The organism is Exobacillus caeni (assembly GCF_005747095.1).
Lineage (GTDB): Bacteria > Bacillota > Bacilli > Bacillales > Guptibacillaceae > Exobacillus > Exobacillus caeni.
In genome coordinates this window covers 1-57,671 of record NZ_SWLG01000007.1, presented here as the reverse complement: position 1 = coordinate 57,671, position 57,671 = coordinate 1, and the positions used below count along the sequence as shown (strand labels likewise).

63 protein-coding genes, 1 riboswitch and 2 other annotated features (1 of these 66 running past the window's edge) are annotated in these 57,671 nt (G+C 39.6%); of the genes, 48 read left to right on the top strand and 15 right to left on the bottom strand.

What is annotated here, in order from left to right:
• The 13 genes from FCL54_RS11075 to FCL54_RS11005 all read left to right on the top strand — a co-directional run.
• A protein-coding gene (locus tag FCL54_RS11075; RefSeq protein ID WP_138126376.1) for an MBL fold metallo-hydrolase crosses the window boundary here: on the top strand, positions 1-610 show its 3' portion. 245 nt of this gene lie to the left of the window's left edge; only the last 610 of its 855 coding nucleotides appear in the window; its start codon lies off the left edge, out of view; it ends in the stop codon at positions 608-610.
• 185 nt (positions 611-795) lie between these two features.
• A complete protein-coding gene (locus FCL54_RS11070) occupies positions 796-1,746 on the top strand; it encodes an ABC transporter permease subunit (protein WP_171016792.1) in 951 nt (316 codons plus the stop codon).
• Positions 1,746-2,762: a hypothetical protein gene (locus tag FCL54_RS11060; protein WP_171016791.1), complete on the top strand. Its 1,017-nt coding sequence runs from the start codon at positions 1,746-1,748 to the stop codon at positions 2,760-2,762. Before FCL54_RS11070 ends, FCL54_RS11060 begins: the two co-directional genes overlap by 1 nt.
• 235 nt (positions 2,763-2,997) lie before the next feature.
• Positions 2,998-3,285, top strand: coding sequence for a hypothetical protein (locus FCL54_RS11055; protein WP_138126368.1), 288 nt, complete (start codon positions 2,998-3,000; stop codon positions 3,283-3,285).
• A 98-nt stretch (positions 3,286-3,383) separates the two neighbouring features.
• Positions 3,384-3,542: a hypothetical protein gene (locus FCL54_RS11050; protein WP_246055216.1), complete on the top strand. Its 159-nt coding sequence runs from the start codon at positions 3,384-3,386 to the stop codon at positions 3,540-3,542.
• Between the two features lie 84 nt (positions 3,543-3,626).
• Positions 3,627-3,879, top strand: a binding site (T-box leader).
• A gap of 56 nt (positions 3,880-3,935) precedes the next feature.
• Positions 3,936-4,499 carry a GNAT family N-acetyltransferase gene (locus FCL54_RS11045; protein ID WP_138126365.1) on the top strand — a complete coding sequence of 188 codons (564 nt, stop codon included), beginning with the start codon at positions 3,936-3,938 and terminating at the stop codon, positions 4,497-4,499.
• 117 nt (positions 4,500-4,616) lie between these two features.
• Positions 4,617-5,693 carry a nitric oxide synthase oxygenase gene (locus tag FCL54_RS11040; RefSeq protein ID WP_138126363.1) on the top strand — a complete coding sequence of 359 codons (1,077 nt, stop codon included), beginning with the start codon at positions 4,617-4,619 and terminating at the stop codon, positions 5,691-5,693.
• A gap of 730 nt (positions 5,694-6,423) precedes the next feature.
• Positions 6,424-7,812: a protoporphyrinogen oxidase gene (locus tag FCL54_RS11030; protein ID WP_138126359.1), complete on the top strand. Its 1,389-nt coding sequence runs from the start codon at positions 6,424-6,426 to the stop codon at positions 7,810-7,812.
• A 237-nt stretch (positions 7,813-8,049) separates the two neighbouring features.
• A complete protein-coding gene (locus tag FCL54_RS11025; protein ID WP_138126357.1) occupies positions 8,050-8,676 on the top strand; it encodes a class I SAM-dependent methyltransferase in 627 nt (208 codons plus the stop codon).
• A 148-nt stretch (positions 8,677-8,824) separates the two neighbouring features.
• The gene (locus FCL54_RS11020) at positions 8,825-9,697 is read left to right on the top strand and encodes an aminoglycoside 6-adenylyltransferase (RefSeq protein ID WP_138126355.1); all 873 of its coding nucleotides are present in this window, start codon (positions 8,825-8,827) and stop codon (positions 9,695-9,697) included.
• 48 nt (positions 9,698-9,745) lie between these two features.
• Complete coding sequence (locus FCL54_RS11015) at positions 9,746-10,045, top strand: hypothetical protein (protein ID WP_138126353.1); 300 nt, start codon at positions 9,746-9,748, stop codon at positions 10,043-10,045.
• A 253-nt stretch (positions 10,046-10,298) separates the two neighbouring features.
• Entirely contained in the window at positions 10,299-11,777 is a 1,479-nt protein-coding gene (locus FCL54_RS11010; protein WP_138126351.1) for a PAS domain S-box protein, read from the top strand.
• A gap of 506 nt (positions 11,778-12,283) precedes the next feature.
• Entirely contained in the window at positions 12,284-12,715 is a 432-nt protein-coding gene (locus tag FCL54_RS11005; protein ID WP_138126350.1) for an NUDIX hydrolase, read from the top strand.
• A 60-nt stretch (positions 12,716-12,775) separates the two neighbouring features.
• Here FCL54_RS11005 and FCL54_RS11000 read toward each other — a convergent pair whose 3' ends face one another.
• The gene (locus FCL54_RS11000; RefSeq protein WP_138126348.1) at positions 12,776-13,792 is read right to left on the bottom strand and encodes an ion channel; all 1,017 of its coding nucleotides are present in this window, start codon (positions 13,790-13,792) and stop codon (positions 12,776-12,778) included.
• 118 nt (positions 13,793-13,910) lie between these two features.
• Here FCL54_RS11000 and FCL54_RS10995 point away from each other — a divergent pair, with 118 nt between their 5' ends.
• The 7 genes from FCL54_RS10995 (at position 13,911) to FCL54_RS10970 (ending at position 20,181) form a co-directional block, all read left to right on the top strand.
• Positions 13,911-15,275, top strand: coding sequence for a TrkH family potassium uptake protein (locus FCL54_RS10995; RefSeq protein ID WP_138126346.1), 1,365 nt, complete (start codon positions 13,911-13,913; stop codon positions 15,273-15,275).
• A gap of 470 nt (positions 15,276-15,745) precedes the next feature.
• A complete protein-coding gene (locus FCL54_RS10985; RefSeq protein WP_138126342.1) occupies positions 15,746-16,759 on the top strand; it encodes a S41 family peptidase in 1,014 nt (337 codons plus the stop codon).
• Between the two features lie 410 nt (positions 16,760-17,169).
• Positions 17,170-18,894, top strand: coding sequence for an ABC transporter ATP-binding protein (locus FCL54_RS10980; RefSeq protein ID WP_138126340.1), 1,725 nt, complete (start codon positions 17,170-17,172; stop codon positions 18,892-18,894).
• A gap of 132 nt (positions 18,895-19,026) precedes the next feature.
• Positions 19,027-19,164, top strand: a complete 138-nt coding sequence (locus FCL54_RS23975; RefSeq protein WP_171016790.1) for a hypothetical protein — start codon at positions 19,027-19,029, stop codon at positions 19,162-19,164.
• A gap of 78 nt (positions 19,165-19,242) precedes the next feature.
• A complete protein-coding gene (locus tag FCL54_RS23970) occupies positions 19,243-19,413 on the top strand; it encodes a hypothetical protein (protein WP_171016789.1) in 171 nt (56 codons plus the stop codon).
• A gap of 209 nt (positions 19,414-19,622) precedes the next feature.
• Positions 19,623-19,913 (top strand): hypothetical protein, encoded by a 291-nt coding sequence (locus FCL54_RS10975; RefSeq protein WP_138126338.1) that lies wholly within the window; start codon positions 19,623-19,625, stop codon positions 19,911-19,913.
• On the top strand, positions 19,900-20,181 hold the full coding sequence (locus FCL54_RS10970; protein WP_181954882.1) for a hypothetical protein: 282 nt from the start codon (positions 19,900-19,902) through the stop codon (positions 20,179-20,181). The genes FCL54_RS10975 and FCL54_RS10970 overlap by 14 nt, the downstream gene beginning before the upstream one ends.
• A 138-nt stretch (positions 20,182-20,319) precedes the next feature.
• Here FCL54_RS10970 and FCL54_RS10965 read toward each other — a convergent pair whose 3' ends face one another.
• Positions 20,320-21,066 carry a TspO/MBR family protein gene (locus FCL54_RS10965; protein ID WP_138126336.1) on the bottom strand — a complete coding sequence of 249 codons (747 nt, stop codon included), beginning with the start codon at positions 21,064-21,066 and terminating at the stop codon, positions 20,320-20,322.
• Positions 21,067-21,365: 299 nt separating this feature from the next.
• On the opposite strand from FCL54_RS10965, the gene FCL54_RS10960 reads away from it, so the two are divergent.
• The 4 genes from FCL54_RS10960 to FCL54_RS10950 all read left to right on the top strand — a co-directional run bounded on the left by FCL54_RS10960 (position 21,366) and on the right by FCL54_RS10950 (position 22,654).
• Positions 21,366-21,698: an inner-membrane translocator gene (locus FCL54_RS10960; protein ID WP_246055215.1), complete on the top strand. Its 333-nt coding sequence runs from the start codon at positions 21,366-21,368 to the stop codon at positions 21,696-21,698.
• Between the two features lie 31 nt (positions 21,699-21,729).
• Entirely contained in the window at positions 21,730-21,885 is a 156-nt protein-coding gene (locus tag FCL54_RS23965) for a hypothetical protein (RefSeq protein ID WP_171016788.1), read from the top strand.
• 138 nt (positions 21,886-22,023) lie between these two features.
• Positions 22,024-22,269 (top strand): hypothetical protein, encoded by a 246-nt coding sequence (locus tag FCL54_RS10955; RefSeq protein ID WP_138126332.1) that lies wholly within the window; start codon positions 22,024-22,026, stop codon positions 22,267-22,269.
• A gap of 187 nt (positions 22,270-22,456) precedes the next feature.
• Entirely contained in the window at positions 22,457-22,654 is a 198-nt protein-coding gene (locus FCL54_RS10950) for a hypothetical protein (RefSeq protein ID WP_171016787.1), read from the top strand.
• 105 nt (positions 22,655-22,759) lie between these two features.
• On the opposite strand, the gene FCL54_RS10945 is transcribed toward FCL54_RS10950, so the two are convergent.
• Positions 22,760-23,632, bottom strand: a complete 873-nt coding sequence (locus FCL54_RS10945; protein WP_425467123.1) for a YitT family protein — start codon at positions 23,630-23,632, stop codon at positions 22,760-22,762.
• A 405-nt stretch (positions 23,633-24,037) separates the two neighbouring features.
• On the opposite strand from FCL54_RS10945, the gene FCL54_RS10940 reads away from it, so the two are divergent.
• A complete protein-coding gene (locus FCL54_RS10940; RefSeq protein WP_138126328.1) occupies positions 24,038-25,510 on the top strand; it encodes a SulP family inorganic anion transporter in 1,473 nt (490 codons plus the stop codon).
• Positions 25,511-25,713: 203 nt separating this feature from the next.
• Here FCL54_RS10940 and FCL54_RS23960 read toward each other — a convergent pair whose 3' ends face one another.
• Positions 25,714-25,875: a hypothetical protein gene (locus FCL54_RS23960; RefSeq protein ID WP_171016786.1), complete on the bottom strand. Its 162-nt coding sequence runs from the start codon at positions 25,873-25,875 to the stop codon at positions 25,714-25,716.
• A 14-nt stretch (positions 25,876-25,889) separates the two neighbouring features.
• Entirely contained in the window at positions 25,890-27,464 is a 1,575-nt protein-coding gene (locus FCL54_RS10935) for a peptide chain release factor 3 (RefSeq protein WP_138126326.1), read from the bottom strand.
• 185 nt (positions 27,465-27,649) lie between these two features.
• On the opposite strand from FCL54_RS10935, the gene FCL54_RS10930 reads away from it, so the two are divergent.
• On the top strand, positions 27,650-27,832 hold the full coding sequence (locus tag FCL54_RS10930) for a helix-turn-helix domain-containing protein (RefSeq protein WP_138126324.1): 183 nt from the start codon (positions 27,650-27,652) through the stop codon (positions 27,830-27,832).
• Positions 27,833-27,889: 57 nt separating this feature from the next.
• Here the strand turns inward: FCL54_RS10930 and FCL54_RS10925 are convergent, their stop codons facing one another.
• Positions 27,890-28,189: a hypothetical protein gene (locus FCL54_RS10925; protein ID WP_171016785.1), complete on the bottom strand. Its 300-nt coding sequence runs from the start codon at positions 28,187-28,189 to the stop codon at positions 27,890-27,892.
• A 108-nt stretch (positions 28,190-28,297) separates the two neighbouring features.
• Between FCL54_RS10925 and FCL54_RS10920 the strand changes: the two genes are divergently transcribed.
• From FCL54_RS10920 to FCL54_RS10900, 6 genes are all read left to right on the top strand, one after another.
• Positions 28,298-28,582: a hypothetical protein gene (locus FCL54_RS10920; protein WP_138126320.1), complete on the top strand. Its 285-nt coding sequence runs from the start codon at positions 28,298-28,300 to the stop codon at positions 28,580-28,582.
• 194 nt (positions 28,583-28,776) lie between these two features.
• Positions 28,777-28,929 (top strand): hypothetical protein, encoded by a 153-nt coding sequence (locus FCL54_RS23955; RefSeq protein WP_171016784.1) that lies wholly within the window; start codon positions 28,777-28,779, stop codon positions 28,927-28,929.
• Positions 28,930-29,080: 151 nt separating this feature from the next.
• Positions 29,081-29,680 (top strand): lysozyme inhibitor LprI family protein, encoded by a 600-nt coding sequence (locus FCL54_RS10915; RefSeq protein WP_138126318.1) that lies wholly within the window; start codon positions 29,081-29,083, stop codon positions 29,678-29,680.
• A gap of 41 nt (positions 29,681-29,721) precedes the next feature.
• A complete protein-coding gene (locus FCL54_RS10910) occupies positions 29,722-30,300 on the top strand; it encodes an NUDIX hydrolase (RefSeq protein WP_138126316.1) in 579 nt (192 codons plus the stop codon).
• Between the two features lie 144 nt (positions 30,301-30,444).
• A complete protein-coding gene (locus FCL54_RS10905) occupies positions 30,445-32,070 on the top strand; it encodes an ABC1 kinase family protein (protein WP_138126314.1) in 1,626 nt (541 codons plus the stop codon).
• Positions 32,071-32,123: 53 nt separating this feature from the next.
• Positions 32,124-32,792, top strand: a complete 669-nt coding sequence (locus FCL54_RS10900; protein WP_138126312.1) for a DNA-3-methyladenine glycosylase family protein — start codon at positions 32,124-32,126, stop codon at positions 32,790-32,792.
• A 152-nt stretch (positions 32,793-32,944) separates the two neighbouring features.
• Here FCL54_RS10900 and FCL54_RS10895 read toward each other — a convergent pair whose 3' ends face one another.
• Together FCL54_RS10895 and FCL54_RS23950 are read right to left on the bottom strand one after the other, a co-directional pair.
• Positions 32,945-33,742 carry an HAD family hydrolase gene (locus FCL54_RS10895; RefSeq protein WP_138126310.1) on the bottom strand — a complete coding sequence of 266 codons (798 nt, stop codon included), beginning with the start codon at positions 33,740-33,742 and terminating at the stop codon, positions 32,945-32,947.
• 126 nt (positions 33,743-33,868) lie between these two features.
• On the bottom strand, positions 33,869-34,027 hold the full coding sequence (locus FCL54_RS23950) for a hypothetical protein (RefSeq protein ID WP_171016783.1): 159 nt from the start codon (positions 34,025-34,027) through the stop codon (positions 33,869-33,871).
• A 144-nt stretch (positions 34,028-34,171) separates the two neighbouring features.
• Here FCL54_RS23950 and FCL54_RS10890 point away from each other — a divergent pair, with 144 nt between their 5' ends.
• From FCL54_RS10890 to FCL54_RS10880, 3 genes are all read left to right on the top strand, one after another.
• A complete protein-coding gene (locus tag FCL54_RS10890; RefSeq protein ID WP_138126308.1) occupies positions 34,172-35,023 on the top strand; it encodes an ABC transporter permease subunit in 852 nt (283 codons plus the stop codon).
• On the top strand, positions 35,020-36,069 hold the full coding sequence (locus FCL54_RS10885; protein ID WP_138126306.1) for a peptide ABC transporter permease: 1,050 nt from the start codon (positions 35,020-35,022) through the stop codon (positions 36,067-36,069). Before FCL54_RS10890 ends, FCL54_RS10885 begins: the two co-directional genes overlap by 4 nt.
• Positions 36,070-36,478: 409 nt before the next feature.
• Entirely contained in the window at positions 36,479-37,075 is a 597-nt protein-coding gene (locus FCL54_RS10880; RefSeq protein WP_138126304.1) for a class I SAM-dependent methyltransferase, read from the top strand.
• Between the two features lie 141 nt (positions 37,076-37,216).
• Here the strand turns inward: FCL54_RS10880 and FCL54_RS10875 are convergent, their stop codons facing one another.
• Positions 37,217-39,193, bottom strand: a complete 1,977-nt coding sequence (locus FCL54_RS10875) for a phospholipase D-like domain-containing protein (RefSeq protein WP_246055214.1) — start codon at positions 39,191-39,193, stop codon at positions 37,217-37,219.
• Between the two features lie 229 nt (positions 39,194-39,422).
• Between FCL54_RS10875 and FCL54_RS10870 the strand changes: the two genes are divergently transcribed.
• The 4 genes from FCL54_RS10870 (at position 39,423) to FCL54_RS10855 (ending at position 43,782) form a co-directional block, all read left to right on the top strand.
• Positions 39,423-40,946 (top strand): UDP-N-acetylmuramoyl-L-alanyl-D-glutamate--2,6-diaminopimelate ligase, encoded by a 1,524-nt coding sequence (locus FCL54_RS10870; RefSeq protein ID WP_138126302.1) that lies wholly within the window; start codon positions 39,423-39,425, stop codon positions 40,944-40,946.
• A gap of 139 nt (positions 40,947-41,085) precedes the next feature.
• A riboswitch (SAM riboswitch) is annotated at positions 41,086-41,200 on the top strand.
• Positions 41,201-41,335: 135 nt separating this feature from the next.
• A complete protein-coding gene (locus tag FCL54_RS10865) occupies positions 41,336-42,961 on the top strand; it encodes a sodium:solute symporter family protein (protein ID WP_138126300.1) in 1,626 nt (541 codons plus the stop codon).
• A complete protein-coding gene (locus FCL54_RS10860; protein WP_138126298.1) occupies positions 42,958-43,425 on the top strand; it encodes an OsmC family protein in 468 nt (155 codons plus the stop codon). The genes FCL54_RS10865 and FCL54_RS10860 overlap by 4 nt, the downstream gene beginning before the upstream one ends.
• An 87-nt stretch (positions 43,426-43,512) precedes the next feature.
• Positions 43,513-43,782 carry a hypothetical protein gene (locus FCL54_RS10855; protein ID WP_138126296.1) on the top strand — a complete coding sequence of 90 codons (270 nt, stop codon included), beginning with the start codon at positions 43,513-43,515 and terminating at the stop codon, positions 43,780-43,782.
• A 96-nt stretch (positions 43,783-43,878) separates the two neighbouring features.
• Here FCL54_RS10855 and FCL54_RS10850 read toward each other — a convergent pair whose 3' ends face one another.
• Positions 43,879-44,400: a hypothetical protein gene (locus FCL54_RS10850; protein WP_246055213.1), complete on the bottom strand. Its 522-nt coding sequence runs from the start codon at positions 44,398-44,400 to the stop codon at positions 43,879-43,881.
• Positions 44,401-44,973: 573 nt separating this feature from the next.
• On the opposite strand from FCL54_RS10850, the gene FCL54_RS10845 reads away from it, so the two are divergent.
• A complete protein-coding gene (locus FCL54_RS10845) occupies positions 44,974-45,723 on the top strand; it encodes a phosphatase PAP2 family protein (protein WP_171016782.1) in 750 nt (249 codons plus the stop codon).
• Between the two features lie 55 nt (positions 45,724-45,778).
• Positions 45,779-46,966, top strand: coding sequence for a cardiolipin synthase (gene cls, locus FCL54_RS10840; protein ID WP_138126292.1), 1,188 nt, complete (start codon positions 45,779-45,781; stop codon positions 46,964-46,966).
• A gap of 42 nt (positions 46,967-47,008) precedes the next feature.
• On the opposite strand, the gene FCL54_RS10835 is transcribed toward cls, so the two are convergent.
• On the bottom strand, positions 47,009-47,320 hold the full coding sequence (locus tag FCL54_RS10835) for a hypothetical protein (protein WP_138126290.1): 312 nt from the start codon (positions 47,318-47,320) through the stop codon (positions 47,009-47,011).
• A 616-nt stretch (positions 47,321-47,936) separates the two neighbouring features.
• Between FCL54_RS10835 and FCL54_RS10830 the strand changes: the two genes are divergently transcribed.
• The 5 genes from FCL54_RS10830 to FCL54_RS10810 all read left to right on the top strand — a co-directional run bounded on the left by FCL54_RS10830 (position 47,937) and on the right by FCL54_RS10810 (position 52,284).
• Positions 47,937-48,218, top strand: coding sequence for an AbrB/MazE/SpoVT family DNA-binding domain-containing protein (locus tag FCL54_RS10830; RefSeq protein ID WP_138126288.1), 282 nt, complete (start codon positions 47,937-47,939; stop codon positions 48,216-48,218).
• A gap of 165 nt (positions 48,219-48,383) precedes the next feature.
• The gene (locus FCL54_RS10825; RefSeq protein ID WP_138126286.1) at positions 48,384-48,689 is read left to right on the top strand and encodes a hypothetical protein; all 306 of its coding nucleotides are present in this window, start codon (positions 48,384-48,386) and stop codon (positions 48,687-48,689) included.
• Between the two features lie 295 nt (positions 48,690-48,984).
• Positions 48,985-49,941, top strand: coding sequence for a YsnF/AvaK domain-containing protein (locus FCL54_RS10820; RefSeq protein WP_138126284.1), 957 nt, complete (start codon positions 48,985-48,987; stop codon positions 49,939-49,941).
• A gap of 217 nt (positions 49,942-50,158) precedes the next feature.
• Positions 50,159-50,415, top strand: a binding site (T-box leader).
• A 64-nt stretch (positions 50,416-50,479) separates the two neighbouring features.
• Entirely contained in the window at positions 50,480-51,703 is a 1,224-nt protein-coding gene (locus FCL54_RS10815) for an MFS transporter (protein ID WP_246055212.1), read from the top strand.
• Between the two features lie 41 nt (positions 51,704-51,744).
• Complete coding sequence (locus tag FCL54_RS10810; protein WP_138126280.1) at positions 51,745-52,284, top strand: GNAT family N-acetyltransferase; 540 nt, start codon at positions 51,745-51,747, stop codon at positions 52,282-52,284.
• A 125-nt stretch (positions 52,285-52,409) separates the two neighbouring features.
• Here FCL54_RS10810 and FCL54_RS10805 read toward each other — a convergent pair whose 3' ends face one another.
• Complete coding sequence (locus tag FCL54_RS10805) at positions 52,410-53,822, bottom strand: glycoside hydrolase family 18 protein (RefSeq protein WP_138126278.1); 1,413 nt, start codon at positions 53,820-53,822, stop codon at positions 52,410-52,412.
• A 146-nt stretch (positions 53,823-53,968) separates the two neighbouring features.
• Here FCL54_RS10805 and FCL54_RS10800 point away from each other — a divergent pair, with 146 nt between their 5' ends.
• Both FCL54_RS10800 and FCL54_RS10795 read left to right on the top strand, forming a co-directional pair.
• Positions 53,969-54,499 carry a type 1 glutamine amidotransferase domain-containing protein gene (locus FCL54_RS10800; RefSeq protein ID WP_138126276.1) on the top strand — a complete coding sequence of 177 codons (531 nt, stop codon included), beginning with the start codon at positions 53,969-53,971 and terminating at the stop codon, positions 54,497-54,499.
• Positions 54,499-55,155 (top strand): haloacid dehalogenase type II, encoded by a 657-nt coding sequence (locus tag FCL54_RS10795; protein WP_138126274.1) that lies wholly within the window; start codon positions 54,499-54,501, stop codon positions 55,153-55,155. Before FCL54_RS10800 ends, FCL54_RS10795 begins: the two co-directional genes overlap by 1 nt.
• Positions 55,156-55,274: 119 nt before the next feature.
• Here the strand turns inward: FCL54_RS10795 and FCL54_RS10790 are convergent, their stop codons facing one another.
• The 3 genes from FCL54_RS10790 to FCL54_RS10780 form a co-directional block, all read right to left on the bottom strand.
• Complete coding sequence (locus tag FCL54_RS10790) at positions 55,275-56,357, bottom strand: copper resistance D family protein (protein ID WP_138126272.1); 1,083 nt, start codon at positions 56,355-56,357, stop codon at positions 55,275-55,277.
• A complete protein-coding gene (locus FCL54_RS10785) occupies positions 56,354-57,073 on the bottom strand; it encodes a copper resistance CopC family protein (protein WP_138126270.1) in 720 nt (239 codons plus the stop codon). Before FCL54_RS10785 ends, FCL54_RS10790 begins: the two co-directional genes overlap by 4 nt.
• 76 nt (positions 57,074-57,149) lie before the next feature.
• Positions 57,150-57,458 (bottom strand): YtzH-like family protein, encoded by a 309-nt coding sequence (locus FCL54_RS10780; protein WP_138126268.1) that lies wholly within the window; start codon positions 57,456-57,458, stop codon positions 57,150-57,152.
• Positions 57,459-57,671 lie beyond the last annotated feature (213 nt).

The window sequence follows — 57,671 nt, the reverse complement described above, 5'->3', positions numbered from 1 at the left end:
GGGTAGAAGAGTGATCGAGTCCATTAGTGCAGATTGGATTAACTACCCTCCCGAACATAAAACAGTTGATGTTTATGTTCCAGAACAGGTAGGTGTTGATTTTGAAACATTTCTTGGTAGTGCCGACCATTTAGATTTCTTTCGTTATCAGGGATTTGCGAATATACATCAACTGAAAGATGGAGAGAGTTTTGTTTTAAATGAGACAAAAATTTCCCCATTTCGTTTAGCTGAGGATTATGTTTATGCGTTTCTGCTTGAAAGCGAAAATAAAAAAGTTCTGGTCGCGATGGATGAATTAAATAATTGGAAACCGGACAGCTCTATGCCAGAGGTTGACCTCGCAATATTGCCGGCTGGAATTTTTGAGGTGCATCCACTAAGCGGGGAGAGACTGATTGCCGAGGATCATCCGGTTTTAAAAGTGGAGTCCACGTTTGATGAAACATTAGAAGTGGTGAAAGAACTTAATGCCAAGAAAGTGATGCTAACGCACATTGAAGAAGTAAACGGACTGGGCTTTAGCGAATTGGAGGAGCTCGAAAAGAAGCTAAAAGATTCAGGTGTAAACGTAGAGTTCGCTTATGATACCCAGATGATAAATGTTTAATAGATAGAGAAGAGGTTTCAAGAGTTGCCCTTGCAGCTCTTCTTTAATTAATAACGAAAGAGCCGCAAATATTGTTTGATGTGAAACCTATTTGTATGCGGCATCGTTATAAAGGAGAAGGGGCTTGGTACGATGAAAAAAAGTAAACGAACAAGAAAATATTCTCAGGAAGCGGGATGACTAATTTGCCAGTAAAAACATTTTTACTGCAGACGATTGTCAGCTTTGTGCTGACCTCTTTTGGGATCCTTTTGATAGGTTCACTCCCTTATTTATTTTTTAATATGAAAGGACAAATAGCCGTCCTGAAACTGATAGATGAAAAAAAGCTGAATAACACGGTAGGATTATACGACTCGCTAGTATTGAATTATAAAGAATACTTTCTCCATATCGCCCATACAGTGGAATCTATCTTTTCCGGTGGATTCATCGAATACTATGCAAGGGGAAGCGAGCATACACTGTTTCCTGAATTTTTTGGAATCTACCTGCACTCCATGCTCTATCTTACCGTTGCTTTAATCATCGGTCTTTTTACAGCAGTGATGCTAACTGTATTTACTATGTATCTCTCGCCGGGAAAAAGGAGAATACCAAAAGCAATAATATTTCTGGTTGAGTCTTTGCCGGATATCTTCATTATTCTTCTTATTCAATTACTTATTATCTGGATCTATAAAAAAACTGAAATTCTTCTTTTAAATATAACGAGCGGGTTTGATGAAGAAGCTATTGTACTTCCGATCATGGTCCTGGCTATCCTTCCAGCCGTCTATATACATAAACACTTATTGCTTTCTTTTGAGGAAGAAGAGAAACGTCCATACGTTGAACTAGCATTAGGAAAAGGGTTGAAAAGAACAACGATCCTGGTGAAGCATATCTTAAGAAATTCTATTATAACGTTGTTCAATCATTTTAAAAGCATTTTTTGGTTTGCCCTCGCCAACTTATTAATGCTGGAAATTATTTTTGATATGCCGGGGTTTATGACTTTTATCTATGAAAACGGTGTTGTGAACCCGGAACTTTTAACCTACGGATTATTCATGGTCTTCATTCCTTTTTTTATATTTTTCACAACAGGTAAATGGATATTAGATAGCTTGTTCGATATTGGAGGCGGATATTAATGGGTAATTGGCTTTTCTTTATTAAAAGGCCTCTTGTTCTGCTGGGAATAGCGTTTATCCTTACTCTTCTTCTTAGCAGTTTTGCATACAGCCCATCGCTAGAAGAAGAATCAGAGCCTCAGAAGGTACTCTATGATGAGAACCATAATGTGGTGGCGCTTGCACCTTTTCCGCCTTCTGCCAAGTTTCCAATAGGCAGTGACCTGGACGGAAACAGTTTTTTATTGAAGATTATAGAAGGAGCAAAGTATACGATTGGTCTCTCTATTGTTGTTGCATTTGGAAGAATGCTTTTATCCTTTGTTGGAGGGATCATGCTTTATTTGCTTCCCGGCCCTTTCCGTATCACGTTAACAGGTCTTGCTGACTCACTTCATTATGCTCCTTTAACTGTTTTTACTTACATCTTAATCGCACCTGTTGTTGTAGTTTTTAGCTGGAGCTATGATACATCCACTAAAATCATCTATCCGATGATCATCTTGATGCTTGTCAGTGTACCTGTATTATCCATTTATATAATGAATGAGCTTAATGCGATCACGAAAAAAGAGTTTATTGCAAGCTCCAGAATAATGGGAGGAGGTTTTTTCCACATTTATCGGAAACATGTCGTTCCTTTCATAAACCCGAAATTATGGCTTCTTTTTGTACAACAGGTTGGACAGGTGCTTATAATTTTTGCCCACCTGGGACTTCTGAAGGTATTTATTGGCGGAACGGATATAAGAGTCATCGAATACGATCAGAAAACAGGCGAACCGATAAAGGCAGCTTTTTCAATGTCAAACGAGTGGGCGGGGCTCATTGCCCAAAACTTTCAGTATGCTACTTCTTATCCCTGGATGGTCCTTGCTCCGGTATCGGCATTTGCCTTAACGATTTTATCGATTAACTGTATTGTTTACGAGTTGAAAAATCCCATTATTCTAAAGAAACAAAGAAAAAAACGACAGGCTGAAAAGGTGAGGGAAAGCCATTCAGTTACCCCGGAGAGCTTTCAGTTCAAAGGTTAACCTTAAAGTAATGGAAAGAAAGCATTCACTTAATAAAGAGAAGGATTTTATAAAGATTGTATTTAATGGCTGTATTTATTGATAGCTATTGTTAATTTGACATCAAGAATTTATAAGGTGTGTCTCACGGCGATTGAACAGCACTAGTTATGTGGGTTGTGATGCTTTCTTTGGCGGGGGTATAACTTAAGCACCTTTCTTAAGCTGCATAATCTTCAAAAAAGGAGTTTTCATCGTGCCAAAAACTTTACCAGGAAAGCTATCTGCGCTATTCTTGCTTGTCTTCATCATGCAAATCATTCTTTTTCTTGTTTCTGTTCTCAGCAACAATGGGTTCGGAGCTATCGTGACCTTTATTCAGTTAGCTCCTTTCACTGCTTTGTTGGGGATAATCTTTGGGATAATCGGGACTGCCAGGGAAAGTGGAAAAGGTAGATCGATTTCCATTGCAACGGTCTCTATCGGCAGTATCTTTGCAGGGATAGCTATTTTCTTTATGTTCATCTGGTCTTTTGGCGGGTGAAAGCCTTCAAAGTCATTGAAAACAAGTTATAATAAAGAAAGAGTTGCAAAGATTGGGAGGAGTTTAGACTGGTTAAGAATTTGCCGTTGCTGGCAGCGATGTTAGTAATAGGATGGAGCGTCACGGTTATTGCGGTAAACTCTCATTCACATCCCTGGATGGAGTTAGGTATGCTTGTAGTCGGTGTGATCTTAAATATCTGGAGCATGATCGGTATCATATTGCATTTTCGATTAAAAAAGCAAAATAAAATATAACAGGTCATCCTGTCCAGCCATTTCTGGGTAATGTTAGAATGATTGACAAATATTGAAAGTATGCTAATCTAATAAAAATCAAATCACTTAGTGATGAAGAGAAGAGTAGTAATGGAAGCCCGTTCACAGAGAGCTCCTGTTTTAGCTGAAAGGGAGCAACAGTCACCATTACGAAAAAAACCTCTGAGCTTCTTACGGAACTGTTCATTAGATACAGGGATAGTAAGACGGTTTCTTCCGTTACCAGGATAGGCTATGACAGTAGCTGAAGAGGCCGATATGGCGACATATTGGCAAACTGAGGTGGTACCGCGAAGTCACAACTCTCGTCCTCAAGATCTAAGGTCTTGGGGGTGAGAGTTTTTTTGTTTTTTTAATAAGGAGGGGAAAATAATGGATCCAATAATGTTAGATTTACCATCTCAGCTTGCAACAGAAAGACTATTTTTAAGGGCGCCGTTATTACAAGGTGACGGGCCGATTGTCAACGAGGCAATAAGGGAATCATACGATGAATTAAGAATGTGGCTGCCATTTGCGCAGACCATCCCGGCAGTCGAGGAAACTGAAATCAACTTGAGAAAAGCACATATTAAATTCTTAGAAAGAGAAAGTTTTCGATTTCTTATCTTTCATAAAGAAAGCAATCATTTCATTGGGACAGCAAGTATTCAGGGAATAGACTGGGATATTCCCAAAGGTGAAATCGGGTACTGGATAAACACAAAGTACAGTGGAAACGGATATATGACTGAAGCAGTCAGGGAATTGGCGGATCTCGGAATGAGTCATCTTCAGTTCAATAGAATGGAAATCAGGTGTGAATCCGAAAACGTTAAAAGCCGTTCTATCCCTGAAAAATTGGGGTTTTCCTTAGAAGGAATCCTTAGAAATGAAGACCTGTCAGCTGATGGAAAAAGGTTAACAGATACCTGCATTTATGCGATAACTGGATAAAAACGTCATGTAATCGTAAAAGCTCCCGACATAGTTGCTTTTGTATTTTTGTTATAATAAGTCAGCATTACAGGGAAACGTAATAGCAAGACGACAAAGAACAAAGGCGGTCTTAGTTTGAATACTGAGCTTTTTTCGGAAGCAAAAGAATTTATCCACCAGTGTTATAAGGAATTGGGGAAATCGTTTGATGAAACGACGAAAAGATTAGAGGAAATAGAAGAACAAATCCGAGAACAAAATCATTATGAGCATACATTTGAAGAATTGGAACACGGAGCAAAAATGGCCTGGCGCAACAGCAACCGTTGTATCGGCAGGTTGTATTGGAACAGTCTTACCGTTTTCGACAAACGTGAAATAGAATCGGATGAGGAAATCAGGGATGCATTATTTAACCATATCGATTATGCGACGAACGACGGGAAGATCAAAGCTGCGATCACTGTTTTTAAACCGGATGTGGAAGGCGAACAGCAATTGCGGATTCTGAATCACCAGCTGATCCGTTATGCAGGCTATGAAACAGAAAACGGAGTAATAGGAGACCCTCATTCTCTGGAATTTACGAAAAAATGCCAGCAGATGGGTTGGACGTCGGAAAAAACACCGTTCGATGTGTTACCGCTTGTTATCCAGAAAGGAAGTAACTCTCCCGTGCTTTTTGAACTTCCTGAAGATAAAGTATTGGAAGTTCCGATTCGCCACCCTGATTATGATTGGTTTGAGGAGCTAAACATCAAGTGGTATGCTGTACCGTTCATTTCCGATATGAGGTTAGAAATCGGAGGCATCCAATATTCTGCCGCTCCTTTTAACGGGTGGTATATGGGAACGGAGATCGGCGCAAGGAATTTAGCGGATGATAACAGGTATAACTTGTTGCCAGACATTGCATCCAAAATGAATCTGGATGTCACAAAAAATTACTCGCTCTGGAAAGACCGGGCACTGGTCGAGCTTAATTATGCGGTACTGGATTCTTATAAAAAAGCCGGAGTGACCATCGTCGACCATCACAGTGCAGCGCAACAGTTCAAGCATTTTGAAAAAAAGGAAGAGGCTGCAGACCGAAAAGTTACCGGGAACTGGACGTGGCTTATTCCACCGGTTTCCCCTGCGACTACCCACATCTTTCACAAGCCATACAAAAATGAGATCATAAAACCTAACTTCTTTTATCAGAAAGGCTAAGGACAGAAGTTCTTAGCTTTTTCTTTTGGATGCCTTCAATAGAAATTATAAGCTAATCGAAAAGTTTATAAGAGGTTCAGGAAGTTTTTTAAGAGGTTCGAGGCGGGTTATAAGAGGTTATGAGGAGCTTTTAAGAGGTTCAGAGAGGTTTATAGGAGGTTCGGAGAGATTTATAGGAGGTTCGGAGAGGTTTATAAGAGGTTCGTGGAGGTTTATAGGAGGTTCAGCGCATTTCTTCAGGGTTTCAGCGGGACTTTTCGGTAGTTCAACGCAATCTTTCGGAGTTTGGGCGAGTCTAGTGGAGATTCCAGGAAATCTTTCAATAACCACCCGGGAAAAATTTTAATTAAAGACATTTATTCTAGTTTCAAACTAGCTTATTCCAGCTTCACCACCTTTTATTCTAGCTTCAAAACAGCTTATTCGTAGTTCAAAGATACTTGTTCTGTTTTCAGAAGGATTTGTTCCTGCTTCACGCCAATTTATTCTATCTTCGGAACAATTTATTCCCGTTTCAGCACTTTAGCTCCAACTCTCCCCGTTTTCACACTCACAAAGTGACGACACTCACAGAATTTCCCCCGTATTCCCCGTAAACTAAATCAAGAAAGAGAAGCAAATAGTGTATGTTTCTCTTGTCAAAGTTAAATTTGTTACAATAAAGAGTACTTACAATCGGAAAGTATTTTAAACTAGATGAAATCAGTTGGACCAGACAGGAGTGAGCGGCTTGAAAACAGCAGTTGTTGTCGGTGGCGGGATCACAGGATTATCTGCCATTTATTATTTACAAAAAATGAAGGAAGAAAAGGGATTGGATTTAAAGCTGGTCCTTGTTGAACAAAATAAAGATCTTGGCGGAAAAATATCGACGGTAAAAAACGATGGGTTTACGATCGAAACGGGAGCGGATTCGATTGTCGCACGCAACGAAGGCGTCATGCCATTGATCGAGGAGCTTGGCCTTGAGGATGAGATGGTGTATAACACGACCGGGATATCCTACATCTATACGAACAATGAGCTGCATGCGATTCCGGCAGATACCATCTTTGGAATTCCGATGAGTGTAGAAGCGTTATTCAACAGTACACTCGTTTCTGAAAAAGGGAAAAAAGAAGCGCTGAAAGATCTCGAGACGAAGAACGAGCACTTTACGAAAGAAAGCTCGATCGGAGAGTTCCTGGAAGTTTTTCTTGGAAAAGAACTGGTTGAGAAGCAAATTGCTCCCGTACTCTCAGGCGTTTATTCAGGAAAGCTCGACAAGTTGACGATCGCTTCAACGCTTCCTTACCTGCTCGATTATAAAAATAAATACGGCAGCATCATCAAAGGGTTAGAGGAAAATAAAGAAAAGTTCAAGTCTTCGTCAAAGGGAAAGTTCGTATCCTTTGAAAACGGCCTTTCAACCCTGATCGATAAGCTCGAGGAAAAAGCGAACGACGCTCTTGTTTTAAAAGGTGCAAAAACTTCAAGCATCACAAAAAGTAACGATAAATATGAGCTTTCCTTTGAAAACCATGAAACACTGGAAGCGGATTATGTTGTGTTAGCGACACCACACAATGTTGCACAAAAGTTGCTGTCGGATGAAACGGTGGATGAGGACTTCAATAGATTTAAGAATTCATCGCTCATTAGCATCTACCTCGGCTTTGATATACCGGACGACGAGCTTCCGGCTGATGGCACAGGTTTTATCGTTTCGGAAAACACGGACGTGAAGTGTGATGCCTGCACATGGACCAGCAGAAAATGGTCACATACTTCAAAGAACAGCAATTTGCTCGTTCGGCTTTTTTATAAAAGTTCCAATTCTAATTATGAGTCGTTGAAGGAGTTAAATGAAGGGGAGCTAGCGCAGGTGGCTTTATCGGACATTGAAAAAAGCCTTAAGATCGAGGGGAAGCCGCGGTCAATTGAAGTAACGAATTGGAAAGACATGATGCCGAATTATAACCTCGGGCACAGCGAGGCGATCGAATCCTTGAATGAGAAGCTGGCAGCTGATTATCCTGATATTTATCTAGCCGGTGCTTCCTATTACGGAGTCGGAATCGGAGCATGTATTGTAAACGGGAAAGAAACTGCTGAGAAGATCGCAAACCAGTTGAAATAGCAGGAACTACGTGGCGTGCTGTTTGAAAGACAAATGGCACGCCACTTTTGTGTCTGAACTCTTCAGAATTATGTTACTATTTACATAGATTAAGAAAAGGTGGGGATCTCAATGAAACAGAATCAATCACCAACAAATCAAAACGTTTTTTATATAAGAGAAGGGCAGCCTGTCGATTAGTAAGAATACATAATTACATAATCGAATCTCGGCGCCCATTCAATTAGGAGGGTATTCATGTTAAGCAAGCAGGGATTTGATTTATGGGCAAATGAATATGATAAAACGGTTCAAGTAAGCGAAGAGAATAACGTATATCCATTTGCCGGATACAAAAAGATATTGAACACTATTTTCAATGAAGTAATGCAGAACGAAGAGTCACAGGTATTAGACATCGGATTTGGCACAGGTGTGTTAACTGGTAAGCTTTATGAAAATAACCACACGATCCATGGCATCGATTTTTCAGCAAAAATGATCGAGATCGCGAAATCTAAAATGCCGCAAGCACTTCTCTTAGAATGGGACATTTCCAAAGGGGTGCCTGAAGAGATAAAAGAAAACAAGTATGATGCGATCATCAGCACCTATGCGCTTCATCATTTGCCAGATGATGAAAAAGTTACCTTTATAAAGGAACTGCAGACCATACTTTCTGAGGAAGGTAAAATTTTTATTGGAGATATTGCCTTTCAATCCCGTAACAAGCTTGAAAAGTGCAGAAGGGACAATATTGATTACTGGGACGAAGAGGAATTCTATTTTGTCTTTGACGAATTGAAACAGGCACTCAGGAATGTTGGCTGTTGTGAGTTTCATCCCATATCCCATTGCGGCGGGGTAATTGTAATCTCTAAATAAAGATTTTTAAAAAGAAAGGATGATTTTATGAAGAAGAACCTGACTGGATTATAACGTGTAAACTTAACACCACTGGCAAGGCCTCCTCCTTTTTAAAAGGTGAGATAGGTAAAGGATGAATCACTTTTATGACAGGGGGAAAATAACGATGCGTACAGAACAGGAAATGATGGATGTTATACTCGGAACTGCTCAGAATGATGAGCGGATCCGGGCTGTGGTTATGAATGGGTCACGAGCCAATCCAAATGTAAAAAAAGACTTATTCCAGGATTATGATATTGTCTACATTGTAAAAGACATCGAAACGTTCACCTCGGACCATAGCTGGGTAGATCGGTTCGGGGAGCGGATCATGATGCAGATGCCGGAGGATAAAGTGCTGCCTCCAGCAGAAGAAGATGGTCGTTTTGTTTACCTGATGCAGTTTTTGGATGGCAACAGGATCGATCTTACCTTGGTTCCAGTTGAAAAAATGGGAGAACTGCTTCAACCGGATAGCCTGAGTGTGCTGCTCCTGGATAAGGATGGGCTCATCGGAGAGCTTCCTCCTTCCAGCGACAAAGACTACTTGATTAAAAAAACAACGGAGAAACAGTTTCAGGATGTTTGCAATGAATTCTGGTGGATCTGCATGAACATCAGCAAGGGGCTATGGCGGGAAGAACTCTCTTATGCGATGGTGATGTACGAACAGGTTAACAGGAATGTCCTGATCCGGATGCTGGAATGGAAGATCGGCATTGAAACAAACTTTGAAAAAAGTGCCGGCAAGTTCGGTAAGTATTTTAAAGATTTCCTTGAAGAAGAAGAATGGGATACTTTTGTTGCAACATACCCAGATGCTACTTATGAAGGGATCTGGCAATCTCTTTTTACCATGTGTGACCTGTTTAGGAAAACAGCTATTTATGTAGCAGATGAATTGAACTTTAAGTATCCGTATGCTGATGACAACAGGGTTACGGATTACCTAAAAAAAGTTAAAGCTCTTCCGAAAGAAGCCGAAACGATAACATAATTTAATCTTGTAAGCCTTGGCGGTGCTCTTATATGGGGCACCGTTTTTTTGCTGAATAAAACGGGCCTTTTGCATCAGGAAGAAAATCACTCGATAATCGAACGTTTGTTCTGTAAAATGGAAACAGACAGCAAGAATCACTTTGAAAAGGTAACGTTGGATACAGGGAAAATTAGAGAAGTTGAAAGGAGAATGAGCGTGGAGAATAATTATGTTCTTAGCTTTACTATCGAAAATAAAAAAAGGGAAGTTAGTAGAATCGGTGACCGATATTATTATCAGGGAGTGAAAGAAGGAATCGAGGTTAAAAAAGGCAAGAATAGATTTTTAAACGATGGTTCTATCTAACTTTTGGTATGAAAAAGAATATCGTATTTATTAGCCCCGATGAAAATCGTTAGGGGCTAATTTTTATGTCTTGTAAACAGGGAAAATTGAACACTTGATTTGTTTTTATTTGAAGATTTGGAAGATTTTATTAGGAGGAATTACCTGATTTTTTCATTTAAACGAGAAATTGTTTAGTAAAATAGAATTATCGTAACATTTCGCAGGAATTCAAGAAAATACAGGGAATTAACATCCAAGGGGGGATGAATAGATGGTTGTCAGGAAAAAGGCAGAAGAAATTGACATTCAAAGACTTGAGCGCGAAAATAAACAATTAAGCTCATTAAATTCCTTATATAAAGAAGAATTGTCGATTTCACACTCTCTACTTGAGAACGCTTACAACATCATCTTTAAAGTAAAAAAGCTAGAAGATGGCAGCTTTTTATACACTTCTGCACATGGGAAGCATGCTTCTGAAGTTGGCTTAAGAACGATAGAGCTAGTTGGAAGAACGGTTGATGAAGTATTCCCTCCAAACATCGCTGAAATCTTTAAAGAGCGATATGCAACTGCTTTTACAGGAAAGGTTGTCCAATATGAGACAGCTTTATATGATCGTATTTTCCTTACTACTCTGTCCCCGATTGTGCAGGATGGAAAAGTTGTTGAAGTAGTAGCTACTTCATTTGATATAACTGAAAAAAAAGAAATGGAACAAAAAATTATCGAGAGCGAGAAAAAGTACAGGGGATTGTTTAACCATGCCCTTGATGGAATTATTTTATTAGATGATAAAGGTGGATTTGTTGAAGTTAACGATTCTGCTGTTGAATTGTTCCAGGTCTCCAGGGAAGAACTGTTAAAAACATCGTTGGATAAGTTTATTCATCCTGAATACAAATCCGCAAATGAACAGAATCTGCGGGAATTATTGGAAAAAGGGGAAGGGACTGGCCAGGTTTTATTGAAAATATTGGATGGAGTTTCTATTGATGTTGAATATGCTGCTGTTGCCAATGTAACACCAGGTATTCATCTTTCTGTTTTAAGGGACATTAGCGAAAGAAAACAGTTCCAGGAAGAAAAACGAAAGAATTGTGTCTTAACTGTGGTTGGAGAGCTGGCCGCAAGCTTTGCCCACGAAATCCGCAATCCATTAACTTCTGTCAAAGGATTGTTGCAATTAACAATGAAGGATAGCGGACAGGAAGAACCATATACAGAGATAGTATTCGATGAATTGCGCCAGATTGAAGCGATTATTTCAGAATACCTCCTTCTGGCTCAGCCACAAGCAAACAAGTTCGTTTATAAAAATATTCAGGATATGATCGAGCATGCAATTTCTAATATGAAAGATGAGTTAGAAAAAAGGAATATTAGTGTTGAAAGCCAAATTGAAAAGGACCTTCCACTAATCTATTGCGTGGAAGAACACTTTCAAAAGCTCTTTGTGAACTTACTTGTTAATAATATGGAATTCATGGAAACAGGAGGACATATCCATTTTAATGTTATAAGAAGCTCTGCAAAGGAGATCTGCGTAACCATAGAGGATAATGGAAAGGGACTCCCTGATTACTTACTGGAGCGAGTGGGCGAGCCTTTTTACAATACAAAAGAAAAGGGAACTGGTATTGGATTAATGGTCTGTTTTCAAATCGTGAAGTCGCATAACGGCACAATTCAAATAAAACGTAACGAACAGCAGGGAACAACAGTGGAAATCAAATTACCGGTTGATTGAACATGAATTTAAGGAAATATTTAAGGGGAAATCCGATCCATGAGTAGAAACTGGTGGTTCCTTTTAAAAAAAGCATTTACTATATGAAGGCAATCCAGGAACAGTTTAATATGGAAGAGATAAACAATAACAAAATTCTTTTCTTTATATGATTAGAAGCTGCTCTTGTAGCTTCTTTCTTAATGAAAAAAGGACAGCAGGTTCCAACGACAAGTAGAATAATAGAAATGAACCGAATAATTTAGTTAAAGCACATTAACATTGCAGGAAATACTTCACGGGAAAGAAAATAAGTTTAACAGGTTTTTGCAAATGGAATTAAAAGAGTTTGTGAGGGGAATCGAATTGGACAATAACGCTTTTATCGCTATCTTTTCCGCTTTCATGGGAGGAATAGTGTGTTTGATCATTGGATTAAATCTAAGAGGCAAAAACAAAAAGAAAAAATAACTCTTGCCTTATGATGGAGTAACTTCAACTAAATTTATAGAAAAGGGGGTAGTCAATTGGAGCAAAGGACACAAACTATTTACTCACCGCCAAAGCATATCGTTTCAGCAGCAACTATTGTAGTCAATGAACAAAGGGAAATTCTATTAATCAAGGGACCCAGAAGAGGTTGGGAGATGCCGGGCGGACAAGTTGAAGAAGGAGAGTCTTTGAAAGAGGCGGCAATAAGGGAGACGAAAGAGGAAACAGGTATTGATATCGAGGATTTGCAATTTTGTGGAGTATTCCAAAATGTAAAAGGCTCAATATGCAATACACTTTTTTTAGCTAAGCCGGTTGGAGGCACGTTAACGACTTCTCCAGAGAGCCTCGAAGTAGGGTTCTATCCTATCGAGCAAGCTTTAGAAATGGTAACTTTTATGAATTTCAGAGAGAGAATCGAATATAGCCTGGATAAAAACACCCATCCATTTTATATAGAATTTTAAATATTTGGATGACATATCTATTAGGTGTGCAAAAAAAGGAGTTTCCTTCATAGGAACTCCTTACGTTAATCTTATTTGTTGAAAAGTTTCTTGATCGCAAATAATATATAGATCTGCATTATCGGGGATGTTATCATCCATTCTTCGTATAATGCTAAAGTCGGAACCATCTGCTATCAAGTTTGCCCCCTGTTTACTTAATGCTTCAAATGCATCCCGATATGTTTTCCATTCTGGAGCAGGGTTTATTTCCCATAAATTGTCACCATACTTGTTGCTTAATAGCTGCATAAATAGCTGACTGGAGCCGTTATGTAGCATCGTTTTAGCTATTAAATGAGGAAAAGCTTCATTTGATAACACAAATTCATCAACACGTGCGTGTTTGAACATATCAATATGATCTTGATGGACAATTTCTACAATCGTATAAATTGCCTTGTTTATCTCGGCTGCATATTTCTCTATGGCTGATGTTATTAACAATGTTTTTCCGTCTGCAAAAGTTTCATCCTCACTTTTAGGAGCGAATATGGAAACGGAGTTAGCCATGGATAAATTCGCTTGTTCAAAGGTAGAAGTACTGGTAGGATTTCCGCAAATATAATGGAAACGGTCATGTTCAAACGGTGATTCTTTTAATTGATCGACCAATACGATATCTGTATCTATATGCTCTGTTATTAGTATTTCTTCCACAGTTTTTTGGGCCTTGTATGACCAGCCGATAATAACAAAATGATTTTTTCCTTTGTAGCTCAACTTCCCTTCCATTTTTAACCTCCTATAAAAAGATATCGAATCAACGATTTTGCCAATAATGATGCCAATAAGACCGATCCCTGAAAGGTATAAAAACATAGCGAACAACATTCCGGGAACAGTGACGGGGGCATAATCACCAAAGCCAGTAGTGGTGACCGTGGTTAAAACCCACCAGAATGCAATAAAGGGATTCCTGAAATTTTCTGGTTCTAAAAAATAAATAATAAAGGCACAAACGATATAAAAAATAAAAGTATATATGACAAGTTTAAGAGTATTAACCTTAACTACTTTTTTTATAATTTCAAACATTTCCTAACCTCCACAAAGTATTAAAGCTCTACCGTCATTGTATAAAGTGGTTGGTTTTTATATAGTATAGTTATTCCATAAATGGGAGTAGTTCTAAACTTAAAGGTAGTGAAAACAAATGAACGTAAAAGACGATAGAAATACACAACGCATCACTAGAAGGTTAACTTCGGTACAATTAATTGTCCTTTTCTATGTTTCAGCTGTAGTGATATCCACAATATTAGTAAGTTTACCATTCGCTCACAGACCAGGTGTTGAACTTTCCTTTGTTGATGCTGTTTTTACAGCTGTTAGTGCGGTAAGTGTTACTGGGCTAACGGTTGTTTCAACAATAGACACTTTCAATACAACAGGTTATTTTATTTCAATGTTCATTCTTCAATTTGGAGGAATCGGCATTATGACTCTTGGGACCTTTGTTTGGTTGCTGTTTGGAAAGAAAATCGGATTTAGAGAAAGACAGTTAATTATGACCGATCAAAACCGATCAACTTTTTCAGGACTGGTCCGATTAATGAAACAAATTCTAGGGCTTATTCTGTTAATAGAATTTATCGGTTTTCTTATTTTAGGAACGTACTTTATGAAATACTTCCCGACCTGGCAAGAAGCTTACATTCAGGGTGCTTTTGCTTCTGTAAGTGCGACAACAAATGCTGGCTTTGATATAACAGGCTCGTCCCTTGTACCATTTGCTCAGGATTACTTTGTTCAATTTATAAATATTACCCTTTTAATTCTTGGAGCAATCGGTTTTCCTGTATTGATCGAAGTAAAAGAATACTTAATACATAGAGGAAACTTTCCTTTTCGATTTTCACTTTATACTAAGTTAACAACCTTTACCTTTTTTGCTTTAGTCTTAATCGGAACACTTTTTATATTGGTGTTTGAACAAGGTAACTTTTTTCAAGGAAAGACGTGGCACGAATCGTTCTTTTATGCGCTTTTTCAATCGGTTACAACTAGAAATGGCGGGCTGGCAACAATGGATGTTAGCGAATTTAATAATGCAACTCTTCTTGGAATCAGTAGTTTGATGTTTATTGGAGCATCACCAAGTAGTGTGGGAGGAGGTATTCGTACAACGACATTTGCTATCGCACTTCTAAGCATTTATTCATTTGCAAAGGGAAAAAATACGATCAAAGTTTTCAACAGAGAGATTGATCAACAAGATGTAATACGTTCTTTCATTGTCATTGTTACTGCAGGAATAATTTGTTTCTTTGCTGTCATTCTTTTGATTAGATTTGAGCCATTTCATTTAATGGAAATCACTTTTGAAGTAGCATCAGCTTTTGGAACGACTGGCTTGTCAATGGGAATTACTTCTGAGCTAAGTACACCGGGAAAAATTATTATCATAGCCCTGATGTTTATTGGCCGAATTGGAATCTTTTCATTGTTATTCATTATTAGAGGAAAAGAAGTTAAAGATCGCTATCAATATCCTAAGGAGAGAGTGATCATTGGATGATAAATTTAAAAACACGGTTGAAAAGTGGACTTGTGGGTTTCGTAGTCGGATTGATTACTTCACGATTGGTTATTTTCTTATTTATTGACCATTTGAAAAGAACTATCTTTTATCACTATCCTTCTGTACTAATCACATTTGTAAGTGTTGTGTTTATGATTGTTTTTATGACTTTCTTTCCTAATTTGATAGAGTAAGGTACTAAATAGATCATACTTAACTTAATAAGGTTGCGTAATGTAGGCTATGCCCGGTTTGAGGATATAGGGTTTAGGATACAAGAATATAAAAACGGCGGCATATAGTGTACGCCGTTTTTATATTACTGCAAAAGCGAAATAAGAAAACGTTATGATAGAACAGAATGTATTCATCAGAAACTTGCCATACTCTTGCAATTTAAAAAAGAGGATTTTAAAGACTTTAAAGGAATTTCTAAATTTGATAAAAACATCGAGGAGACGAAGCTGATGGATACAGTTAAAGAAATCAATCTTAGCAAAAAAGAAATCTCTGAATTTATCTTAAAAAGCGTAGTCCTTTTGAAGAAGAACTATATTTTTCCGGAGGTGGCTGATAAGGTTTGTTCTCGTTTGGAACGCGGACTAACCGAGGGGAAATATGAGAAGCTTTCAAATCATGAGGAATTGAAAAAGAGTATTGAAGAAGACCTTCAATCTGTAAACGGGGATAAGCATCTTCATATTATGATTCAGGAAAACCATTCGGATAATGCTGAAGAAGTATCCGATGAAGAGATGGTAGCTGAATACAAAAGGGTTGCTGAAATCAATAATTACGGAATCCACCGAATCGAACGTCTGCCGGGAAATATCGGCTACATCGATCTTCGAGTGTTTTATGACATGGATACAGTTCCTGAAGCTTCTGAGTCAGCAATCAATGCGATGAACGCAATAACTCATACCGACGCCCTTATCATAGACTTAAGAAAAAATCTCGGTGGAACCGCGTATATGGTTTCACTGTTCGCAAGCTATCTTGTGAAAGAACCTACACATATAGAAAGCTTTTACAGAAAGGATGAAGATAAGACATCACAAGTTTGGACCCTGCCACATGTACCAGGGCAACTTTATCTGGACAAGCCTGTCTATATTCTTACAAGCAAGAGGACCTTCTCAGCAGGAGAACTGTTTGCTTATGCCATGAAAAACATGGGGCGAGCAGAGGTGTTCGGTGAAATCACAGGTGGCGGTGCCAATCCTGGATTTTATCATCAGGTTACAGAGCATATACGTCTCTTTATTCCTTCCGGTAGATCGATCAGTCCTGTAACAGGGGGGAACTGGGAAGGAACCGGGGTCATACCTGATCAAGAAATAACAGCTGAAGAAGCTTTAGATGCGGCATATGAAAAAGCATTAATGAAAAACAGAGAAAAATACGAAGAAAGAAAAGAGTATAGCTTCTTAGTAAAAGAAATTGATGATGTATTAGCAGAACTGCACGGCAAAAAGTAGTTATATCGAATAATTCCAGGATAAAACGCGATTTCCTCAAGAATAGGTCCGCGTTTTTTCTAATTGTCGTTAACGTCATAGCTCAGTTGAAAATTTTAAGACCAAACTTATTTTTAAGCGTCCAAATTCTTATGGAAGTAGATTCTCTATAATGTTTTCAAGGCTTAACCCCAATGGATTGAAGAGAATGGATATCGAAGAGCACCTGAAAAATGAACGCTGGAAATCTACTCTAAATGGACTGAAACGGAGAATAACGTGGAACTTTGTGATCCAGTTTTATAAGACTATATGTTTTAAAAGGCGTATCCTCAATGTAGGGTACGCTTTTTAAATACTTATTGCCTTTTATAGAATTGTAATTTACTATATTGTGAGAACAATTTCGTTAATTTATGGGGGATACCTTTATGATCAAACGCTTCTTTAGTTATTACCGCCCGCATCGGAAGCTGTTTTACATCGATTTTGTATGTGCGGTTTTAGTTGGGATTTTAGAGCTTGGATTTCCATTGGCCGTTTCCTGGTTTATCGACAGCCTTTTGCCTGAAGGTGACTGGAGTACCATTCTGGCTGTCAGCGCAGGTCTGCTTGCTCTTTATTTATTCAGTTCCGTTATGCAATTTGTCGTTAACTTTTGGGGCCATAAGCTCGGAATCAATATTGAGACAGATATGAGAAGGGAACTTTTCTATCATGTTCAACGTCAATCGTTCCGTTTCTTCGATAATACGAAAACCGGCCACATCATGAGTCGAATAACGAATGACTTGATGGATATCGGGGAGCTTGCCCACCACGGCCCCGAGGATCTGTTCATTGCCGTTATGACCTTTATCGGAGCCTTTTGGATCATGATAACGATCAACGCAAAGCTTGCATTGATTGCGATCATCATTGTTCCATTCCTTGTTTGGCTTATTTCTTACTCAAATATCAAAATGAATAAAGCGTGGACCCGGATGTATGGAAATATTGCAGATGTTAACGGACGGGTAGAAGATAGCGTATCAGGCGTTCGTGTTGTTCAATCCTTTACGAATGAAGAATATGAAAGGAAACGTTTTAATCAAAATAACTTGTTTTTCCGAGCTTCGAAACTGAAGGCTTATAAGGTAATGAGTGTGAATTTATCTGGAATATATATCACCACTCGTTTAATGACTTTGATCATTCTTGTTTACGGAGCATGGTTGAGTTTCTCAGGATTGTTGACTTACGGGGAATTAGTTGCTTTTATCCTTTATGTGAACGTCCTTTTTAAACCGATCGATAAAATTAGTGCATTACTTGAATTGTATCCGAAAGGGATGGCTGGATTTAAGAGATTTGCCGAACTGATGGACCAGGAACCGGATATTGAAAACATGCCAGATGCCATCGAAGTACCGGAGTTAAATGGAAATATCTCTTTTCATAATGTCACCTTTGGCTATGAAGAAAACAGGAGTATCCTGAACGGTTTGAGCTTTACTATCCAGTCCGGGCAAACCGTCGCTTTTGTTGGCCCATCAGGAGCAGGAAAAACAACGATATGCTCCTTGATCCCACGGTTTTATGATGTTGAGAAAGGCTTTATCACGATAGATGGAATCGATATTCGCAATATGACGAAGGAATCGCTTCGTTCCAACATCGGCATTGTTCAGCAGGATGTGTTCCTGTTTACCGGGACGTTAAGGGAAAATATAGCATATGGAAAGTTAGATGCGACGCAGGAAGAGATAGAGGAAGCGACAAGACGTGCACACCTTACAGATCTGATCGCAGCGTTGCCTGATGGGTATGACACTCAAATCGGTGAACGAGGGTTAAAACTATCAGGAGGGCAAAAACAGCGCCTGTCGATTGCCCGTATGTTCTTGAAAAACCCGCGTATCCTTATCCTGGATGAGGCCACATCTGCCCTGGATACAGAGACAGAAGCAATCATCCAGGAAGCGTTGACAGAGCTCGCCAAAGACCGGACAACGCTCGTCATCGCCCATCGATTGGCAACGATTCGAAATGCAGACAGAATTCTTGTTGTAGACCAAAACGGTATTGTGGAGGATGGTACTCATGCCGAACTGCTCTCTATTGAGGATGGGATTTTTACAAGGCTCCATGCACATCAGCATGCTTCCATTTATTAAGATAAGGCTCTGAATTACAAATGGTGAGGTGTAAACCGACATAAGTTTACACCTCACCATTTTTTTATAGAAGGAAAACAACTCGTTTTGTTGAAGTAAGAAGCGGGTTAACCAGAGATTTGAGGTGAATAGATGGGTATTTTTATCGTGGTCATTTTAATTATATTTCTGTTTGATTTTACCAGGTTAAGGAAACAAAATGCGGACATGATCGAACAGAATGAAAAGATTATTGCGTTATTAGAAGATATTAAGAATAAACAAGGGTGAAAATTGGTATTATTAAAAGATTGAGAGTTTTGTTTTATAAACTTCGCAGTTGAACTGAAACAGGGGAGAAAGTCTAAGATGAGTAAGAAAAAATTTTTTGTTATCGTTCTGTTCCTTGCATTGTCAGTTGTAATGATTTCGAACTACCAATTATTTAAGCACACAAAGCAACTGTGTGTAGAAAACAGCAAGATTCCGCATGGTGAGAAGGGCTTTTTAGCGATTAATTGGTCGGTGACGTGTGAATGATATTATCAAACTACCGAACACGATTATAATAAGTGGGATAACGTTGAGTGGTATAATGATTTCCAAATGAATAAAAGATACATATAAAGATTTTAAGAGCATGCATTTTTGCAGCTCTTTTTTGATTGTTAATTATTAAAATGAAACCGAATTTTCTTACATATCGTCTACTTATATAAAACGTGCTAAGTTTTTAAGGAGGGGACTGAATGGACTTTTTAGTTATCTTTGGCTTTCACTTTCTCATTATGGGAGCATTAGTGATGCTGGTCAGTGGAATAGTGCTTTTCTTATTTCAAAAGATTCACTTCGGCTTTATTGTATTAGTGAGTATGCTGGGAGGATATTTGTATGCTGCTATCTTTGAAGTTCCCGGGCTAGTGCCGTTTGCCATTGTTTTTAATAGCATATTTTCTCTGCTGGCAGTTTTTCTAGTCCAAATCACGTTATATGCCGGGAGAAAGGCAGACCGGATGGACGATAATCATGAATATATTTAGTCGCTGGATCGTGCCAGCAGCTTTTATCTTTATCGCGATACTATTGTTAAACAAAGGGATTGGCCTGTGGTCTCTTGGTACGAATGTAGATGGTGATGGGATCGGAGTGCACTTTTTTGTATTTGAAATAAACGATCGTGTTCCGGAGGCAAGGATTCCATATTATGCGAAAGGGTTCTTTGCAGCAAGCGCTATGATGATGCTTTTCGGAATAGGATTTCTCGGGAAAAATTTCTTAAATCTAAAGCTACATAATAACAACGACTAACCTTATTTATATTAATCAAAGAGGCTGTGATTCTAGCAGAGACCATGGTGGAAAGTTTATATCAAAAAATAACATAAATCAGGAAGGAAGGGGCTGACTCAAAAGCAAAGTGTCTGGCCCCTTTTTTAATTAAAGTTTTTATACTGATTGAAACCTTCGAAAGGCTCGGATGAGAACCACTATCGAAAGAATGCCGACGAGAACCCATGCAGTATTAACAATCATGTCATACTCCGACTGTTTTACCGTTATACCTATGAATGCCCAGATGAATACGAGAGGATATAAGAAATCTTTATTTGAAAATGCAAACCAGACAGCCAACAAACAACCGATAGCAAGCATGATCACTGTCCAGGCTTCAGCCGATATTCCCCACTGGCTCCAATTATTTTCAACTAGCACTACTCCAGTGTTTACGATTGTAGCCACTGAAATCCATCCAAGGTAAACTGAAAACGGCGCTCTTAGCCAGAAGGAAGATTGTTCAGCATCAGCTGTTTTTCTGTAAATAATAATTAATGTTAATAAAAGTGAAACCATCACAACAAGTGTTAGATTAATAAATTCATAGTGCCATAAAAGGATCCAGCCAATATTCAGAACACAGCTCAAGGCGAACCAGTAGCTTGCTTTTTTAAAAACGGGATGTTCGCGATGCTTCGGTATTAGCTGATAGATAACCCAGATACCTGTTAAAAGATAGATAAATCCCCAGATAGAGAATACATAACCGGCAGGAGTGTAAAGAACAGGGTACTGGGCAGAAACTTCGCCTGTTGTTTGGCCGTTTAGCGGGAGGGCATTTGCAAGGTAATTCATTAAGATTACTAAAAGAAAAGCGAAAAGGTTTACATACGATCGGACTGAATCATTGTTACGCATTGCTAATACCTCCTTTGAGGATAAAATTTCCCGTACTACAGGACGCAAAACAGTTTTTTGCCGTGGAATGTGCTAGTGATTAGTAATAATTAATTTAGGAGCCCAAATTGGAATCCTTTATAAACTTATCTTTTGTCTTCCATAATTACTCAAAGTGAAAATTGAAAGCCGATCTAATGGCATCGTGAAACCATATCATTGTAGCGTCGTCTTTGTTTGTAGGACGACTTTTAGCAGATTGAAGGGAATAATCGTATACATAGGAATATAATTCACTAATAGATGAACAGGGAGGGATGGTGCCAATTCTAAATATGGCCGTTTTAATCTTATTAATATTTGCATTGGCTCTTTTTACCCTTAATATCATTTTCTTTATCCAACTAAAAAGAGGAAGACTGACACTTTTAGTTGCTGGTATCATCATGATTCTCATTGCACCTGTGTTTGGCTTTTTAAGCGGGTATTTATTTTTTTACAGCCATAACGGAAATGGAACAGGAGAAGGAGCAGGATTTGCCGGAGCATTAATAGGATTGCTTACGCTGGTCAATGGAGGTGTTTTTTTAGTGATTGAACTGTTAAGGTCTTTAGCAAAACTGATTAAAGAACGGCCTGATATCAAAGGATGAAAGCAGGCCACCTACTAAATAGGGGGGACATATGTTATTTTTCATGTATTTAGCTTTCTGGGGATTTGTAATATATTTGTTAGTGACGGTTCTCCAGTTCATGAAGACCAAAACACATAATGATGAGAAACTTATACAGAAACTCGATGAATTAACTGAATTGATGAAAAAGCAGTCTAGAAGATAGTAGTTTGCCAGTGCCTAATTTTTAGTATTGTTACTGATTCATGGACACCGCACAAGCAGACAGACTACCTATACATAGAGTAGATAGTGTACAACTGTATCATGTTTCTGAATTAAAAAAGTTTGTGAGGTGATATAGATGCCTTTTTTCCCACCGAACAATCGACCAGGATCTTTCTCGCAATTTCCGCAGCGCCCTCCATTTGGACGTCCTCCCGGGAACTTACCACAGGGACCCAATCTCTGGAATCAATACGGATCACAACCAGAACAAAAACCAGGATTGACCGGTAACTTAAGCAAAATGATGTCACATGTTGGGACAATTTCTAATGGAATCAATATGATGAAGCAGGTAGGATCAATGCTGTCGTTATTCAAGTAAGAATGTGAGGGATATCCAGGAAATGTAGATATCCCTTTTTCATTTAAAACAACAAAAAATCATCCTCAAGATATCAAGAAGAATTAATAGATTGTGAAACCTGGTTGTTTCTTAATCGTCTATGGATGCAATAGGAATATCAACACGACAATTTGGAGAAAGTTCACTAAGTGCTTTTTGGGGAGGAGTGTTTAATTATCCAAATGCAAAGTTCGTACACTATTCTTTAGAGGATAAAAGTAATAACCTCCTTTATACATCGACTGCAAATATAAATGAAAAAGATGTTGTGTATCAAAAAATACCACAGGATGTTTCTAACAGCTTTCAATATCTTCATTATGAAATTTTAGATAGCGAAGGGAACGTGTTAGTTGAAAAGTGAGTATAATCAGAAAGTGATGAAAGGTACTTGGTAATTATAAGCAAAATTTATAAAAGCATATCCTTTTACCAACCCCGGGTTTGGTAAGAGGATATGCTTTTTCCCTTAATGAATGTCCCTTTTCTTAAACCTTCCACCACGAACCTCGTTGATATCAGCAACAGCCAAAAAGGCAGATGAATCCATTTCTTCAACGATTGACTTTAACTTTGCTTCCTCAAGTCTGGTCACAATACAAAAGATCACTTTCTTGTCATCCCCCGAATAGCCGCCCTCTCCTCTGAGGTAGGTAACACCGCGTCCTAAGCGGGCTAAGACAGCATCCCCGATTTCCTGTGCTTTATCACTGATTATCCAGGCGGATTTGGATTCATCGAAACCATCGATAACAATATCGATCGTTTTAAATGCAATTACATAAGCGAGAATCGAATACATTGCACGGTCCCATCCAAGGACAAATCCGCCCCATCCAAAAATGAAAATATTAAAGACCATAATGAATTCCCCGACAGAAAACGGAAACTTTTTGTTTAACAAGATAGCCAGAATTTCACTGCCATCCAACGCTCCACCATAGCGTATTACTAATCCTACTCCACTACCCAGCACAATTCCGCCAAACACAGTGGCTAACAACATATCGTCTGTAAATGCTGCTACGTGATGAAGAGAGCTGGTTGTAATGGATAATACAGTAATACCAAACAGGGTAGAAACCGCAAAAGTCTTTCCGATTTGCTTATAACCCAAATAGAAAAATGGAATGTTCAAGACAAAGATAAATATACCAAGCTTTGTTCCAGTCAGACTATATAAAATAATAGAAATACCAACGATTCCGCCGTCCATAATACTGTTTGGGACAAGGAACACTTCAATTCCCAATGCCATTAAAATCGCACCGATGAATATAAATAATGTTCGTTTTATGAACGTCTTCTTGCTAAGCTTCTGATGCCTTATTTCGTGTTGTATTTGCTGCTTTATCGATTCATCGTTCAAATTTTAAATCCTCCTGTTCCTCTATAATAGGGTGCTGAAGGAAATCAACTGATGTATAAATAAATTATATCATTGCCGGTGAGTGTATTAATAAAAACATGCCTATTTATTCTATTCAATCCATTTTTTGTTTATAAGCATTCCCTAAAATCTTTGGTAAGGAGTAAGAAGTTTTTAATAATAGATTTTTTGTTATTTACGAAAAGTGTAGATTAATTAAGTAAATGGTAGAAAAAAAGAGCAAAAACAAAATGACGTACGCTTACATTTAAGTTTGCATTTAATGGCAATCGTGCTACAATTCTTCTTGTTCAAAACGGTCCCGACTTTCATGAGAGTTGAAAGTCATTAAAATAAAAACATAGGAGAGGTGCAGATTTGAATTTAGCTTCAATTAAAAAAATATGGTTTGGGAACATTAAAAATGATGTTCTAGCTGGTTTGGTAGTAGGATTGGCATTGATTCCGGAAGCAATCGCTTTTTCAATCATCGCTGGTGTGGATCCGATGATTGGGTTGTATGCTTCCTTTAGTATGGCAGTTGTTATTTCATTCGTAGGTGGTAGGCCGGGCATGATTTCAGCTGCTACAGGGGCAATGGCCCTTCTAATGGTAACACTGGTTGCAGATCATGGCTTGCAATACTTATTTGCAGCTACGATTTTAACCGGTATCCTCCAAATTTTGTTTGGTGTGTTTAAGTTAGCAAGGTTTATGAAGTTCGTGCCACGGTCGGTTATGGTAGGTTTCGTAAATGCCCTGGGAATTCTGATTTTCACAGCCCAACTTCCGCATTTCGCAGGAGAATCCTGGGAAATGTATGCGATGGTCGCTGGAGCGCTGGCAATCATATATATTTTACCACGCTTCACAAAAGCAGTTCCTTCCCCGTTGATCGCAATTATTGTCATAACGATCGTCGCGGTATTTACGGGAAGTAATGTGAGGACAGTTGGGGATATGGGGGAACTTACTCAGACTCTACCCGTCTTTTTAATTCCAGATATTCCGTTGAATCTGGAAACCTTAAAGATTATTTTTCCTTATTCTCTAGCATTAGCAATGGTAGGTTTGCTAGAATCGCTATTAACTTCCCAAATTGTTGATGATATGACAAATACAGAGAGTAATAAGGATAGGGAATCAAGAGGACAGGGAATCGCTAACATCGTTACTGGATTCTTTGGTGGGATGGCTGGTTGTGCGATGATTGGACAATCAGTTATCAACGTAAAATCTGGTGGGAGAGGACGTCTTTCCACATTAGTAGCCGGTATCTTTTTGCTGCTCTTAATCATCGTGTTGAATAATGTACTTGTTATGATACCGATGGCAGCGCTCGTTGGGGTCATGATCATGGTATCGATCGGAACCTTCGATTGGTCTTCGTTAACAACACTTCATAAAATGCCTAAGTCAGACGCGTTAGTGATGGTTGTAACAGTAGTAACTGTTGTAGCGACACATGACCTTTCTAAAGGGGTATTCGCGGGAATCATTTTAAGTGCGGTCTTCTTTGCAGCAAAAATATCTAAAGTTCATGTTAAGAGTTATCTTGATGAAGTTCACGGTAAAAGAATCTACCAGGTTGATGGACAACTATTCTTTGCATCTGTAACAGACTTTGTTGCAAGTTTCGATTATACTGAAGACGTTAAAGCAGTTGAAATCGATTTAACTAGTGCCCATCTTTGGGACGATTCGGCAGTCGGAGCGCTGGATAAAGTTGTGATGAAGTTTAAAGACCGTGATATAGATGTAAAGCTTATCGGAGTGAACAAAGAGAGTTCTGTACTCATTAAGAATCTAGCGGTACACGACAAACAGACTAAAAAAGTAAGTGCCCATTAAGAAATGATGAGGCTGGAACAAAAATAATTAAGCTAAAGAAAAATCCGAACTAATTCGAATTCTTTTAAAGAATTTTGAATCATAGTTCGGATTTTCTTTTTTATAACGTTCTTTTTTAAAAGAGTGTTTTATTTGCACAAAAGCGATAAGTGCGACGTAGTGAACGGCCGACCGCGATTATTCTTTTCGCATTCCTGGTGATGCTAAAGATGTTCTTCTGTTAGCTTCGCTTTTTCTGACAAGATAACGAACCGCGGATAACACTTTTTAAATTCTTCAAGATTCCCGATGGTTCCAAGCTCCTTTTGTAACCCTTTGAGTTCACGAGTCTCTTCTTCAGTCAGTGAACCATACCTATCAGTCATAGAGACCACTCCTTTCACCGGGACTCTCTTAACTGCACATCCGGGTTTTTGTCTTTGAACCATCGTAATGCGAAGTTGTTTTCAAATAATATAACAGGCAGCTCATTTTGATCATAAACCAACAACAGATTAGAGGATCCTTTTGTTTTTGATTCGATGTCCTCACTAGAAGTCCATCTAGCATACTGGTGTGGGAGAGAATCAAACTGTATTTCTACGCCGTATTCATGCTTCATTCGGTATTCAAATATTTCAAACTGAAGCATCCCGACCACACCGAGCACCGTTTCATCCCACTTTGCCGTTCGATAAACCTGGACAGCCCCTTCTTCTGACAACTGTTTTATCCCTTTATGAAAGTGTTTTTGTTTTAACGCCTTTTTAGCGCGTACTTTAGCAAAATGTTCTGGAGAGAACTGCGGTAAGTCTCCATATGAAAACGTATCTTTTGAACCGCACAATGTATCCCCGATCTGGTAGGTTCCTGGATCATAGAGCCCTACGATGTCACCAGGATAGGCTATGTCGATATTTCCCCTTTCGGAAGCGAAAAACTGTTGTCCCTGTGATAACTTCATACTTTTATTTGTACGCTCAAGCCATGCTTCCATCCCTTTTTCAAATTTACCAGAGCAAACTCTCAAGAAAGCAATTCGGTCTCGATGAGCTGGATTCATATTTGCCTGTATTTTGAACACAAATCCTGAAAAAATCTCCTTATCAGGTTTTACTATTCCTTTAGAGCTTTCTCTAGAAGAGGGGGGCGGAGCTAATCGAATAAAATGATCGAGGAAAGAGGGGACACCAAAACTGGTGATAGCACTTCCAAAAAATACTGGTGTTTGTTTCCCTTGTTGGATGGCGTCTTTCTTATACGTATTTCCAGCTTCATTTAATAGTGAAATTTCTTCATGAAGTTGGCTGAACATTTCTTTTCCAATTACCTTTTCAATATTTAAATTGTTTATCTTTTCTAACTTTAACATTTGTTCTTTATCTTTTGTTTCGTAAAATTCAATTTGTTCTAACTGTCTGTCGTAGACTCCTTTAAAGTTTTGGCCCATTCCCAGCGGCCAATTCATCGGATACGATTCAATACCCAGTACTTCTTCGATTTCTTCCAGAAGTTCCAGCGGTTCTCTTCCGTTTCGGTCCATCTTGTTAACAAAGGTGAAAATGGGTATTCCCTGGTCGCTGCACACCTTAAAGAGCTTCTTCGTCTGTGCTTCTACTCCTTTAGCAGCATCTATGATCATAACGACGCTATCTACAGCCAGGAGAGTTCGGTAGGTATCTTCACTAAAGTCTTCATGCCCTGGAGTATCTAATATATTGATATAGTGATCCTGATAAGAAAACTGCATCACACTTGAAGTCACAGAAATTCCACGTTGTTTTTCGATCTCCATCCAATCCGATGTAGCAAACTTAGCCGATTTACGAGACTTTACTGTACCAGTGGACCGTATTGCTCCTCCTAAATATAACAGCTTTTCAGTAAGTGTTGTTTTACCCGCATCCGGATGGGAAATAATAGCAAATGTACGCCGCTTATTGATTTCGGTCTCTAATCTTTTATCTTTTTCCATATTGGTGTCCTTTCATTTAAATTCAAACAAAAGATAACATAAGTTTAATATGATGTAAAATAATACTGATAAATATTTTAAACTTTATTATAATCTATTATAATTAAATATAATCTGTTGAACGTTAAATCTTTTTACGTTAAAGTAATAAGGGAAAGCGGAAGCATACGAAAGGAGCGCTTCAAGTGGAACGCGAAATTCTTACTATTTCACAGGTGGCAGATTATCTTCAAATCAGTGAGATGACCACTTACAAATTAGTCCAGGAAGGGAAAATTCCCGGTTTTAAAGTTGGAAGACACTGGAGAGTGAAAAAGGCAGATTTAGCTGAATTTATAGAAAAGCAAAAGAATGGTGAAAGAATATAGTGTAAGCGATGGTTGAACGTGTTGAATAATGTTAGAGAACGTGTAATTCCTGATCTATTAGACCTGCGATCGGATTATACCTTGAACATTTTGCCAGGTATTACTTTTTAGCTCCGTATGCACCTGGTTTTGCATGTGGTTTAGAATACGGAACACAATTTTTCTAGTGGAATCTGTGAAGAATATTGTTGCGAAATTATAATGATATCGAATTGTCTCATTTGGCCAACTAGCTCCGAAGACAAAGGATCTCCTTGCTGTAACACTGGGAGGATGGTAGCGTTTTGAGGCATATTGAATCGTTTCTTCATCAAGTCCATTCTTATATTGCCTATTAAAACCAGGCGGTACCCTCATAATTATCAACTCCATTGGGAGAAACAAAAGCTGTGGTTTTCCCTTTCATTATTTCCAAGTTACAACAGTAGAGTTTGAAGAATAGAAAAGAATACGGAGGGAAGTTAATTGGGTCACAAAGTTCTTTTTGAAGTTACTTCAGATAAAGAAATTCGTTTTGCAGTAGTGTTTAATGGTCGTTTGTTTACATTTTTACTTAAGCAGATAGAACAAAATTGGGTATTCCTATCGTTTGATAAAGAACTGAAAGAAAATAAGGAGCTAGTCAAACGTATTTTCCGGATCCTGCTCCGGAAGAAAGACGTGAAAACAAAATTAGAGGACCTTCAGATTGAACCTGAAAAGATTCTATTTGAAGAGTATTATCCAGAATACGGCATTAAAAAGCAGTAAAATAAACCAGTAATTAAAAGAAAATTTCTAAATTAGATTCAAGGAAATGAAATTGTTATCCTTGCCATACTCCACCATACTTCAGAAAAAACCTTCCTGTTATTTTAAATAAACAGAATATTTGATTAAATTAGTCTTCCGTGTTATTATGTTTCCAATGAAAGCGATTACATAATAGAAAGAAGGACTCTTTTATGGTATTCTTTGAAACGAAACTCCGTAGAAAAGCCTTTGATAAACTTTCGATTCCAGAAGAGGTAAGTACTGAAAACAATTGGATATTTAACTATTCAATCGCCCTTTTAGGAATACTAGTGGTAATTGCAGAAAAAACCTTCCTGTTATAAATTTAATCCCCTGGCATATGGCCAGGGGATTTTTATCTGAAGTAAAGAATAAATGAAACTTTTGTCTTTTCTGATTCGTCATAGAAAAGGAATCGATGAATAATAAAGAACATCCTAAAAACTTGATCAATGATGAAGAAAGGTATTTTATATGAAAAATAATCGTAAATTTTTAGTAGGTATGTTAACAGCAGTATTCCTTATATTGGCTTCATGTGGAAACTCAACTGACGAGTCAAAGGTTACGCTGGACAACCAGCCGCCAGATAATAACGCAAGGCAAAATACAAAAGATAACTCTCTTGATACCGATAATATTAACGGAAATGAAGCAGACTTACCAAACGATGATCTTGCAAAACAAGAAGACTTATCTAGCAACCATACAGAGAGTTTGAAGGAAGAATATCTCAAGAAATTAAATGATACTAAAAGAGAAATCGATAAGGTACGAAATAATAATGAAGATGAAACGACATACGCTTTAAAAAAAGTGGAAGGAGATAGATACGACGTTTGGGATGGGTTGTTAAATGAGGTTTATGGAGTCCTAATAAACCAACTTCCTGCTGAAGAGATGGACCAACTAAGAAAAGAACAACGTGAATGGATAGATTACCGAGATCATACTGCAAAAGAAGCCTCCCTAAAATACAAAGGCGGCACCATGGAACAATTAGAATATGTAACGGTGGAGAACGATCTCACAGAAGAAAGATGCTTTGAATTAGTTGAAAAATATATGAGATAATTTTATTTATTAATACATTCATAAACAGTCGGGGCAAGTTGATGAGGAAGATAGGAGTTGTTTCGCGGCAGCTCCTATTTTTATTGAGCTATAGGGCAGGATTAAAGAGGAGGATTGGGTTGAATAGATATGAAGTTCCAATAAGATGCACAGGTGTTGCAACTGTGCTGTTGAAGAAGATAGAAAATGAATACAAAGTTTTACTCTTAAAAAGAGCAACTGCAGTTCTAAAAGATGTGTGGTGTTATATTGGAGGAAGTATTGAAAAAGGTGAAAAGGCCTGGGAGTCTGCTTTAAGAGAAGTTAAAGAAGAAACTGGACTATCAAACATAACTTTATACGCATCAAATAAGTTTGATCAAATATATTCACCTATAGAAAACTATATTTATGTTGCCCCTGTATTTGTTGGGTTTGTTAAAGAGAATCAGATAGTGAAATTGAATTATGAACATAGCGAATATAGATGGTTATCATTCAGTGAGGCGTTAGAACAAGTTTCATTGCCTGGAAATGATGAAGTACTTATGTTTATCGAAAAACATTTTGCGCTTAGAAAACCTCCAGAGTACATGCGAATTAAAACCGAAGAATCTTGTTCAACTGAAAAAATTTATTAAACTCCCTTTTAATGATATAGGTTATCAAACCGGGAAAAATAGTATTCTGATGATGGGCCTGATGAAACGAAAGGTCAGTTTCTCCGCTAAGGAGGAAGTAAACTGTAGAATAGGTGTTATAAAAAAAGAAATGAGTGACGACCGATGAGCTCAAAGAGTAAATCTTACAGGATGTTCAAGGTACTATCGATGGCATTTGTATTCTTCATCCAAATTTACTGGTATAAAATCAGAAGAAAACCTGAGGCTGACTGGGAGAAGTTGTGGGAAAAAATAGGGAAGAGGTTTCGAAAAACGTTATTTGAATTAGAAGGATTGCTTATTAAGATCGGACAATTATTAAGCATTCGCGCGGATCTGCTTCCCGATGGATTTATTCGCCAAATACAAGATCTTACTGATAAAGTGCCTCCATCTGAATGGGAAGAGATTGAGAGAACGCTTGAAACAGAATGGGGTGGTCCCATTGATAACTACTTACTATCTATCGATAAAAAAGCAATAGCTTCTGCTTCTATAGGAGAAGTCTACAAGGGTGTTTTAAAAGATGGTAATTCGGTTGCCATTAAGGTTCAACGTCCTCAAATTCAATCTATCATACAAACTGATTTCCGTTCTTTACGGATTATTATTTGGTTTGTTCAGCATTTTGTTCCAGTACCAAAAGGCTTTATAAATTTCGAGGTTTTATATAAAGAATTAAAGGAAGTCATTGAACGGGAACTCGATTTTTCAAAGGAAAAAAGTACGCTCCTATTTTTTAAGGAACGTTTTAAAGAAGAAGAAGTTGTCAAAATTCCTGATGTTTATTTCGAGCTTTGTACACCCAGAGTGTTGGTGATGGAGTGGGTGAACGGGATAAAGCTGACAGACCGGGATTGCGTGAATGAATTAGATATCAGCCACCGTGAACTAGCGCAGCGCCTGATCGAAGTGTTTCTCCCTCAGTGGCTTGAACCCGGTATATTTCATGCGGATCCACATTCAGGAAACGTACTGGTATCTAAGGAAGGAAAAATCATCTTGTTAGATTTCGGAATGGCAGGGGAAATCACTAAGAAAGATGCTTCCTATTTTCAAGGGTTAATAGAAAGTTTATTATCAAAGAATTACACGAAAGCGGTAGAATACTTTACAAAACTCGGCTTTTTGCTACCTGAAGCAGACCCCGGTACGATGGAAAGGCTGCTGGCTGAATTAATGTCATTCCAACCTGCACGATTAAAAGAAATGGATTTAATTTCGCTTAAATTAGAAATGAACGATATGATTCAAGCTCTTCCGATTCAAGTCCCAACAAGGTTTGTATTTTTAGGGCGGTCTTTCATGACGACGGAAGGAATGATCCGGCTCCTGATCACTGAGGATGAGGATATTATCGAATTAGTAAAACCGGTTTTTGCGGATTGGTTAAAAAAACAGGGGAATAACAGATGGTCATTCATCTGGTATTGGTTACAGTCACAACCGATATTCAAAACGATTTATTCTTTTACAGAATTTCTTAAGTTCCCTCAAAAGTTGGAGCATATAAAAGAAACCGAGCAGCGAAGGCAGTTTCAATTCACGTTATATGAAAATCGTAAGAAACAGTTACATCAAATCGCGCTCCTTGGACTTTTTGGGATTGGAGCGGGGATTTATACATCGCATCAACTGATTTTGCAGTTATCTGCAGGAGTAGGGGTTGTCTCTGGTGTGGGGTACGTGATAACGAGTTATAAATTGAAAAAATGGATGAAATACATGCATGAAAAACGAAGAGGGTAACGTGTCACTAGACAGGTTTTCCTGGAACATAATTCATTAGAAGGGGGCTTTTGATGAGAGACCGTGAGTTAGTACCGTTTGATAACAAGGCTCTACATTCATTGTCTGAAGCGGATCCAGAAATGAAGAAGCTAATCAGCCTGATGGGAGACATTCCATTAGCAATTGGAAATAACCATTTTGAAAGCCTTGTAAAGTCTTGTATCGGCCAACAGTTATCCTTAAAAGCAGCCAGAACAATATATAACAGGTTTCAAGAACTTCTCGATGAAGTCACACCTGAAGCTGTCTTGACGCTATCGGATGATACCCTTAGAAGTGTTGGCATTTCGAAACAAAAGGCTTCTTATATAAAAGATTTAAGTTCAAAAGTTTTATCGGAAGAAGTGCTTCTGAACACCCTGGAAGATTTAGAGAACGAAGAGGTGATAAAAACTCTAACCAGTGTAAAAGGAATTGGACAATGGACAGCAGAAATGTTTTTAATCTTTTCACTGGGGAGAACCGATGTCATGTCTTTAGGCGATGTAGGATTGCAACGGGGATGCAGGTGGCTTTATCAAGTAGGAAAAGAAGAAGATGGCAAGGAAATGCTGAAAAGACTTTCAAGCAATTGGGATCCTCATTATACAGTTGCTTCTCTTTATTTATGGGAGGCAGTAAACAGGGGTTTTACCACTAACTACTCTTGTATTGACCAGGCCATTGATGATTTGAATTAATTTCGATAAATGCCTTTAGAATATCTTAATTGCTTAATTAAACTTAAAGAAGTAGCAAAATTAACTAAACATATAGTAGGCGTATCCCGGTTTTTCAGGATACGCCCTATATATTTTCTTAGTTTTTGCAATAACTTTTTAAGAAAACATCCCTAAATCGCATAGTTTTCAAACGATTTACAAAGGTATCGTTCTATAAAATCAGCTAATCCATCATGTTCGTGGTGACCTGTAACAAAATCAGCTGCTGCTTTCACCTCTTCGCTGGCATTTCCCATTGCTACACCGGTACCTACATTGCGTAGCATTTGGATATCGTTTGGTCCGTCTCCAATGGCTACAACTTCTTTTGGGCTGATTCGTAATGCGTTAATCAAGTTTCTTATCGCAGACCATTTGGAAACATTAGAAGCAACGATCTCAAACCCATCATTCCAATCGATGACTTCTCCTTCCTTTTTAAACAAAGCAGATAGTTCAGTATTTGGTGTTCCTGTTCGAACACTATATTTAAGAACATCTTGATAAGTTGCCTGTCTTAAATCTCCAATATAACGTGGCGGTATTTTTCCGGTTTTTGTCCAGTAATCGATTTCTTCATTTGCTTCCTTACAATAAAGTCCATCCACTGTATGGATAATAACATTACAAGGACTTTCAGCGGTTAGATGGTGGAATCGTTCTTCGTTCAAGCTGACTGTTTTCATTTGCATAACTTTTCCTGTTTCTGCATCATGAATAGCGGCTCCGTTCAAACAGATCATCGGAGTCCGTAGCCCGATTTCTTTATGATAAGGAGCGGTTACTTCATAGTGTCGGCCAGTAGCGAGAAAAACCTTTACTCCTTGATTAACAAGCATATTAATGGCTTCCATATTTCTTGTGGAGATATTGTTTGAGGCTTTTAAAAGTGTTCCATCCATATCAATAAACATTGCACGAACATTCATTTATACTGCCTCCCCATTCCTTGGTAAGACAATCATATCATCTGAATAAATGAAGTTTATTGCAATCCTTATGCAGGATGTAAAGTGTTAATTTCTTGAAACAAAAAAACCACTCGGAGTGGTTTTTTAATCGCGCATTGCGCCTGCTTCTCGGGATGTCATAGCGCCCTGGCCTTCGCTTACATCTTTTTGGATTTCTTGTTTTACTTCCTGGGCATTAGTTCCTGAATAACCCGGTTTCATCATAGCATCTGATTTTTGTTTCGCCTGTTGGTCCTTTTTCATACAAATCCTCCTCCATTTATTGTTTTAACATACTTAGTATTTGCAAAAGAACACGGTTTATTTACGGAGGATTCAAAAAATGCAACCTTATTGAGTATTCTGCGTCTTTATTGTTAGAGACAGAAAGAATATTGGAGGTTGTAAATGAAATATGTTGTTCGGTTTTTGAAAGTAGTTATAAGTATCGTTGTGATCGGAGGAATCGTTAGTTTATTTCAAGGGCAGATATCAGGTAGTTTAGTCTTGCTGATGCAAAATCTGAAAGAATTGGTGTTAAAAATTATTCATCCTTCTGATTTTACTTTTAATCCTGGTGGAAAAGCTGAGTACTCCGTTTTTCCTGCGATTTTAGAATATTACAGGTTTTCTTTCATGATCTTAGCACTAGGATTTTTCTTATCTTTTATGGTTGCATTAACTTTTACCTACATAACCTTCTATTTACCATTTAAAATGCGTACAGCGGTTTCCAGAATGGTTGGGATCTTTGAAGCGATTCCCGATATTTTCATCATTGTTGTGACACAGCTTTTGTTTGTTGCTATATTCAAAAAAACAGGAATCTTAGTATTCGATGTAGCAGGTGCATACGAGAGGCCATTTATTCTGCCGCTTGTGACGTACACGATACTACCTTCGATTATGCTTTATAGGATTATGCTTCTTATCTTTACCGATGAAATGCAAAAGCCGTATGTTGAGTTAGCCAAAGGAAAAGGGCTGGAAAAAGGATCGATCTTATTAGTTCATGTCTTTCGCAATTCCCTCGTAAGTGTTTCAAACCATTCAAAAGTCATTATCTCTTTTATGCTTTCGAACTTAGTGATGCTGGAAATCCTTTTTAATCTTTATGGTATCACATGGTTCATCATTGAAAATCCCCGGTTTGAAATTGCGGTGCTAGGAATCTTGATGCTCTTCCTACCGATTTTTTTAATAGAAACGTTAACAGGCGTCCTGGTAAAGCGGTTTACAGGGGAGGAAATCGTAGAATGATCAGAGGGCTGTTGGGAAACAAATCGTTTATGTTTAGTTTTGGAGTAATCGTGTTATTGCTTTTTTCCAGTATCGTATACTCTGTTGTTTTTGAAAATCATATTCCGAAAGCGGACCTTCGATTTGAAGAAGGAGCGGAACTTGTTTCCAAACCTCCTTATTCTCCTTTTGAATATCCACCACTTGGAACAGATAATATCTCAAACGATTTATTTTTTATTATTTTGGTGGGAGCAAAGTACACACTCGGGATTGCCCTGGCAGTTGCTGTTTTCCGTTTTATCATTTCGTCCGTGTTGGGCACCTTTCTACAAATGAATTTTCCTGGTATCGTTAAAAGGATACAGCCGTGGTTAGAGGGGTTTTATTATTTTCCCGTATCACTGTTGACATTTTTATTGCTTGAATGGGTTTTAAAAAGTGACGGGTATTTCGATGGAATAGACAGTGAGTTTACATATAGCCTTTTCGAGCGAGTCGGAATCGAGTTTATCATCTTAATTCTCGTAGCTGTTCCGATTACAAGCTCTACAATTGCAAAAGAAGTGAAGCGTATCCTGGAACAAGAATTTATCGATAGTGTCAAAATATTAGGGGGGAGTAAGTTTCATATTTTAAAAACACATGTCATGCCTTTTTTAAAACCTCAGCTGCTCCTAATTTTTGTTCGGGAAGTCATTCAAGTTCTGCTGTTGCTGGCTCACCTGGGGGTTTTAAAAATTTTCTTTGGTGGAGGCCTGGTAAAGGAGGATATGTTTAATAACTCCGTGTTTGTCTCTCTTTCAAATGAGTGGTCAGGGTTAATAGGAAATAACCTGCGATTCCTCTTTACAAACTATTACTGGATACCTCTTGTTCCAATACTTTTTTTCACAATAACGATTGTTTTATTAAAAATCATGTTGGAAGCACTAAAAACGGAATTACAACCTTCTACGCCAAACAAAGTGGGAGAAAAGGAAAATAAGTTACAAAACAGCCCTTCTTTAAAAGCTAAAAGAAGAATGCAGGTGGAGGTAAGAGAAGAAATGTTTCGGGAACTATAGCTTTTATTGTCGTTCCTAAGACAGAGAAAATGGCAACTTGACTAGCAGGCCTGACCACTGGATTGCTTAATAAAGCAAAATTAAAAGGACTCGAGATTGTTGGGTCCTTTATTTTTGTATTAGAAAGTATAACTTTTAAGCAAAGGAGAAGGCTCGACGTCGAGAACTAACGGATTGCCGATCGGCGAGTCATCTTTATGTCGAAAAATCGATATATCCGGAAAGTCGTAGATAAATTCTATTTTTCGCAGATAAAAGGGGGGAATTCGAAGATAAAATCAAAAAAACGAAGATAAAATCATTTTTTCGAAGATATCCTTAATAAGGAAGATGTCGAATGCTTTTTTGCTGTTCCGAAACAGGGTATAGTTACGTATAGTAGAAAATCTTTTCCACTTGGAGGAGAACGATGGGTAAATTTTTTGCAAAAGTATACGATCCTGTTATGAAACCACTCGAAAAAAGATATATCAACCGCTGGCGTGAAAGGCTGCTTTCTAATGCAAAAGGAAAAGTACTCGAGATAGGAGCAGGCACAGGGATTAACTTTCCGTTATATAACAAATGCGAGGAAGTGACTGCAATTGAACCGAATCCCCATATGGTTGAAAAAGCAAAGATAAGGCAAGCGCAGGCTAAAGTTCCGGTTGAAATCGTGCAAAGTCATGCTGAGCAGCTTCCTTTTCCGGAAAATCATTTTGATTCGGTTGTTGTCACTCTGGTGCTTTGCTCGGTAGAAGATCCGGTTCAAGTTTTGCAGGAGATAAAAAGAGTACTCAAGCCAACTGGCACATTACTGGTTCTTGAACATATCAAGATGGAACAGCCGGTTTATGCTGGCCTTCAAGACATGCTCACTCCTGTATGGAAACATCTTGCCGACGGGTGCCATCTTAATCGGAAAACAGATATCTTATTGAAAGAGAACGGCTTTGAGATACTCTCAAGAAAAGAATACATGTCCGGGTTCGTCGTTTCGGTTATGGCAAAAAATCCAGTATCCTAACTCCGAATCAGATATAAGTTTGTTGTGATATGTAGCTTCTTTGCGAAGAAAACGTCACCAAACACGAAAAGGTGCAATTTCGGTTCTTGAAATGCGGAGAAAAAATGAAGGAGCTATCACTAAAGATAGCTCCCAGGTTTCTTATTGTACTGTTCCGCCAGCTGAAGTGTAACGTGCATTGAACTCTTGCAAGAACTGGTTTGTAACAGCAGCATCATGGATGAATAGCATGTTTTCATCATTAACATCGTTGCCGTTGGTGCTCCAGTTCGTAGAGCCGACGATGACAGTAGGATCGCTTGATGTTCCGGCATCAATAATCATGGTCTTACTGTGCATTTTACGGGTTTCGTTGTCTTCATAAACAGGAGCTGGATTAGCCCAGCGGGTGTTTGGGTTATTCGTACTCTCTTGCGATGCAGTTCGTCCGGTCATTTCGATACTTGCTGACCACCACTGGTTCCAGAAGCTTGAATCGAAAACACCTTTTACATCAAATCCGGTCAACGTTCCTTCAAGATCGTTATAGGAACCTTCCCACTTATTTTTTAGCTCATCGACTAACGCCTGGTCGCTCCAGGCAAAAATGGTGAAGTATGTGCTGTAATCAGCTTCATTTTTTACAACATCAGCCATATGGCCGACCGCATTGTCACCTGCAGAAAAATATATTTCTACCTTTTTACCATTGATACTAACATTGTGGGCGGTATTATCAGTTTTACGTGTGCTTAAATTTGCATTCACTTTATCAGGAGTTAGTCCCTGGCTTCCCCACATTTCATTAAACTCTACTTCATAAATGCCGGCAAGCTCTGGCCAATTTATTTCTACAACATGCTGTTGGTTCCCATCAAGAATACCCTCGGCCATGTTTGCATCAGAGCCGTACAATCCTGTAACGGTAAAGTTCCAGCTGCCGGTAAACACCCAGCGGTCATCCACAACGGCAAATTTGTTGTGCATCTGATTTCCAGGAGAATAGTAAGTGTTTGAGCTTTTTTCTTCCCCTTCTACAAACAGGCGCCCTGTTTCCATCGTGCTTCCGATTTCCACTGTCACCTGTGGAATATCATCAGCGGTTGCAGGTAAACCATAACTTGTCCGAGCTGTGCTGTCTTCAACCGCCATCATAGGCGAATCGGAAAAGACATGGATATCATCGGAGGTACCGATAACTCCATCGTTTCCTCGTACCATTTTTTCTACATATAATCGCATCGTTTTATAACGTTCTGTATAATGGGGATCTGTTGCTTCTTTCGCATCAGCAATAACCCGAACGTCAACCCCGCTTGCAGCCTTTCCGATCAATGTCTCGATAACACGAGGCAGGTTAATCTCATATGTCGCAAGGTCAATACTTGTTGTTGCCTGATTCAAGCGTTCGATTAATTGGTATTCCAGATTAACATTGTAGTTTGCTGCATTTCCGGTGGTAGCAAATTGTGTATCAGCACATTTGTTAAAGAAGACATTTATTGCGCCTTCTACCTCAGAAACATTATTCAAATGTTCGCTTGTATCGTCACAAGAATTACCGGTAGGAGCAGGAGCGCTTGAACCAGAATTCAACCCTTTTGGAGTTCCATATCCATATGTATAAGCACTCGTAGAATCCATCCAGTTTGCAGGATCTGTGCCTGCAACAGCTGCATCGATACGTTCCATCGTTGCCTTTGTATCGTTATCGCCAGCATGCCATGCGTCGACCTGGTCTACTAAACTGCCGCTTGCATCCCTTAATTCTAGCGATTCCCCGCTGTTTGAGAGACCCCCTGAATATATGAGATCAGCAACTACACCTGGTACCGAGTTGTCATCTGTCCTTTCAAGTAAAAAGTAGCCTTCAGCAGGAATAGTACCAGAAAGCGATATAGAAGGGCTTCCATCGGCTGAAGATAATGTCCAGTCTGTTAAATCGATCTCCTGTCCGGTTGGATTGTAAAGTTCCATCCATTCATCATAAGAACTATTCGTCGTTCCCATCCATGCGATTTCATTGATAACGGCACTTCCTGAAGCCGCGGCTTCCACTTTTTGTTCCCCGGTCAATGATGGTGAATAAAAAGAAAACATTAGTGCGAAAATGATAGAAAGCTTAAACGTGACCTTCAAATCCTCAACTCCTTTTTATTTATTACAGAGTTAATTATAAGACAATATTCGACATAAGTTATGTAAGATTTTTAAATTAACTGTAAATAAATCGTTAACGCTAATTTTCAAGCTATGAAATGCAAAAAAGTTTCACAGAATATAAATGATTAAATATACAACCAATCGGGAATGAGTTATACAACTTATTCTGCCAAACGGAAAATACATATAAGAGAGAGGATCAGGGATGATAATACAATTTGATCAATTAACAAATGTACCAATGAAAAATATTTATGGTCCCAAGTCACAACATGTATCCCATTTATGTTTTCATTCAAAGCGAGCGAAAGAGTCATCTGTGTTCTTCAGCATGAAAGGAAAAGAGAAGGATGGCCATCATTATATAGAAGAAGCGATTGAAAGAGGAGCGGTAGCTGTTTTTGGTAGTAATCCCGACAACATTATTCCTTTTGCTGAAAAGTATCCAGCCTGTACGTTTTTGCTGGTAGATGATGTTCGAAGAGCGATGGCTTGTTTTTCCAAGTTTTACTACCAGAATTCCGATGAAAAGATTAGAACGATCGGTGTTACAGGTACGAACGGGAAAACAACGGTTGCAGCATATGTAAAATCGTTGTTAACACTACTCGGACTCCCGACAGGGTCGATCGGTACAACAGGAATCGAATCGTCCAGGAAGAAGCTGGTTTATAAAAAGAGTACGCCTACCACGCCGGAATCTCTTGACTTGCATCATATTTTTAATGATTTTTATAAATTAGAAGATGGTGCGGCGGTGATGGAGGTTTCTTCGATTGCGATCGATCAACAGCGTGTCGACGGGATAAGGTTCGATACAGCGATCCACACGAATATTTCTGAGGAGCATCTTGAATATCACGGTACGTTTGAACACTATTTGGAATGTAAGTTAAAGCTTTTTGATCAAGCGGAAACAGCGGTCATTAACCTTGATGACAGTGTGATGGGTGAAGAGCTTAACAGAACGTTTAAAGGCAGTAAGGTCACATACAGCCTTTCGCCTGATAGCCCTGCTGATATTAAAGCTGGGAATATTGAAACAACAGCATCTGGTACAGCGTTTGATTTATACGTCGGCGGCGCGGTCTTAAAGGTCACTGTTCCGGTATTTGGGGATTATAATGTTGCCAATATCCTCTCAGCGATCGGGACCGCTATGCTTCAAGGTTATAAAATCGAAGAAATTGTTAGTGCGCTTCCGGAGGTGAAGGGCCCGGAGGGAAGGTTTGAAATCATTGAGGGACCAGACAGACAAAGAGTCATTCTTGATTATGCCCACACCCCGGTGGCGTTAGCAAAGCTCGTCAAAGAAGTGAAGAAGCTGGAATATGATCGGTTGATTGTTATGATTGCGGGTATCGGAATCCGTGATTTTAATAAGATGCCGAAGATGGCAGAGACAATCGAGGGTAAGGCGGATGAAATCGTCGTTACGGTTGACCATCCCGGGTACAACGAACCGGTTGAAATTATTGACCAGGTGATGACAGGCTTTGATACACCTGAAGCGCCGAACATCCATACAACTTTGACGCGAAAAGAAGGAATTCTTCAATCCCTTAAGCTTGGAGGGCCAACGGATATCATCCTTTTGACCAGCGGCTGCATCAACGGGGCCCAGTTAGTAAAAGGGGAAGAAGTGCCGCATTCAGATAGGGAGATCATCGAGAATTTTTTTAGATTAACGTCATACAAGGATTCCAGCGGTCAGAGCTGTGTCAGCTGAGTGTTATTCGTGGTCAAGTGATCCGGGGCTTTTTTCCGAGTTGAACGATTGGATATAGTCCAAATTGTTTAAATTTTATAAATGGAATTGACACCTATATTCTTATGCTTTAAAGTGGTAAATAACTTAATACGTAATTTCCTTATCTAGAGTCAGGGGAGGAACTTGGTCCGTCGATCCTGCAGCAACCTGTTATTTTCTTATGAAAATAGTAAGGTGCTAATTCCAACAGACAATTGTCTGGAAGATGAGGGAGAGTAGAAACCTCTTCCTCCGGGAAGAGGTTTCTTTCTGTATGGGCAGTTTTTATATACATAAAACATACTATAGCGATGGATTTTCTATGAATATAAAAACTGTTTTAAAAAAGAAAAATAGGAGGAGAGAAAATGACAACTGTAGGTTACTGGTTTATAGGTTTTGCTCTTGTTTACACCTTTTACTTGATTTTCATCAGCCAGGTTGCCAAAAGAAGGGCAGCAGACGGCAATGGGTTTTTTATCGGTGGCAGAGGATTTAACACGCTTCTTGTAACGGTATGCATCACTGGGCTGTTTTCTGGTTCTTCGTACATCGCGATTTTGGAATTAAGCTATTTAACAGGTATCTCTGCAGTCTGGTACGGCGTTGCAGAAACGGTCCATGTCCTTATAATTGCGCTTGTTTTGATCGCTCCGTTTAGGAAGAGAGCACTGGTAACGATTTCTGGATTGCTTGGCGACCATTATGGAGAGAAGGTAAGGGGGGTGGCAGGAGCGATCACCGCCTTTACTTTCCCGATGTGGTCTGTTGCAACTGCCCTCGCATTTGCTTCAGCTTTATCAGTTTTTACGGGGATATCACTAATCTGGTCTGTGGTGGTAACATCGCTCCTATTGCTCATTTATTTACAATTCGGCGGGATGTGGTCTGTTGGATTAACACAGCTGAGTAACGTGGCCGTCTTTTTTATCATGCTGGTAATCGGAACATACGCATTCTTTATTAACCCTGGAATCGAGGGTATCCAGACGTTGTTTGCTGAGAAGCCTCAGTATGCATCATGGGATGGGGCAGGGATCCAAACGATATTGGCATGGTTCGGCACTTTTTTATTCAACGTGATTCTGGCGCAGGCTGCTTTTCAAATGGCACTTTCCTGTAAAACTCCAGAGGAAGGCCGGCGCGGACTGCTTTATGCTGCACTTCTTGGTGTCCCTTTAATAGCAGGAGCTACTTTGTTCGGCCTTTCTGCTGCACAGGTAGTGCCGAATGAATCTCGTGGATTAGTTGCTGTACCCCTTTACTTAATGGAGACGCTTCCGGCTCCGCTGGTCGGCTTGTTCTTTCTGGGGTTTTGGGCTGCTGCGTTAAGCTGGGGAGCGCCATGCCAGTTTTCCGGGGCTACCAGCCTTGGCAGGGATGTTGGAAAAGCGCTTAATCCAAAGGCGAAAGAACAACAGCTTGTCCGCTATACCAAATGGTCCCTGGTATTGTTGACAGGGTTGATGGTAGGATTTGCTTTGCTCCGGTCCGAACAATCTGCCTGGTGGAATGTACTCGCATGGGTTACCCGTAACTCTGCCACATTTGCACCTGTTGTAGCTGCATTGTTTTGGCCGGTTGTTACAAAAAGGGCAGCGCTGGTTTCATTGTTTACCGGATCAGCCTCAGGCTTATTATGGTACCACCTCGGGGGATGGGCTATTAATGATTTTTATCTAAAAATCCACCCGGTTTGGATCGGTATGATGATCAATATCATTACAATTACGCTTGTAAGCTTGCTTGATCGAACAAATGAATGGCAAGTGACATTCTCATTGAAAAGTCCTGGTTTCTACTCTTTCTTGTTCTCGGTCTCTTTATCGGTTTACGCTGCTTCTTCATTTGAGACTCTTCATAACAGGGGGCTTGCAGGACTCATCTTATCACTGATTGTTTCAGGGCTATTCGTAACATGCATTACTTTTATTAAAGAAAGAGAAAGCGCAAAGAGCCAGGTCTATCATGCTAAAAAAGGAGTGGTATCATGACAATAAAAGCAAATCCCGATCTCAGGAAAATTGAAGTAGATTCGTTATGGAAAAAGAATGTTCAAACAGAACACCTGGTAAGAGGCTTTCGTTTTTTGGTAGATGAACCAGTCAAGATAGGAGGGGATAACGAAGCGCCAACACCCCTTGATTATGTGGTGGGGGCTTTCAACGGCTGTATCTTAGTTGTGATCGATTCAGTCGGAAAAGAGCTGGGTTTTCAGTATAAGGACATTGAAATCTCAAGCGAAGCCTGGGTAGACAGAAGAGGGCTTAAGGGAACAGCTGACGTTTCTCCGTACTATCAAACTGTTAGAAACAAGATTGTATTTTATACAGAACATTCGAATGAGCTGTTGATTGAGGTGAAAAAAACAGTTCAAAAAAGGTGCCCTTTATATAACCTGCTTAAAGATGCTGGAGTCGAGGTAGAATTAGACTGGAGCATAACTGGAGGAAGTTAATATGGTTCTTTATCAAAACGTTTTCTATTACAACATGTTTAGCATTTAATAGATTAGGGTATAGGGTGGCAAGGAGGAGGAGTATCTATGATTAACAAACTGCTGATAAAGGCTTATTCATCTGACGAGGTTCGGTTTGCAGTGGTTTGGAACGGACGCTTGTATACCTTTCATTTAAAACAAAAAGAAGGTAATTGGCACTTTATTTCTTACGACAAAGACCTGTTGAACAATAAACATTTGATGGACGAGCTCTTTCTTCTTTTACAAGAAAACGACGAAGCACAGTCAAAGCTCTCATCCTATGATATTCCTCTTGAATTGATACGTACGGAAGAACAAGAGTACCTCCTGTAATCCTAAAGGGTTCCGTTTTGGGAACAAAATAAGAAATAGAAAAGAAATTGGCGCGCCAACTGACAGCAGTATTGGCGTGCTTTAATGTTTTACCAATTAATGACATATGTGACTATAACTGCCTCTTATTAAATTAAAGCCCCCGTTTGTTGAATAAGGATTTTGAGCTGTACTTTTAAGCTTGAATTGGTAAGTAAATCTGTACTTCTTCTTCTCCTCCCATAGGGTGATATGTCTCGACAATATAAGAATCGAGATCTCTTTCATAACTTGCTCTTCTGCCCAATTCAATAAATTCAAATGAAGTTCTCTCAAATTAGATATATTCCCTCTTGTAGTTATGTAACTTTTATTTGTTTCGATATATTCCATTCCTGTTGGTACTTCATTTAATTTCTCATTCACAATTAATCCTACATAATAATGACCTACCCTATGCTCCTCAGCCTTTTTAGGCTCAAATAATGCAATTTCGATTTCTGTCGGATTTAGGATTTCATTTGAGCGACTTAATAGTTGCTTTGCAAGCAAGGGTACTTCATTACCATAGTTAACAAACTCCCCACTACCTTTTAACCCAACAAGCTTAAATTCTTTTTTAACCATCATAATCGACATAATAACTTCTCCTATTCACATAAAATTCCAAAATATTGTAATTTTACTTATTCAACAAAAAACCCTTACTTCCTGCAATTAAGTAAGGATTTCATACTGAATTATGCAACGGTTATTCAACTAAACTGCCCTATAGTTCAATAAAACTTCACTCTATTTTATCATTGATTGGTAATACATTAGCAGTGAAGATGACGACCCAATTGACAAAGGGGTTGGCATTAATTTTGTACGAAAAAAATACGATGTCGATTTTAGTCCGATTCAAGGCAAATATTCGTTAAAATTCTTTTGTTTACAAGAAAAAATGACGTGTCATATTTCGCACGTCATTTAGTGTGTCAATTTATAGTTTTACACCCAAAACGGAACCCTTTGCTGTAATCCAGGAGTTTTTTATTTTGAGCTATTTTCAAACACACCGGCGCTCAAAGAGGTTAAACTTCAACTTATCCCAACGAACGAATATCTAAACAAGGTAACTTGCAGTTATAATAGATATCGGAACGTTTACTCTGCTTCCCGTGTGGAAAAGAAAGTAAACAAAAGACTTTTTGAGGTGTGGGTGAAAAGATGAACTATAAAGAAGAGTTATTCCGATGGTTTAAGACTATCAACCATAGGCAATTTTGGATTCCGTTCATTTTCATTGTAATGGGCATCGGGTTAGCAAGCCTTTCTATCATTCTATTTTCTGAACTTGCCGAGAACGTTCTGGCAAAAGAAACTTTTACATTCGATCAGGCTATCATCGACTTCGTTCATACGTTTGATTCCAATTTTGTCCAGCAGGCGATGCCTGTCATCACAGAAGCCGGTTCTGTCTGGTGGCTCACCATGCTTGTTATTTTGACGATCGCTTATCTTGTTATTAAAAAGAGAGCTGGCTGGACGATCTTTTTTTTCATCCTGACAGTTGGCGGTGGGGGATTGCTAACAAGGTTATTAAAGCACTTTTTTGCACGGTCCAGGCCCACAATTAACCCCCAGTACGATGCGGTGGGATTTAGTTTTCCGAGCGGACATGCCATGGGAAGCTTCCTTTTTTATGGATTCATCGGTTATTTGGTCGCAAGAGAGTGCAAGAGATTAGCAGTTAAGGTGTTCGCCATAGGCTTCCTGTCCCTGTTTATTCTCATGATCGGAATCAGCCGGATTTACCTTGGCGCTCATTATCCAAGCGATGTGCTTGCTGGGTATGCTGCAGGTACGATCTGGCTGGTGTTTTGCGTGCTGGCCCTTGAGATTGTTCTTGTTTATCAAAAATTCAACTACAATGCAGGCAAACTTGTCAGGAAGATTCTTTATTATGTTCGGTCCTAGTTAAGATTACTGTTGATTCGGTTAGACAGGATAAGTGGAGGGAGGGGATGGCCATATGTTCAAGAAAATAGCAGCAGTAATAGTCGTTTCTTTCTTCTGGATAAAAATAGATCTTGCTGTCGGTGCAAAATTAAATCGTCCTACACGAAGAAACCCCTTTCCGATTCGTAATGGCGATCTGGAACTTTTAGATCAGCCGGAAAAGTTTTTTTCAGGTCTGTTCAAGGATATTGAAAACGCCAGGGAATCGATCCATATGGCGTTCTTTATTTTTCATGATGACGAAGTTGGGAGAGAAGTGTTGTCCCGTGTTAAGCAAAAAGCGATGGAAGGAGTATCTGTTAGGCTACTGATGGATTATGTGGGAAGTTATTCGTTTCCGAGTGAAAAGGTAGCTTCTCTAAAACGATACGGTATTGAATTTGAGTTTGCGAACAAACCGTCGCTGCCATTTTTCTTCTATACTTTAAACAGAAGGAACCATCAGAAAATAGTGATTATCGATGGAGAGATCGGATATACCGGAGGCTTTAATGTCGGGAATATGTACTATAACAAAGATCCTGAACTTGGATTCTGGAAGGATTATCAGCTTCGAGTCACTGGACATGGTGTACAGGACTTGCAATGCCAATTTATAAAAGACTGGAAGAAGGCTGGCCAAACACTGGACCGTTCAGAAGGGCTTTTTCCACCGCTTCATCAAGGAAAGAACCGGTTCCGTTTAATAAGCAGTGATGGCGCTCACCTAAATGAATTGATCAAGGATTATATCCAATCGGCAGAAGAGCTTGTTGAGATTTTCACACCTTACTTCATCCCTACAGAAGGGCTTAAAGAAGCACTGATCCATGCATCCAAAAGGGGTGTGAAGGTTAATATCATGATTCCTCACCGACAGGACCATCCGCTTGTTAAAGAAGGAGCATTCTCTTATTTTGAAGCATTATTGGAAAATGGTTGCAATGTCCTTGCGTATAAGGGAGGGTTTTTTCACGGAAAGGTATTTATGGCTGACCGCAAAATGTGTTACGTCGGTACAGCCAATTTTGACCAGAGAAGTTTTAAGACAAATGAAGAGATTGTTTGTGTGAGTGAAGACAAAGATTTTTTGTCCACACTGATCGATTCCCTTTCCGAAGTGTTAGAATCTACTGAAAAAGTTACAATGGAAAAAGTTAAAAGAGGACCTGTCAGCCTGGTGAAACAGCAATTTTCCAGATTGGTTGCTCCTTTTTTATAACAGATATAGTCTGAACGGTACGCCTCATGTCTTTCTCTGTGTTTAAAAGTAAGTAATCATCATTATGATAAAGCTTACAATGGTGTATAATACCGAACCATAAAAGATGGCACCTACGTTCACTTTTTGTTCCGTATCCTCCTGGACCTTCCAGTTGCTTTCACTTGCTTCCAGTGTTGCCATCCTAGACAGCATTCCTCCGCTGCTGTTACTAAGGTATAAGATCACCGTTATCCCAAGCCCGATGAAGAAGCTCCATTCCATGTATGAAAAAGAAAAGAAAACACTGAGGCCCCAGGCGATTAAGCCAATGATAGCTGCAGACAAAACGGACAAACCTACAAATTTCTTCACGCCATTTCCCCCTTTATAAGAAATACGAAGTACTGCAGTTAAAGGTTTCGTTTTTACAGAAAATTACATAAATATTTTCCGGGATTCAGCACCAGAGGAACTGTTTTGAATTTCTTTGAGGTAACCAGATTCGGTATTTGTGACAAAAGGTTATTTTGAAATTTATAGGTCACTGTTGCCTTTATTTACAGAGAAAATACCTATTTTTGATCCGATTTTAAGCGAATAGCAAAACAAAATGACCCCATTTTTAGAAAAGCTGTATTTTTACGAATCAGCAAATCAAAAGCCCTATAACCCACATCAAGGATTTCCAGGCATTCATGGAGTGTCTGAGTTGCCTTGTTTTTCAAGCAGGTCCTTCGTTACCCCGGGAGTTTCGCACTGTCCACTCTGATCAACCTGTTCAAAAAAATTATTAAAAAGTTAATAGAAGTCTTTTATATAAACGACCCTTTATGGCAAAGAGCCTTGCCTGGTGTATGAAAGGCTATCTAAAAAGGTAAACAAAAACTATTATACTTATATTTTTAGAGTATTATATATATTTGTTTTTACCAAAATGTTGTAAAATGAAGGAGAGTAATAGAAATCTATTAAGTGGGAGGAAAAACAAATGAAATCAACTGGCATGATACGTAAGCTGGATGGTTTGGGCCGGATCGTCATACCGATGGAACTGCGGCGGACATTGAATATCTTTGAGAAGGACCCGTTAGAGATTTTTACCGAGGGAGAAAGGATTATTTTAAAAAAGTACAAGGCAGGCCAGCAATGCCAGCTAACGGGTGAAGTGTCTGATGACAACCTTGTTATAGGAAACGGCAAACTAGTCTTAAGCAGAAAAGCAGCCCTTGAAGTGCTAGAAGAAATTGAAAGTGCATTATCAAAACAATAATAGAATGTTATTTGGTATAAAAAGCTCCTCATGTATCCATCTTCAGGGAAAGAACTCCACTCGTCGACCATTCCTCATGAAAATATTTTCTTTCTTTGATTTAAAGTATTTACAACAATGAAACAAACTTAAAGAACAGATCATTTTTAAAATAGGGGGGATAAATTGACTTCAAAAATTTTAAAATGGGTTTCAGGGGGACTGGAAGCTCTTCTTGGAATACCTTTTATCGGGGGGAGCCTAGTTCTGGGATTCCTGTGGACTCCGCTATTAGCGATGCTTGTCCTGCACATCGTTACCCTGTTATTTTCGTTCAGGGAAGAAACGAATAAACATGGGAGTATCCTTGGGATTGTGACTTCCTGTCTTGCATGGATTCCATTCGTGGGAATGATTATGCACATCATAACCGCAGTGATCCTCATGGTGGATGCAGCAAAAAGGGATAAGTATAATCAGGCTTCTGTTTGAGAATAACCTCAAGTTAAAAACTTAAAAACGAGTGATAAAAAGGAGCCGGCCATTTTTAAGAAGGCTCTTTTTTAGTTGTATAGAACATCATACTAGAGGGATAACATAAACGTTTAAAAAGCGCTATATCTCTTCAAAAAGAAGGCAGTCTTTTAGCAGAAAAGGAACTGGTGAATGCTTTATAAGCAAGCGTGTCATTTTTACTGAATGTGACTAAAAGAGTTTTTGCACTGAACCGCCCGGGAATTGTCTTAATGTAACAGCGAAAGAGACATTCTGAAGGAGGTTTTATAGCATGAATAACAAACATGTAATTGGTGTATACGATTCTTCTGAAGAACTGATTAATGATTTTCCAAATGCAGAGAATATAGATAATAACTTATCAGTAATCGGTGAAGATAGAGAAGCGGTTTGGGAAGCTTCGGATGAGCTTGGAATCGCGATGGAACCAGTAGACGGAGGAAAAGAAGGCATCGTGGAATCGATTATGTCTGCGTTGAAAGGAGATAAAGAAACGCCTGTTACAGAATCGCTTGTCCAAATGGGACTGAGTGAAGAGCAGGCGAAAGAATATGCTCCTCAATTAGAAAACGGGAAGCTGCTTGTCGTTGGAGACAATGGTTATGAAACAGAGCCGAACAATAATAGTGAATATGGATATGCAGATTCCAGCCCTGGAAACCATGATTTTAACAGCAATAACGAATTTGAACCAGAAAACAACTTAAACAATGGTTATGATAACGATACGGAAAAAGAAATTCCGTTACGTGAAGAACAGCTTGATGTTTCAAAACACGAAGCAAGAGCGGGAGATATAGAAATCGAGAAACGAGTGGTTGAGGACGAAGAAACAGTAAATATTCCAGTTTCCCGTGAAGAAGTGTATGTGAAGAAGCGTCCTGTCGAAAATGACGAAGTTGACAGCGTGAATGCAAGCGCTCTGGATGAAGACGAAGAATACCACATCCCGGTAAGAGAGGAACAAGTAGAAGTTACCAAACGTCCGGTTGTGAAAGATGAAGTTGTCGTTGGCAAACGGGAAGTTGAAGACGAAGAACAGGTAAGAGAAAATGTTAAGCACGAAGAACTTCATGTAAAAGGTGAAGGCAACCTGGATGTGGATGATGACGATAACAACGTGTTTGATGATTCAGCTAGTGCTGAAAACCAGGACAGCTATGATGATGATAACAATACGTTCCGTGATCGAACAAACAGTGAAAGTCGAACCAGGTTTGATGGATAAGTGCATGGAGAAAAGGGTTTCCGGTATTCCGGGAGCCTTTTTTTTGCTCGAAAAAGGGTTTAGAAGCAGGCTCCCTTTAAAAGTGGAAACAGTAACTTTGATGATACAGTTGTTTTGAGGCAATTAGTATGGTAGCAATTCTTGGGGAAGAATAATGAAAAGGACTGTTTACTTATTTGTATAAAAGTGTTAATCTTTTAAAAATCACATAGCGATATGGAATGCGATGATGAGAAGAGTAGGTAAAAAGGATTCTTTACAGAGAGCTCCGGCAGCTGAAAAGGGGCGAGAAGACTATTATCGAAGCAAGCCTCTGAGCATTTATGCCGGATCTGACTGGTGATGGCATGACGGGTGCTCCCGTTATAGAGCCAGGGTATAAGCAAAGCTTATTTGCCGTACCTGCTGAGGTTAGTATGGTGACATATTAACGAACTGAGGTGGCACCGCGATTATAAATATCCCGTCCTCAAGACCAGGTCTTGGGGGTGGGATTTTTTTTATTGTCTATATTTTATTTTAAAGGAGGATGAAGGTCTTGAAAAAGATTTTCTATGCATGGAAGTACCCGGCCATTCTTTTATTAGGGATCGGTGTATCGAACATCGGGGCATGGATATACTTGATCGCCATAAATTTAACCATGCTTACTATGACGGGCTCCCCGCTTGCGGTAGCTGCACTTTATGTTATCAAACCTCTTGCGGCATTATTTACGAATACATGGACCGGCAGTATGATCGACCGCGTAAGTAAAAGGAACTTGCTGGTGGTCCTGGATGTCATTCGTGCTTTGTTGATCGCCATTTTACCTTCTCTTTCGTCTATTTGGGTGATCTATTCCGTTGTGTTTTTGATCAATATTGCGGGTTCTGTGTTTTATCCAGCTTCAAGAGCTTATATTACGAGGCTTATACCAACAGAGAAAAGGAAGAGATTTAATTCATTACGCAGTTTGATAGATTCCGGGGCCTTTTTGATCGGCCCGGCTGTTGCAGGTGTATTGTTCATGATCGGTACACCGGATTTTGCGATCTATGTTAACGCTGTTTCGTTATTTTTATCTGGTATGCTGATGACGGCTATGCCTGATTTTGAAAAGGATAGTTCTATTCAAAACGGGTCTGGACGGTTATCTTTTCAGCTAATAAAAAAGGATTGGACCATGGTCCTTGCATTCAGCAGAAAGCAGGTTTACATTATGCTAATCTATTTATTGTTCTCAAGCGTGATGGTCATGACAGCGGCGCTGGATTCTCTTGAGGCGGCATATTCAAAAGAAGTTCTCTCTTTAACAGACACGGAGTATGGCTTTTTAGTGAGTATAGCAGGGGCAGGAATTGTTGTAGGAGCGGCACTTAATGCTTTAGTGGTGAAAAAGCTGTCAACAGCATGCCTGATCGGAGCAGGCTCATTAATTGTATCGGTTGGATATATCGTTTACGCAGTCTCCGATAGCTTCACCGGGGCAGGAGTCGGCTTTTTTGTATTATCGTTTGCGCTCGCATTTGCAAACACAGGGTTCGAGACATTTTATCAAAACAACATCCCGGTGGAACTGATGGGGAGAGTTGGTAGTATATACGGTTTGGTGGAAGCGTTGCTTGTAATCATTGCAACGCTGCTAGTCGGCATTATGGCGCAAGTTATTTCCATCAACGTTGTTGTTATCGCGGGTTCCTTCTTCATGCTGTTTATTTCCGCTGTTTTATTAAAGGTGATTTTTCAGCCGGATAGAAAACCTTATTATGAATTTCGATAGATTTTTTTATCAGGAAAGTTGTTGTTAAGGGGGTAAAGTAGATGAAGGTTAACTTAACTACAGAGAGATTAGAGCTAAGGACTTTTAGCAAGGAAGATTCGATTACGATTCAAAAACTGGCAAACAACAGGGAAGTAGCGGATATCATCAATCTGCCACACCCTTATCACGTTAAACACGCCGAAGAATGGATCGATACACATACCGATCGAATTGCTAACGGCCAGGAATATCCGTTAGCTGTTGTGTTAAGGGAGACAAATGATATTGTGGGAACGATAACTCTAAGAGTTGATAAGAACAATAACAAAGGAGAACTTGGTTACTGGATCGGGCGTCAATTCTGGGGAGAAGGCTATGCAACGGAGGCAGCAAGGAGAATTGTCCAGTTTGGATTTGAAGAAGCTGGGATAAACAAAATTTGGGCAACAGCGATCGTGAGAAACGCAGGTTCCATAAAGGTTTTAGAAAGAGCCGGGTTACGGTTGGAAGGAATTTTAAAAGAGGATAGATTTCTTTTAGGAAGTTATGAAGACGTGAAGATATACGGTTTGTTGAAAGACCATTTTATAAGAAATTGATTGCGAGAAAAACTGGGAATGATTTAAAAGAAAAAGTGCAAGCACCCTCCGACACCTTATCTAGAAAAACTAGTTCCATTGTTTTTTAAGATATTGTGCTGAACGGAGGGAGCCACCCCTTTGTATTATAGTAGTTTTCTAATCGTAAAATTATCATCGAGCAGCACCCAGTTTTGCGGATAGGGGTAACCGAGTGTCCAGTAACTGATTCCGCCAAGACCATAGTCTTTTACCGTATCGAATTTTGCCTGGGCGCTCCTGGCATCTTCAAACCAGACTTCATGGGAGCGGCCCTGTGAATCGGTGTACCGGAAAAACGGCGATTGCGTCAGAGGATCATACTGAATGGCAGCGCCGTATTGGATTGCACGGCGTACGGCTTCTTGCTGGCTGAACGTCTCGGCCTCCTGTCCTTCAACATGGGGAAGCAGCCAATCGCGTCCATAGATCTGGAACCCCATTAAAATTTTGCGGCGCGGAATGACCGAAACGGCATAATCCAGCACTTTCCTGATCTGGTTGATCGGTGAAATCGCCTGTGGCGGCCCTTTTCGATATCCCCACTCATATGTCATGAGGACTACGAAGTCAACGATTCTGCCATGTGCGGGATAATCATGTGCTTCGTATAAAAGCCCCTGTTGTTCACCGCTTGTTTTAGGAGCAAGTGCTGTGGAAACGAAGTAACCTTCCGGGTGAAGGCGGTCAACGGCACGCTGTAAAAATTGATTATATGCTTCTCGATCCTCCGGGAAAACATTTTCGAAGTCAACGTTCAGTCCGCGATAGCCTTTGTAGCGGATTACCCCGAGAATATTTTCCAGTAAGCGATTTTGGATTTCGGTGCTTGAAAGGACTGTTTTAGCAACGCGGGAACCAGGGTCTCGATAGGTGAAATTGGTGATGCTTAACATCGGAACAACCCGTTCTGCAAGGGACGCCTGGACGATAGGTCCGTCATTGATAGGCGTCAGTCCGCCGTCTGCCTGGATGATGTAAGCAAAAGGAGCAGAATATGTTAAATGCTCCCCGACATCACGAACTTCTTCCGCCCCTTGCTCACCTTCGTTAATCACATAGGCATTCACATCGATAACAGGTTTGGCGAAAGGGATGGATAAAACGGTGCCGGGATAGATTAGATTCGGGTTCTGAATTTGGTTCGCCTGTATGATCGCCTGCACTGAAGTTCCATATATCTGTGCGATCTGCCATAACGTTTCCCCCTGTATGACTGTATGAGTCCTAACCGGGATGACTAAATTCATTCCGGGAAAAATACGTGAAGGATCTGTGATCTGGTTGGCACTGACGATAGATTGAACGGTTGTTCCGTACCTCCGGGCGATACTCCACAATGATTCCCCGGCACTTACTGTATGTGTTTTGTAAGCGGTTGGAATAACAAGCGCCAGACCAATTACTAACTGGTTTGGGTTTTCTAACCCGTTTACCGACACGATATCATTGATCCCAACACCGTATTGGCGGGAAATCGACCATAGCGTTTCTCCCTGCCGCACCACATGGATCTGCATCAAATCCCTCCCTAAGTTTCGTTTGTTTCCACTATATTCGAGCAAACCTGAGGTTAGTATTTTCAAGATAGAAACAAAGCGTTTTTAATGATGGAAAAGAAAGTGATACTATTGGATTAAAGATTGACTAGTTGGAGGTGCTGCTAGTGCGTTTAAAAGGGAAAAGAGTACTCAGCCTTGTACATCATGATTTTGAAGACCTTGAACTGTGGTACCCTGTCCATCGTTTAAGAGAAGAAGGAGCAGTGGTAGAGCTTGCCGGAGAAAAGGCAGGGGAAACGTATATCGGCAAATATGGTGTGCCGTCTGAATCTGATTATTCGTTTTCAGAAGTGAAACAAGAAGAATACGATGCGCTTTTAGTTCCGGGAGGCTGGGCACCCGATAAGCTTCGCCGTTTTCCGGAGGTCCTTGAACTTGTTCGGCATATGGAGGAGAACAAAAAGCCGATCGGACAGATCTGCCATGCAGGGTGGGTGTTGATTTCAGCAAAAGTGCTTGAGGGCAAAACGGTAACAAGCACACCCGGCATTAAAGACGATATGGAGAATGCCGGTGCCACCTGGGTCGATGAGCCGGTTATCGTGGACGGCCATCTTGTTTCAAGCCGCCGCCCACCTGATCTTCCTGACTATATGAGAGCTTTTATCGAGGTGCTGGAAGGGAAGAACGATTGATGGGCGATTCGATTAAGACGTATGTATTCGATGTCTACGGGACGCTTTTTGATGTACATTCCGTCAAAGAACTGTGCGAAGAGTTGTATCCTGAAAAAGGAGAGTCGATCAGTTTTACCTGGCGCGAAAAGCAGCTCGAGTATTCCTTTTTACGGCAGATAATGGGGAAATACACTACATTTTTAGAAATAACAAAAGACGCGTTACGATATGCGGTGAAGAAACAGGACCGGACGCTGACATCTGAAAATGAAGAGAAACTCATTGAAGCGTATCTCCACCTTACTCCGTATCCCGAAGTTCGGGATGTATTGGAGAGGTTAAAGGCAGGGAACAAACTGGCTGTGTTTTCCAACGGCTCTCACGATATGTTGGATCCGTTGATAGAGAGGGCAGGATTAGCAGAATTGTTCGACCACATCATCAGTATAGATGAAGCGAAACAGTACAAGCCTTCTCCTGCAGCTTATAACCTGGTGCTGGAGAATTTGAATGTCAGACGAGAAGAAGTATTGTTCATGTCGTCTAACGGCTGGGACATCTCCGGAGCAAAAAGCTTCGGCTTCCAAACCGCCTGGATCAACCGCGGCAACCAGCCAACAGAAGAACTCAACTTGAAGCCAGATCACATATTCACAAACCTTTCGGGGGTCTGACCCCATTATTTTTGTGGATAACTTCTTCACGATATCTGCTTTGTCTGTGATAAATGAGAAGACCCCGGAATTAAGCATGTGCTTAGTTCCGGGGTCTTTGTATGTTGATGTTATGGTTCTTAGATGCTGGCCATTATTCCGAGGTAACCGGTTAGGACAACGATAAAGCCGAATAGAATGCTGATGATCACCGGTGTTTTTTTCATGGAGGAAAAAATAGTGAGCCCGATGAAAACAACGGATAAAGCGAACAGAGTGTAGCTTAAGCTATTCAGCGCCGGATGTATGGTTATATCAGGAGAAAAGGCTCCTGAATATAACGATAGAAACAAAGGGGACGGTTCGGTCAATCCCCTCGTAAAACTATGGGGCGGCGTTCGCTGGCTCAGGAAGGCTGTTACTGTAAAGATAGCCAGGATAAAAATGCTTTCTGCCTTTAACCACTTCCCTGGATTGGTTCCCTGTGATAAATGCCTTTTGATTAAAAAGCCGTTTATGAAGGCAAAAACGACAAGTGGAACGAGCAGCAAGTGCTTGATCAGAAGTGCCTGTCCGTAGGTTAAAACCCAGGAGTTCGTATAATCAGGCACAATAAACTTCATCATTACCAGGCCGGAGGCCGTAATCAATGAAAGGCTTCCGATCGAAAACGGAGTGAACCATTTCAAAAAGGGCTTCCAGTTTTCATGGTTGTTTCGAAACCATCCCAGTATAAGAATCGGACCTGCCCACAAAGCAACAAAGAAAAAGTGAACGCTGTCTGAGAGGAAGCCGGGGAACTGGCTGAGAGAAGCAGCATGGCTTGCCCATCCGCCGGCAAAGATGATCAATATGGAAAAGAACAATGCCATCCGTGCAAAAAATTGCTGTCTCGTTACATCGTTCAGCAAAACCAACAAGTATAGTAACACGATGAAAAGCAGTGTCAAAGACAGCGATGTACCGACTTCAAACGAGCTTAACACGCTATAAACGGTTTCCCACAGTCCGATCCGCATGTCTTGATTTAACCAGACCACCACATTAACGAACGGTCCAAACGATAAAAGTCCTGCCAGAACTGTTACGATTAGTAATACTTTCTTTGGTACATAAATCGCTGGACGTAAGTGAGAGGGGACGCTGTAAAGCAAGAAGCTGCCGATCAAGATAGCAAAGCATACATATAGAAGCCCTTCGGTAATACTTATAGCATTCATCATTCTTTTTCCCTCCGTACCATCCAGCCAAAGCTAACAACGGCGATCAAAATAAGACCACCGATCAAAGTGATGAATGGAGTTGAAAACTCAGGTTCAAAGGTATTTGTTTGAGTCTGGCTTGGAGGAGCGCTTTCACTTTGATTCTCAGGTTCTTCAGTATTACCGTTCCCCGCACCATTATCCTGTTTTGTCCCGTTATTTTCATTTTTCTGTTCCTGCTTTTGTTCTTCTTGATTCTTTACAGTGAAAGAGTATTCACCTTCGATCGGATGCCCATCCTTGCCGATAATGTTCCATCTCACTGTATACTTGCCGTTTGATAGCGGTTCAGAAGTTTCTCCGTAAAGCATATTTTCTTCTGTTGTTCGATTGTTGATCTGGACCTCATTTCCGCTGTCGTTAAACAACTGAAAAGAGCTGTTCTGTTCAATTTTAGTATTAAAAAACAGCGTTAAATTCTGAACGCTCCTCTCCACTACCGCATCTGGCGCCGGGTCGGCAGATTCCAGACCTGAGTGTGCCTGTACAAGTTGGAAGGGAATCAATAACAATCCTATTAAAAGGAGAATGATCCGATTAATCATAGCAATGCCACCTTCATAAACTTTTTCCCATAAGATTATAACACTACCAGTCCATTTTCCGATTATACCATGCAGAATAAGAAACAGTGCAGCATTCTTATACAAATAGACCCCAACAAAGAAGGCGTGCATTGCACACCTTCCTTGTTGGGGTCTGACCCCGCTATTTTTGTGGATAACTTTTTGCGCTTATCATTGGTTTTGTGGTTTAATATCCAATCTCCTTTTGTTTGTTAATTTCATCAGTGTACTTATCTAAATAGGATTGGTATTCTTTCACGTATTGCTCGATACTTTCCTTCGAATCCAGGGTCATTCCCTGTTCCCCATACTTATAGATATCATCATATATTAGCCGGTTTCTTTCACTGATCTTCGGGTTCTTTTTTAACTCTGCACTTAAGTTTTTTATTTTTTGAAAGGCGTTATCTTCTGCCGCCGTTTGTTTTGTTTTCTGATCTTCTAGAATGGAACTTAGCTCTCGCATTTGTTCGTATACTTCCTTTTCCATCATCATACAAATCAGCTCCTTACAGATGGGTACCCGATTATACCCCTTGTAAAAACAACTGACGCATTATTAGTAAGGAAGACTGTATAAAATTATAAACCACCTTGAGGGGGTCTGACCCCCTCATTTTGTGCGACGGGCAGTCGCAAAGGGTGTTGCCGCAGGCAACACCCTTTCACTCTGTTTCTGGACAGAGACGACACCGAGGTGTAACGACTG

Bases quoted from the DNA above. Each gene is read 5' to 3' on its own strand.
- FCL54_RS11060 (WP_171016791.1), top strand. From the start codon at position 1,746: ATGGGTAATTGGCTTTTCTTTATTAAAAGGCCTCTTGTTCTGCTGGGA.
- FCL54_RS11050 (WP_246055216.1), top strand. From the start codon at position 3,384: ATGTTAGTAATAGGATGGAGCGTCACGGTTATTGCGGTAAACTCTCAT.
- FCL54_RS11045 (WP_138126365.1), top strand. From the start codon at position 3,936: ATGGATCCAATAATGTTAGATTTACCATCTCAGCTTGCAACAGAAAGA.
- FCL54_RS11025 (WP_138126357.1), top strand. From the start codon at position 8,050: ATGTTAAGCAAGCAGGGATTTGATTTATGGGCAAATGAATATGATAAA.
- FCL54_RS11020 (WP_138126355.1), top strand. From the start codon at position 8,825: ATGCGTACAGAACAGGAAATGATGGATGTTATACTCGGAACTGCTCAG.
- FCL54_RS11010 (WP_138126351.1), top strand. From the start codon at position 10,299: ATGGTTGTCAGGAAAAAGGCAGAAGAAATTGACATTCAAAGACTTGAG.
- FCL54_RS11000 (WP_138126348.1), bottom strand. From the start codon at position 13,792: ATGTTTGAAATTATAAAAAAAGTAGTTAAGGTTAATACTCTTAAACTT.
- FCL54_RS10995 (WP_138126346.1), top strand. From the start codon at position 13,911: ATGAACGTAAAAGACGATAGAAATACACAACGCATCACTAGAAGGTTA.
- FCL54_RS10985 (WP_138126342.1), top strand. From the start codon at position 15,746: ATGGATACAGTTAAAGAAATCAATCTTAGCAAAAAAGAAATCTCTGAA.
- FCL54_RS10980 (WP_138126340.1), top strand. From the start codon at position 17,170: ATGATCAAACGCTTCTTTAGTTATTACCGCCCGCATCGGAAGCTGTTT.
- FCL54_RS23975 (WP_171016790.1), top strand. From the start codon at position 19,027: ATGGGTATTTTTATCGTGGTCATTTTAATTATATTTCTGTTTGATTTT.
- FCL54_RS23970 (WP_171016789.1), top strand. From the start codon at position 19,243: ATGAGTAAGAAAAAATTTTTTGTTATCGTTCTGTTCCTTGCATTGTCA.
- FCL54_RS10975 (WP_138126338.1), top strand. From the start codon at position 19,623: ATGGACTTTTTAGTTATCTTTGGCTTTCACTTTCTCATTATGGGAGCA.
- FCL54_RS10970 (WP_181954882.1), top strand. From the start codon at position 19,900: ATGAATATATTTAGTCGCTGGATCGTGCCAGCAGCTTTTATCTTTATC.
- FCL54_RS10965 (WP_138126336.1), bottom strand. From the start codon at position 21,066: ATGCGTAACAATGATTCAGTCCGATCGTATGTAAACCTTTTCGCTTTT.
- FCL54_RS23965 (WP_171016788.1), top strand. From the start codon at position 21,730: ATGTTATTTTTCATGTATTTAGCTTTCTGGGGATTTGTAATATATTTG.
- FCL54_RS10955 (WP_138126332.1), top strand. From the start codon at position 22,024: ATGCCTTTTTTCCCACCGAACAATCGACCAGGATCTTTCTCGCAATTT.
- FCL54_RS23960 (WP_171016786.1), bottom strand. From the start codon at position 25,875: ATGACTGATAGGTATGGTTCACTGACTGAAGAAGAGACTCGTGAACTC.
- FCL54_RS10935 (WP_138126326.1), bottom strand. From the start codon at position 27,464: ATGGAAAAAGATAAAAGATTAGAGACCGAAATCAATAAGCGGCGTACA.
- FCL54_RS10925 (WP_171016785.1), bottom strand. From the start codon at position 28,189: ATGAGGGTACCGCCTGGTTTTAATAGGCAATATAAGAATGGACTTGAT.
- FCL54_RS23955 (WP_171016784.1), top strand. From the start codon at position 28,777: ATGGTATTCTTTGAAACGAAACTCCGTAGAAAAGCCTTTGATAAACTT.
- FCL54_RS10915 (WP_138126318.1), top strand. From the start codon at position 29,081: ATGAAAAATAATCGTAAATTTTTAGTAGGTATGTTAACAGCAGTATTC.
- FCL54_RS10910 (WP_138126316.1), top strand. From the start codon at position 29,722: ATGAGGAAGATAGGAGTTGTTTCGCGGCAGCTCCTATTTTTATTGAGC.
- FCL54_RS10905 (WP_138126314.1), top strand. From the start codon at position 30,445: ATGAGCTCAAAGAGTAAATCTTACAGGATGTTCAAGGTACTATCGATG.
- FCL54_RS10900 (WP_138126312.1), top strand. From the start codon at position 32,124: ATGAGAGACCGTGAGTTAGTACCGTTTGATAACAAGGCTCTACATTCA.
- FCL54_RS10895 (WP_138126310.1), bottom strand. From the start codon at position 33,742: ATGAATGTTCGTGCAATGTTTATTGATATGGATGGAACACTTTTAAAA.
- FCL54_RS23950 (WP_171016783.1), bottom strand. From the start codon at position 34,027: ATGAAAAAGGACCAACAGGCGAAACAAAAATCAGATGCTATGATGAAA.
- FCL54_RS10890 (WP_138126308.1), top strand. From the start codon at position 34,172: ATGAAATATGTTGTTCGGTTTTTGAAAGTAGTTATAAGTATCGTTGTG.
- FCL54_RS10885 (WP_138126306.1), top strand. From the start codon at position 35,020: ATGATCAGAGGGCTGTTGGGAAACAAATCGTTTATGTTTAGTTTTGGA.
- FCL54_RS10880 (WP_138126304.1), top strand. From the start codon at position 36,479: ATGGGTAAATTTTTTGCAAAAGTATACGATCCTGTTATGAAACCACTC.
- FCL54_RS10870 (WP_138126302.1), top strand. From the start codon at position 39,423: ATGATAATACAATTTGATCAATTAACAAATGTACCAATGAAAAATATT.
- FCL54_RS10865 (WP_138126300.1), top strand. From the start codon at position 41,336: ATGACAACTGTAGGTTACTGGTTTATAGGTTTTGCTCTTGTTTACACC.
- FCL54_RS10860 (WP_138126298.1), top strand. From the start codon at position 42,958: ATGACAATAAAAGCAAATCCCGATCTCAGGAAAATTGAAGTAGATTCG.
- FCL54_RS10855 (WP_138126296.1), top strand. From the start codon at position 43,513: ATGATTAACAAACTGCTGATAAAGGCTTATTCATCTGACGAGGTTCGG.
- FCL54_RS10850 (WP_246055213.1), bottom strand. From the start codon at position 44,400: ATGTCGATTATGATGGTTAAAAAAGAATTTAAGCTTGTTGGGTTAAAA.
- FCL54_RS10845 (WP_171016782.1), top strand. From the start codon at position 44,974: ATGAACTATAAAGAAGAGTTATTCCGATGGTTTAAGACTATCAACCAT.
- cls (WP_138126292.1), top strand. From the start codon at position 45,779: ATGTTCAAGAAAATAGCAGCAGTAATAGTCGTTTCTTTCTTCTGGATA.
- FCL54_RS10830 (WP_138126288.1), top strand. From the start codon at position 47,937: ATGAAATCAACTGGCATGATACGTAAGCTGGATGGTTTGGGCCGGATC.
- FCL54_RS10820 (WP_138126284.1), top strand. From the start codon at position 48,985: ATGAATAACAAACATGTAATTGGTGTATACGATTCTTCTGAAGAACTG.
- FCL54_RS10810 (WP_138126280.1), top strand. From the start codon at position 51,745: ATGAAGGTTAACTTAACTACAGAGAGATTAGAGCTAAGGACTTTTAGC.
- FCL54_RS10805 (WP_138126278.1), bottom strand. From the start codon at position 53,822: ATGCAGATCCATGTGGTGCGGCAGGGAGAAACGCTATGGTCGATTTCC.
- FCL54_RS10795 (WP_138126274.1), top strand. From the start codon at position 54,499: ATGGGCGATTCGATTAAGACGTATGTATTCGATGTCTACGGGACGCTT.
- FCL54_RS10790 (WP_138126272.1), bottom strand. From the start codon at position 56,357: ATGATGAATGCTATAAGTATTACCGAAGGGCTTCTATATGTATGCTTT.
- FCL54_RS10785 (WP_138126270.1), bottom strand. From the start codon at position 57,073: ATGCACGCCTTCTTTGTTGGGGTCTATTTGTATAAGAATGCTGCACTG.
- FCL54_RS10780 (WP_138126268.1), bottom strand. From the start codon at position 57,458: ATGATGATGGAAAAGGAAGTATACGAACAAATGCGAGAGCTAAGTTCC.